Raw genomic sequence first — 54,979 nt, 5'->3', positions numbered from 1 at the left:
CATCCATATACAGGGGGAGAACTTGCTGCAACTGGACGGCCCAGAGCTCAGCGTTCGGTTGTGGGGTGTAACCCCCTCGGTGCGCAGTGGTGCGGCGTTGGTCAAAGGCCAGGTGCTGGGTTCGGTCAGCGGGCCGTTGAGCGTGCAGTTGTGTCGAAGCGCTCAGCTCGACGCACCGTTGTTTTGCACGCCTACGCGCGCCGCGGCCTGGCAGGCGTTGTGTCCTTCACCCGCCGCGTTACTCGGCCTGGCCTGCGATGCACAAGAGGAACTCGACCCGCAGACGTTGCTGGCCCGCCGGGATGCGAGTTTCGCTCGCTCCCAAAAACATTATTACGTCGACCCGCCGCGTATCGAGCGTGGCTGGCGCAATCACCTGATCGACATGCAGGGCCGCTCCTACCTCGACATGCTCAACAACGTCGCGGTGCTCGGTCATGGTCATCCACGCATGGCCGCCGTCGCTGGCCGGCAGTGGTCGTTGCTCAACACCAACTCGCGCTTTCACTATGCGGCGATTGCCGAGTTTTCCGAACGCTTGCTGAAGCTGGCACCGGACAACATGGACCGGGTATTTCTGGTCAACAGCGGCACCGAGGCCAATGACCTGGCGATCCGCCTGGCCTGGGCCTACAGCGGCGGTCGCGACATGCTCAGCGTGCTGGAGGCGTATCACGGCTGGTCGGTGGCAGCGGATGCGGTCTCGACCTCGATTGCCGACAACCCCCAAGCCTTGAGCAGCCGTCCCGACTGGGTGCATCCGGTGACGGCGCCGAACACCTATCGCGGCGAATTCCGCGGCCCGGACAGCGCGCCGGACTACGTGCGCAGTGTCGAACACAACCTGGCGAAAATCGCCGGGCAGAAACGCCAGCTGGCGGGCTTTATCTGTGAGCCGGTGTACGGCAATGCGGGCGGTATCTCGCTGCCGCCGGGCTATCTGAAGCACGTCTATGCATTGGTTCGCGCGCAGGGCGGGGTGTGCATCGCCGACGAGGTTCAGGTCGGTTACGGCCGCATGGGCAAATTTTTCTGGGGCTTCGAAGAGCAGGGCGTGGTACCGGACATCATCACCATGGCTAAAGGCATGGGTAATGGCCAACCGTTGGGCGCGGTGATCACTCGCCGGGAAATCGCCGAAGCGCTGGAGGCCGAGGGTTATTTCTTCTCGTCCGCTGGCGGCAGCCCGGTCAGTTGCCGGATCGGCATGGCGGTGCTGGATGTGATGGAAGAAGAAAAGCTCTGGGAAAACGCCCAGGTCGTTGGCGGGTATTTCAAGGAGCGTCTTGAAGCGTTGATCGACCGGCATCCGTTGGTGGGGGCGGTGCATGGTTCCGGCTTCTATCTGGGCGTGGAGTTGATCCGCAATCGAGAAACCCTTGAACCGGCGACTGAAGAAACCACGGCACTGTGCGATCGCCTTCGTGAGTTGGGGATCTTCATGCAGCCGACGGGCGACTACCTGAACATCCTCAAGATCAAACCGCCGATGGTTACGTCGCGTCAGAGCGTGGATTTCTTTGTCGACATGCTATCGAAGGTTCTCGAGGAAGGTCTGTAAACACATACCCCTGTGGGAGCGAGCAAGCTCGCTCCCACAGGGATTGCATTTAAATTCGATTATTATCTGTGTTAAGTGAGTTGTTTTTGACGGATTGAGTATTTATTGCTTTAAAAGCCGATTTTTATCGGCTATAAAGTCGCCACTGCCCACGGTGTGGATGAACCACGCCTGGTGCTGCCTCTTTCTGTCACCGGTCGATGCCACCCTCGACCCTCAAGCGCTCGCCCAGGAGCCGATTCATGAGCCGTACCGTTACCGTCGCCGCTACCCAGATGGCCTGTTCCTGGGACCTTGAGGCCAACATTGAAACCGCTGAGAAGCTGGTCCGTGAGGCCGCGGCGAAAGGCGCACAAATCATCCTGATTCAGGAACTGTTCGAAGCTCCGTACTTCTGCCAGAAGCCGAACCCGGATTACCTGCAACTGGCCACGTCGGTCGAAGACAACGTCGCCATCAAGCACTTCCAGAAAGTCGCCAAAGAACTGCAGGTCGTTTTGCCGATCAGCTTCTACGAACTGGCCGGCCGCGCGCGTTTCAACAGCATTGCGATCATCGATGCCGACGGCAGCAACCTCGGGATTTATCGTAAAAGCCACATCCCGGATGGCCCTGGCTACCACGAAAAGTATTACTTCAACCCGGGCGATACCGGCTTTAAAGTCTGGAACACCCGTTACGCGAAAATCGGCGTGGGCATCTGCTGGGATCAGTGGTTCCCTGAGTGCGCCCGTAGCATGGCGCTGCAAGGCGCGGAAATCCTGTTCTACCCGACCGCCATCGGCAGCGAGCCACACGACAAGACCATTTCGTCCCGCGACCACTGGCAGCGCGTGCAACAAGGCCATGCCGGCGCCAACCTGATGCCGCTGATCGCCAGCAACCGCATCGGTAACGAAGAGCAGGACGGCTACGACATTACCTTTTACGGCTCGTCGTTCATCGCCAACCAGTTTGGCGAGAAAGTCCAAGAGCTGAACGAAACCGAAGAAGGCATTCTGGTTCACAGTTTCGACCTCGATGAGCTGGAACACATCCGCAGCGCCTGGGGCTCGTTCCGTGACCGTCGTCCGAACCTGTATGGCGCGATCAAAACCCTCGACGGTTCCCTGGAGTCCTGAACCATGACCACTTTGAACAGCACCCCTCGCACCGACGGCTTTTACATGCCAGCCGAATGGGCACCACAGACCCAGACCTGGATGGTCTGGCCCGAGCGTCCGGACAACTGGCGCCTGGGCGGCAAGCCGGCGCAGGCCGCCCACGTGGCGGTGGCCAAGGCCATCGCCCGATTCGAACCGGTGACCGTGGCGGTTTCCGCTGGCCAGTACGAAAACGCCCGTGCCCGTCTCGATGTGCCGAATATTCGTGTGGTTGAGATGTCCAGCGATGACGCCTGGGTTCGGGATACCGGCCCGACGTTCGTCATCAACAACCGCGGCGAAGTCCGTGGCGTGGATTGGGACTTCAATGCCTGGGGCGGTTTCGACGGTGGTCTGTATTCGCCGTGGAACCGTGACTCGCAGGTGGCGGGCAAGATCCTCGAAATCGAGCGCAGCCCGCGCTACCGCACCGAGGGCTTCGTGCTTGAGGGCGGTTCGATCCACGTCGACGGCGAAGGCACCCTGATCACTACCGAAGAATGCCTGCTCAACCGCAATCGCAACCCGCACATGAACCGTGCGCAAATCGAAGCGGTGCTCAGCGCAAATCTGGCTGTGGATAAAATTATCTGGCTGCCGGACGGTTTGTTCAACGACGAAACCGACGGCCATGTGGATAACTTCTGCTGCTATGTGCGTCCCGCTGAAGTGCTGTTGGCCTGGACCGATGACCCGCAGGACCCGAACTACCCGCGCTGCCAGGCGGCAATGAACGTGCTGAAAAACAGCACCGATGCCAAGGGGCGCCCATTCACGGTGCACAAAATGCCGATTCCGGGGCCGCTGTACGCGACCGAAGACGAGTGCGCTGGCGTGGATCCGGTAGACGGCACTCAGGAGCGCAATCCAACCGTTCGTCTGGCCGGCTCTTATGTGAACTTCCTGATCGTCAACGGCGGCATCATCGCGCCGAGCTTCGACGACCCGCTGGACGGCCCGGCCAAAGAGATTTTGCAGAGCTTGTTCCCGCAGCACGAAGTGGTCATGGTGCCAGGTCGCGAACTGTTACTTGGGGGCGGTAACATCCATTGTCTTACCCAACAACAGCCCGCTCCGCACAAGGAGTGAGTGAGGTCGTAACAGATTGAGTTGATTGAAAAATCGATTTAGCAACGATTTTGCCTCGTCGTTTCGCGCGAAGCCCGCAGCCCATCAGGACTGCGGGCTTTTTTGTATCCACTTGTCGACACTTCGAAAACATTGGCACAGCTCTTGTATCTTCGATGGCGCAAGACGGGGAGGGAGAGAACTTCGATGTTCTGTCATAAACCTTGGATAAGTTAGCCGCTCACAAACCAGGAGAGAGCGCTGAGATGAACGCCGAAATGAATGTCGTGAGCGAGCGGGCACTGCATCCCCTGGCAGTTAACAGCGAATCGCTCCAGGTCCTGGCGCAGTGGTTGAAGTCCAATGGAACGCGTCAGATCAGAGAGCCTGATCCGCGCCGGATGATGATCGAGCGCTACCCCGCTGGTTTATTCAGCGAGGCGGAACTGGAAGCATTGTGGGATGTGATGGAAGGATAAGAAGAAAAACAACGGATTGATAAAAGCGCTGCCGGGAAGGCGGCGCTTTTTTATGGGCGAAGGATTTTTTGTAATCACTGAAAATCAACTGTGGGAGCGAGCCTGCTCGCGATGGCGATCTTACAATCAACGAATATGTTGAATGTAATGGCCTCATCGCGAGCAGGCTCGCTCCCACAAGGTTTTGCATTGTTTAGAAGATATAGGTTCCGGTCATGTCGGCCATAACCTGGAGGAAAACCAAAAGTATTCGACCGATTCATGAAACAGACTGAAAGCCATTCCAGCGTTTTTCCGAAACAGTCTGGGGATTAATCTGCCGGCATTGAGTTTTCCTACCTTTTTGCCGGAGCCTTCCTATGATCCTTCACTACATTTACGACCCGTTATGCGGCTGGTGCTACGGCGCCAAACCATTGGTGCAGGCTGCCCAAGCCGTGTTGCCGGTAATCGCCCACGGTGGCGGCATGATGACCGGTGCCAACCGCCAGAGCGTTTCGCCACAGCTGCGTAACTACGTGATGCCCCATGACCGACGGATCGCCGAGTACACCGGCCAGCCGTTTGGCGAGGCGTATTTTGAGGGGTTGCTGCGTGATTCGACGGCGGTGTTCGATTCCACGCCGCCGATTGCCGCCGTGCTGGCGGCCGAGCAGATCGCTGGACGCGGCCTGGAGTTGCTGGGGCGTTTGCAGACGGCTCATTACATGGAGGGTCGACGCATCGCTGACGAAGTCGTTCTGCTGGAACTCGCCATACAAACAGGTCTTGAACTTGAGGCCTTCCAACAGGCGTTCAATAAAGCCGACACGGATCGCCATATCAAGGACAGCCGTACACTCTTGGCCAACGTCGGCGGTCAGGGTTTCCCGACCTTTGCGCTGGAACAGGATGGCCAGTTCACCCTGATCGATATCGGTCCCTGGCTCGGCAAGCCGCAAGCCTTCGTCCAATGGTTGAGCCAGTCGCTTGCGGTAAAAGAGTCTTCATCCGCCTTTCAAGTCTGTGGCCTCGACGGCTGCGCCCATTGAACTCACCTGGAGTCACCATGGATAACCTGAGCCTGATCAAAAGCACCTACGAAGGCGCCAACTCCCAGGAGAACGCGCGCAACACTGCCGCGGCGCTGGCCGATGAGGCCCAGTGGACCGAAGCGGCGGGATTTCCGTACGCCGGGACCTACGTCGGTTTCGACGCTATCGTCGAAAACGTCTTCAAGCGTTTGGCCACCGAGTGGGAAGGTTTTCAGTTCAAGGTCGAGAATTACGTCGCACAGGGCGACAAGGTATTTGCCTACGGCAATTACAGCGGCGTCTACAAAACCACTGGCCGCGCGATGAACGCCCGAGTCGCTCATTTGTGGACTCTGGCCAACGGAAAAGTCACGCATTTTGAACAATTCGTCGACAGCCACACTGTGCAATTGGCTATCGCTGACAGGTGATTTCTTAGACGTTTCTCGCCTGTTTACCCGTTCAAGTACGTCGTGCAAAGTGGCCCGATCAACATCTTCTGAAGATCGGCTGAGTTGTTCAGACTCGATAAAAAAACCGACAGGCTCGGGTTTTTTTCGCCTCATGACCGTAGAAAAACACTGAAAAGGGCTGTTTTCGATCGTAAAAAGTCGAATTGAAGCAATTTTATACTGCGTTTCAAGCAACGCTTGATATGCCTGAAATTCTTTCTCATGGGCCGCCAATCCTGCGCCTACTAGATTAGGCCGCTAAATGCAGCGGAGGCCTAGTAATGATCGTTTTGAACAGAGAAGTTGGCGAATCGCTACGACGCGACAAGTATGTCAATGTCCAGGGAGCCGACTTCAATCTCTTCGGTCATTTTTCCGACTTCGTCAGATTGACCAAAAGTTGGGAAAGCATGGAGCTGGACAGTTATTACGGCCAGGCCGATGCGGGCATGCGTTTCCGTCGTTACAGCGATTTCGAATACAACCCGGTCACCCGCGATTTGAAGCAGTTGGAGCACCGCGCCTACGTACAATCGAAGGCCAACAACAGCTACGTCGGCGGACTGGAGCGGCACTTTCAGGACTTCTCCAATGAGGTTATTAATTCGCCGGTGATGCGCAGCCTCATCGATGCGGATTTCGAGGTGTACAAACACGTATTGCCGCCGGAGTTGCACGACGAAATCTGGCAATGCCAGATCCATCAGATCCGCATCGAGATCAAGCCGGGCAAGCAACTGGAAATCACCCCGGAAGGGATTCATTGCGACGGTTATCCGTTCAGCGGTGTGCATTTCTGGGGCCGTAACAACGTGGAGGGGGCGGAGAGCCGTTTGTATTCGGCCCAAGAGGAACAGCTGGCGGCGACGACCTATCTGGACATCCTCGACACCACCTACTTCCTCGATCGCGACATGCGTCACTACGTGACACCGGCACGCAACACCCATGCCCACGAAATGGCCTATCGGCAGATTCTGGCCATTTCCTTCTCGCGGCCCGGGACCGCTTTCGACATTGTTCGCTGAACAGCTAGACCCGATGATGAACATCGCCGAGTGTTCTGCACCAGTGATGCTGCAGCGCGCGACGGCCAAGGACGCCCAACGCCTGGAGCGCTTCTTTCGGCAATTCGAAGAAGTGTCGTTCTGTGAATGGCAGGACGCCAAATGCCTGCGCGGTGTGTTGGTGCAGCAAACCACCACCGCGTTCCTCGCGCTCGATGTCCGTGGCGAAGTGGTCGGCGCGGTGTTGGGCGGCATGCTCGGCAGCCGTGGCACCATCAATCACCTGGCGGTGAGCCCGTTGTATCGCAGCCAGGGCGTAGGTCAACGCCTGGTGGAAGCGGCATCGGCAGACATGAAACGGGTGGGTGTACTGCGGATGTTCCTGTTCGTCGACGATGCTAATCTGGCCGGCAAACGCTTTTGGAGTGCCCAGGGCTTTTGTGAGCCGCGCGGCGAAACTACCTTTGAGAGGGACCTATGAATGAGACGTCCAGCAGCCAGCCGCTGATGGTCGAGCCCCTGCCCTCGCGCACCTTTGCTGAAGCCAGCCCGGTAGTGGCGGGTTACTTCACGGTGTCGTTTGTGTTTGGTTTGATGGCCGTCAATGCCGGGTTGCCCGTGTGGCTGCCGGTCGCGATGTGCCTGTTCGTCTACGCCGGTGCCTCGCAGTTCGCCGCTCTGGCGCTGATCTCCAGTGGTGCGTCGCTGACCACCATCATCCTCACCACGTTTCTGATCAATGCGCGGCATATGCTGATGTCGGTCTACATGGCCAAGGCCCTGCAAGCGCTGGGGCTCAGTCGCCTTGAGCGCTGGTGTTATGCCGGCGGGCTGACCGATGAATCGTTCGCTTTCCACAGCGTCAAACTGGGCAAGGGTGCACCGGTCAATGTGCGTTACCTGATCGGCTTCAATCTGTATTGCCATACGTCGTGGGTGATCGGCGGTTTGCTGGGGGCGATTTGCGCCCAGTACGCGGCGCACCTGATCAAGTACCAGCTCGACTATGCGCTGACGGCGATGATGCTCTACGTGTTGGTATCACTCTGCAACACCCGTAAAAAATTGATCGCCGCACTGGCAGCGGTCGCCTGCATGGGTGTTCTGAGCCTGATCGGCAACTCACCCTTCAACGTCTTCATCGCCACATTCGTGGGCTGCGGGGTGGGTGTATGCCTGACCAAACGTTCCTGATCCTGGTCGTCGCACTGATGATGGCCGTGACCTTCCTGCCGCGTGCGTTGCCACTGCAGGTGAACACTGATCATTGGCCACCCCTGGTCGCCCGGGCGCTGGAGTTTCTGCCGGTGGCGATCGTCGCTGCAATCAGCCTTACGCCCCTGTTGATCAAGGATCAGCATGTGCAGCTCGATCGCCCGGAATTCTATGCAGCCATTCCGACGTTGTTATGTGCGTATTTCAGCAAAAACCTCTTTCTCAGCGTAGCGGTGGGAACGGTTGCGTACATCGCGCTCGGATCGTTCATGTAGCGGCAGAGCAACCACGTCATTCAAGGCCTGGCCCGACAACTCTGGGTTATTGATCGCGAGCCGCACTTCGAGGGAGTCCTCGAAACCCGGGAAAATGGTCAAGCCGTTACGCAGGGCCGCCTCACGGGAAACCATGCCCAGGCCGTCCATTTGCGTGATCAATGACAGGGTCAGGGTCTCGCTGCAGGAATAGATCATCCGTTTGCCTGACTCGTAGTTGCCAAGGCCCGCGTCGAGAAAGCGCAAGAAACTGTGGGAATACGGACAATCGTCGGCCGGCCGAACCTGAAACTTGTTGCCGAGCAGCACCAGCGGGTCGTTTTCCTGACCGCAATGAGCGCCGACCACCTGCACCTGCACATAGGGCAGGGCGATGCTGGGTAACCCCGGTTGTTGCGGCCCGATCAGCACGGCTAGGTCGAAGTCCTCATTCTTCAACTTGCTGAGGTTTTCCATCGACTCGGCGTAGCTGAATTCCAGTTGATAGTCGGGAAACACCTCAATGAGGCGTCCGATCATGCGCCGGTTGAAGTCGGCCGAGAGCGTGGTGTTAAGTGCAACTTTGAGCGTGCGCTGCCCAGGCACTTTGAGCGTGGCGACTTTCTCTTCCAGTTGCCGCGTGGCGACCAATACCTTGTCCATGTAGGGCGTGAGCTCCGTGCCCTGCGTTGTTAGAGTCAGCCCCTTGTTGGAGCGACGAAACAACCGAAAACCGAACTGCTCTTCGACCTTGTTCAACTGCGCGGCCAATGCCTGCACGCTCAAACAGGAATGCTCTGCCGCCGCCGACAATGAGCCGGTCTGCACGATGCGCATGAGGTTGCGTAAGGTTCTGCTATCCATTTGGGTAATGCCCTCTAAAGTGGGCTGGCTATTGTTGTGTACCTTGCCGCCCGGTGGGCGTCGGTCGCGTGCTGGCTATGATCCTGCAGCTGAGCATGCTTGTCCCGAGTTTAGTAGCGAAATGATTCCGCGTCCGATGGCTGGAGGCTTACACAGGATCGGGTTTTTTGGCGGGGGGGGCGGCTGATCGGGGTCAAAAAAACGGCCCGGATGGGGGAGGTGTGGGCGTTTTTTGAGTGTTGGTTGATCAAGAAACCTTTTCCCAAGGCAAAAAAAAGCAGCCTGGATCAGGCTGCTTTCATGAAAAGGTGCTTGATATTGTGCTCCCTCAAGCAGGGGAGAAGAGGTCTCACCAGGCGCCGATTTCCAAGTCATCAACGAGGTTCCTACGCCGACTATTGCCACTTGGAGGCAGTCGGTTTCGCGCTCTCGATTTAATTCTCTGCCCCTATTGTGGGGGTGTCAACGTGCGTGTTGGACCGTGTGTCGGCATCTTTTCAGGCTGCGGAAAATCCGGCGTGAAAGCTCTTTTCGAAGAGGGGACAGATAAATACGTATGCGAATTAAAATTTCATTATTGTTCGTATCTGTACTAGTCTGAAATCACGACATCGTAAACCCAAGGAGGCCATCCCCATGCCTGCCTCATCCACTGCCTTAAGCCCACAGCAACAACTCGATACCCCCGAAGCCGGTCGAGTCGCGCTGAAGTTTTTCTTCAACCTCATGGAGCGTTGGGGCTGCACTGCCGAGCAGCAACGCACGCTCCTGGGCAAAGTCGGCAATACCACCTTCTACAAGTACAAACACCTGCCGCCCAACGTGCGCCTGCCCCACGACACCCTGGAGCGCATCTCGTATTTGATGGGCATCCACAAAGCCCTGAGCATCATCTTCAGCAACAGCCGCGAGCGAGCCTACACCTGGGTCAGCAGCCCCAACACCGCCGCGCCGTTCAATGGCCAGTCGGCGCTGTCCTACATGCTGGCCGGCCGCGTGGTCGACATCGCTGACGTGCGCCGCTACCTCGACGGAGTACGCGGTTGATGGCGCCGGAGGTGGCCGACCCGCAATGGCCGCGGGCTTACCGGATCGTCAACAGCTGCTTCCCGCCGATCTCGTTGTTCGAAGACGTGCTCGACCCCGAAGACCTGCCCACCGCCTATGCGCTGGAAGCCCTGACCAACGATCGACTGATGGAAGAAGCCGGCGTGCTCGCCCGCGTGCGCCCCGAAGACCGCGTCTCCGGCCCCGGCTCCACACCGGTGATGGCCGCGTTCACCCACATCGGCAAAACCAGCCGCTTCACCGACGGCACCTTCGGCGTCTACTACGCCGCCAGCAGCCAGGCCGCGGCCATCGCCGAGACGAGCTATCACCAGGAACGCTTCCTCGCCGCGACCAACGAACCGGATCTTGAGTTGACCATGCGTACCTACGTCAACCAGGTGGTCAAACCCTTGCACGACATCCGAGGCGACTACCCGCACCTGCACGACCCGGATCCCAACGCCTACGGTCCGGCCCAGGCCTTTGCCCGACAACTGCGCGAAATGTTGTCTTGGGGATTGCTCTACAACAGCGTTCGTCTGCCTGGCCATGAATGTGTTGCCGCGTTTCGACCGCCGGCCGTGTCCATTCCGAAGCAAGGGAAGCACATTCGCTATGTGTGGAGTGCGAGCAGTCGGAAGATCTCGTTTGTGTTTGAAGTCAGCGAGATGTGAGCTCAACGAAGTACAAGAAGCCCCGATTGACTCGTAATGCTGTTCATTTAGGCGAGACTCTTCAGTCATGCTTACCTTTGTGGCGAGCGAGCTTGCTCGCGCTGGGCTGCGTAGCGGCCCCAAAAATCTGACAACCATTGCCGATATTTGTGAGTGCTACGCACTCAAGCGGGAGCAAGCTCCCTCGCCACAAGTTCCTCGAAAATACGATGAGGTTTGTCAGCACGGATTGAAGCCGTTTTGATCGCTGGTGATGAACCTTACGGTTAGGCCATATTTTCCGGTGGCGTCTCCAATCAATATCGACGTAGTCATTACACCAAGTAACTAATGATGTTCCCGCCCCCACCTTTATCCCCCTGACCCAACCTCATACATTCCTCTCCAACGCCTCCCCATCATTCCGATGAGAAGGTCACTGGAGACTCATCATGCCTTTTGTCAGCGTACGCATTACCCGCGATGGCGTTACCTCAGAGCAGAAAGCTCAGGTGATCGCTGAAATCACTGAAACCCTGGAACGCGTCCTCAACAAACGCCCGGACCTGACACACATCGTGATCGAAGAAGTCGACACCGATAACTGGGGCTATGCCGGGATCACCACTACCCAGTACCGAAAACAACTGGCTGAGGAGCAGGGGCAGTCATGACTGCGTCCGTCACCATCGATTTCATCTCCGACGTGGTGTGCCCATGGTGCGCCTTGGGCGCGACGGCGCAGGAGCAAGCGATCGAGAACGTGGCGGGTGAAGTCTCGGTCGAGCTGACCTTCAAGCCTTTCGAGCTGAACCCGGATATGCCGGTGGAAGGCGAGAACGCGATCGAGCACTTGATGCGCAAATACGGGCGCAGCGCCGAGGAAGTTGCCGCCGGCAAAGCGATGCAAATCGCTCGAGGCGAGGCCATCGGGTTCAAATTTGATCTGGAGAAGCGCAGCCACTTCCATAACACCTTCGATGCTCACCGGTTGCTGTTGTGGGCATTGCAGGAAGGGCGGCAGGTCGCACTCTAGAAAGCCTTGCTGCGTGCTTATTTCACCGACGGCCAGAACCCGAACGATCGCGAGACGCTGGTTCGACTGTCGGCGGAAGTGGGGTTGGATGCAGCGAGCGCGCGTGAGGTGTTGGTGTCCGGAGCATTTGCCAGGGAAGTGCGTGAGCTTGAGGCGTTTTATCGCGAGCGCGGTATCAATTCGGTTCCGGCCATGGTGCTCAACGGTCGTCACCTGGTGTCCGGTTCGCAATCGGTCGAGTACTACGAACAGATGTTGAGACAAATGGCGCAGGCGCCTGTTGAAGCCTGATTAATCACCTTTTCAAACCATCATTTATCAGTTGAGGTTCATCATGAGCAATTCGAAAAAAGTCATCGTTATTACTGGCGCCTCCCAAGGTCTCGGCGCAGGCATGGTCAAGGCTTTCCGTGATCTCGATTACCGGGTAGTCGCCACTTCGCGTTCGATCCAGCCATCCACCGATCCGGACATCCTCACCGTTGCCGGCGACATCGGCGACCCGGCGATCGCCCAGCGAGTCGTCCGTGAAGCGATCGCACGTTTCGGCCGCATCGACACCCTGGTCAACAACGCCGGAATCTTCGTCGCCAAACCGTTCGCCGCCTACACCCAAGAAGACTACGCCGCTGTGCTGTCGGTGAACCTGAATGGCTTCTTCTACATCACCCAACTCGCGATCACCGAGATGGAAAAACAAGGCAGCGGCCACGTCGTCAACATCACCACCAGCCTGGTGGACCACGCCATCGACGGCGTGCCGTCGGTACTGGCGTCGTTGACCAAGGGTGGCTTGAATGCGGCGACCAAATCCTTGGCCATTGAGTACGCCAAGCGTGGGATTCGGGTGAACGCGGTTTCCCCTGGTATCATCAAGACTCCGATGCACAGCGAAGAAACTCACGAAGCACTGGGTAATTTGCACCCGGTTGGGCATATGGGGGAGGTCAGCGATATTGCGCAGGCTGTTGTTTATCTGGATAGCGCCAACTTTGTCACTGGCGAGATCTTGCATGTCGATGGTGGGCAGAGTGCGGGGCACTAAGACCTGGTTTTCCAACGCCCAGAAACACCAAAGCCCTCGCATTTCTGCGAGGGCTTCGTTTTTGTATGGTGCGGGCACCAGGAGTCGATGGCTCCCGATGGAATCGGGAACACAACATTCGGGATCAGATAGGTGCTTTGAATGTGGGGTTCATGAAGCAGTTACAATGTATATAAAAGCCATAAATCACTACATGGATGTTTACCAATGCTCAAGTTCAATGCTCATCTCGGTTTCCAATTCAATGAGTTGCCCTTTCTGCAACGCATCGAAGCTGCCGCGGCAGCTGGTTTTCGGGCGGTGGAGTTCCCGTCGCCCTATGAATTCGACGCAAGTCTCCTGGCCGACCACCTGGCTCAATACAGTCTGCCGCTGATTCAGTTCGCTGCACCGGCTGGCGTTACCAAAGGCATCGCTGCCTTGCAGGGCAAGGAAGAGGAATTTCGCAGCGGGTTGCTCCAGGCCGCCAGCTATGCAAAGGCGCTGGCGTGTTCGGATGTCCACATCATGTCTGGCGTTACGACGCAGGATGATGCTGGGCGCATCTTCGGGGGCAACCTGGAATATGCAGTCAAGTATTTCGAAGATCAGGGTTTGCGGCCGCTTATCGAAGTGATCAGTTCGCAGGCGATGCCGGGCTACTACATGTCTGACTTCAGCAAGGCGCAACAGGTGCTGGAGACTTTCCCGAGTGTTGGGCTGATTCTCGATATTTACCATGCCCAGATTCTGACCGGAGACGCAGCAGATGTTCTGGCTCGGTTTTATGACAGAACCGTCCATGTGCAAATTGCCGACTGCCCGGGTCGTCACGAGCCGGGAACGGGGAACATCGACTTTGCTGCCTTGTTCGCAGCGCTGGAGCAGCGTGGCTATCCCGGATGGATCGGTTGTGAATACCGTCCTTCCGGTTCTACCGTTGCGAGTCTTGACTGGATAAAACAGCTAAATGCTTAGTGCTTGCGACGCGTGAACGGGATTCGGATTTCACGTACACCAGAAACAACAAAGCCCTCGCATTTCTGCGAGGGCTTTGTTTTGTATGGTGCCGGCACCAGACGAACGGTATGTTTCTGCGGGGCTAGGTTTTTCGGGCGTCTGGAGTTCACTGGAAAATTCGGCGTACCCCAACTAGTAACTATAAATAAATCAGCTAGTTATGGCGTTTGGTGGAATCGAATTCGGGATTTTTTAGATGTGAGCACATTGTCGGTCTGTAAGTAATTCAGAGCCGCATACGAATGGTAAACCCCCCCTGAATTTGAACGTTGTCAATCATCTCTTTCGTAGAGAATAGGCAGAAATCCGCCAAAAGCTGTCGTGGCGACAGGCAGCAGACGGCCGATTCTGTTGAAAAAGTCGGTCTGCCCAAACGGCCTGATCATTGACTGGTGAAAACGCCTTGTTTGCACGCTGCTACGTGAAATCCGAGTCCGGAAGCCTCTGCCAAAAGTAAAGATTTCAATCTCGGGCACGTACTTTTTTGATGCGCAAACCATGGCCGACTTTTTCAACAGAATCGGCCAAAAGCAGACTCTGGACAATCCGCTCCACACGGCGATAGAGTCAGTAGTTCAGACCAACTACCCCGAACGATAAGGACATGGAATGTTGCGCATATTGGGTAAGGCATCGTCGATCAATGTACGAAAGGTGCTCTGGGCCTGCGCCGAGATTGAAATTCCCTTTGAGCGGGTGGATTGGGGTTCTGGCTTCAGATCGACGCACACACCTGAATTCCTGGCGCTGAATCCCAATGCCATGGTGCCGGTCATCCAGGACGACGACTTCATTCTTTGGGAGTCAAACTCGATCATTCGCTACCTGGCGTCGCGCTACAACGGCGTTCACCTTTACCCGACTGAAGCGAGAGCCAAAGCGCGGGTGGATCAATGGATCGATTGGCAAGCGTCAGATCTCAACAAGTCGTGGAGTTATGCCTTCATGTCGCTGGTCAGGCATTCGCCTGAGCATCAGGACAGCCGTGCGTTGGCGGCCGCGTGCAACAACTGGTCGAGGTACATGGAGATCCTCAATCGACAGCTCGATTCAACCGGGGCCTACGTCAGCGGCGATGAGTTTTCTCTCGCAGATATACCGATCGGCCTGTCAGTTAATCGGTGGTTTGAAACACCGCTTGCTCATCCGGACTTTCCTGCCGTGAGCGACTATTACGAACGCTTGAGTCGTCGACCAGGCTACCGCCTGTACGGAAGAAACGGGACGCCATGACACGGTCTCAGAGGAGTTTTGTGTCCGCTTCACGGGTGGATAGCATCCTGTCGCTACCGCCAGCTTTCGGCCCAGGCTGTGTGAAAACGCCAGTGATTGTCTAACCTTCTGATCGTCTAGATCGTATCGGGGGCGATCATGAAGCGATTTATTGAGGGTGAGGCTCGGACGCAAGTTACGTTGCTGCCTGAGTGCTTGGACGATTACGTAGCCGAAGAAAATCCAGTGCGAGTGGTCGACGTTTTCGTCGATGAACTCGACCTCGGGGTACTTGGGTTTGAGGGTGTCGATCCTGCTGCAACGGGTCGTCCGGCCTACCACCCAGCGGTCTTGCTGAAGATCTATATCTATGGCTATCTCAATCGGATTCAGTCCAGTCGCCGGCTTGAACGTGAAGCCGAGCGCAACGTCGAGCTGATGTGGCTCACGGGACGTTTGGCCCCGGACTTTAGAACCATTGCCGACTTTCGCAAGGACAACGGTAAAGCCATTCGTAGTGTCTGCCGCCAGTTCGTAGTGCTTTGCCGCAACCTCAATCTCTTCTCCCAATCGATCATCGCCATCGACGGCAGCAAATTCAAAGCCGTCAACAACCGCGACCGTAACTTCACCCAGGGCAAAGTGAAGGCGCGCATGCAACAGATCGAGCAGAGCATTGACCGTTATCTTGCGGCGATGGATTCGGCGGATCGGGCAACGCCAGAAGTGGCCGAGGCCAAGGCCGAGCGACTGAAAGAAAAAATCGAAACACTGAAACAGCAGATGCAGAAACTCAAGGACATTGAGGCGCAGCTCCACGACAGTCCAGATCAGCAGATCTCTCTTACCGATCCAGATGCACGCTCAATGGCCACGAGCGGCCGAGGCACCGGAACGGTTGGCTACAACGTACAAACAGCGGTCGACGACAAACACCATCTGATCATCGCCCATGAGGTGACCAACGTTGGTAATGATCGTGGGCAACTGAGCAATATGGCGAACCAAGCGCGTGAAGAAATCGAGGCTGAATCGCTAACGGTGGTGGCCGACCGAGGCTATTACAAAGGTCTGGAAATCCACGGCCCAGACTGTGTAAAAACGCAAAAACTATTTTGAAGTCTGCGTCGCTACGTAAAATCTGCCAATGATTGGTGAATCAGCCGGACCTGAAATTTGCATAGGAACGCGATTTTCGTTCTGATTCTGACTGTCAAACCTGCTCTAAACCGGTTTTACACAGCCTCGACCAGAAGCGGACGTTTGCTCCCGATCGGCATCCGGCAGAGCGAGCGCTCGATCGGGCTTGCATAGTTGGCGACCGGTCTTTTATGTCACACTTCATCCAGATGTTACTTTTACAAGGATGTTCCACATGTCAGGCAAACCTGCCGCTCGAGTTACCGATCCTACTTCCTGCCCACTACCTGGCCATGGTGTCAATCCTATTGCTTCGGGTTCTCCCGATGTCTTTTTCGATGGCTTGGCTGCCGCGCGTCAAAACGACAAGAGTGCCTGTGGCAGCCCTATTGTGGGGGACGTAGCCTCTACCGTTCTTATCAATGGTATGTCTGCGGCAATTGTTGGGAGCACCGGCGCTCACGGAAACAATGTCATCAGTGGCTCCAGCACTGTAATCATAGGGAATTCACATACTCCCGCAGAATTCATACCGCCGTCCGCTATGCCACTATGGGCGTTGGTATTCGACGAACAGTTTCGTATCGTTGGCAGTGACGGTCAGCCATTAGCTAATGTTCCATACCACATCAAAGATGAGTCGGGCATGGTATATACCGGCTTTTCAGATGAGTCGGGACGCACACCAAGAATTGCAACGAGCAAGCAAGAAACGTTGGAAATTACTACGGGTGTTGCTGCGCTCGAAAAGTGGGGTGATGCGTGACAGAGTTTTCTTGCAAAGTACCCACAAACAAGGAAAGCGGTTCGGTAAGTAATGTGCCGGGCTATGCAATGCCGGCAAATATTCACATGTTCGTTGCTGTGGACGAAATAGGCAAGGATGGTTTTTTAGTACGGAAAATTTATTCGTCTCCGGACAACCCTCATCTGGTCGCCAAAAACTTACCAGAATTCCAAATGAAACACGAAGTCTGGCCCGAAAAATATGGCATGCGTCCTGTCGCTCCGAGCTCTAGCGCCACAGTGGCCGAACACGTTTTTAGTAGTAGAAAACACCCATCAAGTTATCTTTCTACTAGCTCAGAATTTCCAAATGGCTCTCCTAGGTTCGATGGAAAAGTAGTATATATTGATATAGAAAAAGCGAAAGCTGCCGGTGCAAAACTAGTGACGACAGAAGAAATCCTTAAGTCGCTAGAGGATTACAAAAAAATAGCCCCAAAGAACGCAACCAGGATTGACCAGATCGCAAGCTGGGTGAAGGATATCGACAAGGAAGTATTGGTTCAGGCTGAGAAAGTCCCTGCCCGGGCAATATTTACCCCGAAGTCTTATCAAACAACCAACACATTGATTAAGGGCGCTAGAGTCGTAAGGGTTTTTGCGATTGGTTTTACCGCATACGATTTGAAATTGGCCGCAGAAGAATCAATTAAGCAGAACAGCGTGAAACCTATTTCCGTCGAGGTTGTCAAGCAGGCCGGCGGTTGGGGGGGCGCGATGGCTGGGGCAAGGATAGGTTTTGTCGCCGGAGCCGCGGTTGGAATAGAGACGGGGCCAGGTGCTTTTGTGAGTGGTGCAGTCGGCGGAATCATATTTGGCACTGCAGGTTACTTAGGAGCCACTTGGCTTACTGAGTATCTCCAAGAGTGAGAACGATATGAGTTTATTTAGCCGCATGAAAGACTTCCTTAAACCTGCTCCACAGGAACAGATTGTCGGGTATTCCGTTTCAGAACTAAAATCAATTTTTGTAAAGGCTTTAAATAACGCTACCCACGAGATACCCAGCTTCCCCACTGCAACATCATTAGCTTCTGTTGGGATATCGGCTTATTACTCTATGTTCGTTATAGACAAGGCTGATGTTGATGCGTTTCAAAAAATCATCGATGAAAGATTTTCGGCTATTAACGAAAAAATTTTCAATGAGCTCGTCGCAACGCGTTATCAGGCCAAGCCTAAGGATGAAGCGCTCATAGCTTCAATATCATACAAGGAATTTAATGTCACAACGATTCGGCTGATCACGAACAGCATCGAGTTTTTAAGTCTGGTGCAGAAACAAAAACTCGCAGTACCTCCACCATGGATTGCCTTCGAAGGCTACCAGCCATCTTGGTGGGGAGGTGACATGCAGGGCGCCCAAGGTTACTACAATGACAATTATTTCTTTTCGTTTTTTGTAAATTTAACTTCGGCTGAAAGAAGCGATTATTACGCTAGATACTCTGCATCCGATGAATGGATTAGAAGCTTGGAATTGATGCTGGAGGTGTGACTCCAATGTTGCGATATAGTTTTGTGATTTTGTTAAGAGTGACAGGTGGGCCGCTCTGCTTCTGACCTGTAGCGAGCGTCCACTTCTGGTCCTGAGTGTGTAAAAGCGCTTCGCCAAAATTGAAGTGTGCACGTCTACGTTAAGTCGCGATTTCCAGTCCGTTTTTGAGTACCTGCCGCGCTCAAAAACGTTTTTACACAGCCTCGGTCGGAAGCAGACCGTTGGCCGATCATCTAGCCGGTAAAAGGCGGACTGATCGCGGACAATCCGACCAGCCCTGCGGGGCTGAATCGGAAAGCGTTCATTGCCCAGTCAAACTGGCCGGGGCACTCACTGAAGGCTTTACCAATGCAGCTTTGAAACTAAGGAAAACGCAAATGAATGAGACGAAGATTGGTAAGGCTGCTCTGTTACCAGAAGTGATCTTCCCGCGCAAAATGTCCACCGCTTGGTGTGCAGTTGCTTTTGAGGAGCTAGCCACGGCAATCGACTTCATTGAGGCCGGAATCGAGCAGACTACACCACTGCAGCAGAAGCTATGGGAGCGATATAAGGCTCAAACCGCTCAGTTTGCCCATGACATGTTACTGGCCGAAGGCAACTTGGACGAGATCACTAGGCGTCTTGGGCTCAACGATGTGAATCGACCCTCGTAGATCCCATTTGAGAGGCTGCTGTTGGCCGATTCTGTTGAAAAAGTCGGTCTGCCCAAACGGCCTGATCATTGACTGGTGAAAACGCCTTGTTTGCACGCAGCTACGTGAAATCCGAGTCCGGAAGCCTCTGCCAAAAGTAAAGATTTCAATCTCGGGCACGTACTTTTTTGATGCGCAAACCATGGCCGATTTTTTCAACAGAATCGGCCGTTTTCTGCCTGTCACGATCGGCCGAATGCCGCCAATCACACGGAGACGTTTAGGGCAAAATTAGGGCATATTCCAGGCCGCCGTTGTCCGCTAGACGCCATCGACACAGAACTAAAATGCCGATTTTTCTGGCATAAAGCGGGCTAGACGTACGTAGGAAGGGGTTCGAATCCCTATCTTCGCTTTACTCGAAGGTCATGCCAATGACCGCATTCGACCCAAAGCGCAAGTAGCTGTATCCCGATAGCAGACGTTGAGAAAGCCTGTAGACTCGGCGGTGGCTAACGTGTCCGTGTTGGTGCTGGATCCTCTGTTTTCGCTAGACATTGAAGTCGGTGATTCCGCCTCTTTCAGGCGAGCCGCCTAGAAGGGCCAGTGTGTTCGTAGCCTGGCTAGCTCTCGCTCTAATGCACACAACTCTTTGTTGAACGCGGCCAACTCCGCAAGGCTGTATTCAAAGCATTGCTGCGCACCGGAGGGAAGTCCAATGACATTGACGATCTTGTGACGGTGCGCCTCGACGCCCCATCGACCGTGGACCATCTGATTGCGCTGTACCCGAGCGGCATGCACACGCTCAATCCAGCGTTCATAGGCCGCACGGCGTTTGGAGTCGGCCGGTAAGCTCTCTGCGACTCGCGTCGAAAGCATTTCGAGTTTCGTATGGATGCTCTGCCCTTCGATCGAATTCGATAAGGTTTCCAATTTTGTGCCCTTGTCCAACCACGCCAAACAGAGCCCTAAATTCACATCGACGCACGAGAACGCGAAGAGCATCTGTCCGAGCAACGATGCAGCCTCAGCTTGCATCGCCTCTCGACGTGCCCTTAGTTGTCCAGCCGTTTCGACCGGGTCAGGCGTTGAATTAGGTTCCAAGGCTTTCTCGCATTTGTAGTCTGGGTGGTGCAGAGTTCAGCACATTATTCCGTAGGTCTGCTCCTGGGCCGATTGCTGCCTGTTGATATGGGCTGAAATCGACCCAAAACTGCCATCGACGACTCAGTTTATGGCATATGTAGAATAGCGGTTTCCTCATTTTCAAAGGAATGATCCAGTGATCACTTGCCACGTCAGGTATGTAATCGATCCCTACCAGATCCCTGCTTTCGAAAGCTATTCTCGTCATTGGATTCGTGTGGTGAACCGTATGGGAGGAAACCACCACGGCTACTTTCTACCAGCCGAAGGCGCCAACAACATCGCTTACTGTCTATTCAGCTTTTCCAGCCTGGCAGATTATGAGCAGTACCGTAGGGAGGCCGGAGTAGATCTTGAGTGCGTTCAATTGGTGACGCAGGCTACCGAGCAAAAATTCATCCTGAGCTACGAGCGCAGTTTCCTTCGTCCCATTCTTGATTGAACTGACGTGTTTTCGGCTGCGCGTGGGCGCGCCAAAGAGGCTGCTTTTGGCTGTTTTCTGACCTTCGTCTAGCGGTTGAACTGCCAGGGTTTTCCTAAGCGATGAGTGAGTAATTGCATGGTCAGCAAATAGTAATAGCGCGTCGATTCAGTGTGCTGGTTTAGGTGGTGATTCAAAAACCACGCAAGGTGTTTTCTCTGCCAAGTCCATGGATTGTCGCGTTGCCAGCGCTCAGCGATTGCTGTTTGGATAGCCTTCGCCTGACGCAGGTGGCGTTGACGCGTGGTATACGACCCGGTCAGGACGCTCACCAGGAACAGATCCATATCGAATGCCGTGCTCACGCTCGACCACCAATGTAAGCGGCCACCACGACGATACGGCCGTGCCCCAGCTCATAGCTGATTTGTACTCGGGCATCCTGATCTAGGCGCCGGTCGAGTTGATAGCAATTGCCTCCGTTGATGGGGGCGAGATGATGGGTGATTTGCTCATAGCGTTCGCAAGCATAGGCTGCCCGCAATTCGTGGAAGCCTTTGAGGTCGTGCTTATGGATGATGTTCCGTGCGGGGCTGACGATTCCCTGCAAGAAATCGAGGTAGCGTTCGTTCGGTGCAAGTAGGTTGCGGCTACCGTCGGGCGAGACCTGTTCGGCAAACCTCAGTGCGTCACGAATATGATCATTTACCGTAATCCAACGAGGTGCTGATACGCCTGAACGGCCACCTTTGGTGCCGTCCTGGATGTTGATCTTTCCGAATTGCTTGGCTTCACGTTTTAGACGGGGAAGGTCGGCCAAAATCGCCTCGCGCAAGCGCATACCGGTGGCTCGCGCTAACTGAGCGATGGCCGCGGCGCGTGGCTGCTGGTCTTCGCAAAGCACCTCTACGATCCGCTTCACCTGTTCGTGGTCCTGGACTTGCGGCACTGAACGACGAACACTGGTGCGCCGCATTCCCAGTGCCTTGCTCGGGCTCGGCACTTTCACATACTGATCACCGCGAAGCGCGGCCATGGTCCGATTCACACTGGACAACCGGTTTTGCGCAGTCGCGATGGCCAGCTCACCACGTTCAACTTGCTGACGCAGATGTCCGGCGTAGTCCAGCAAGGTCTGCCGATCAATTTGTCGTGCATCGTTAAACCCTGGTCCATCCTGCGACCGACACCAGCGTACAAACGCCTGCCAACGATCACTGTGCGCCTTGACCGTGCCGTAATGCCCGCCGCCAAACAGGTCGCGCAGCGCTTGCGGTCCGGCATAACTCAGTTGCCGGCCATAGCCAAAATTCCGCCCATCCCGTCTACCGACCAATGCCATGATCAAACTCCTCTCGAAGCCAAAACTTTTAAAACCTTCCCCACGTCATCCCGCCAAGAATGTTGAGTGTTATCAGGGATCAAGGCCCCTGCGACCTGTGAGGGCTGTCCACTAACGCGGGACTGGCGGCTCTTTACGACCGGGAGCTTGGGCATCTCATGATCTGGCCTCCTGAACACTTCCGAAGAAGTGGGCGGGTGGAGGCTGCGCTGGCTGACGAGACCGGCGCCGCGAGATCCTGAGTCAGGTGAAGGCAGTGAAGCGATGACCGGGGCGTGCCTGACTGTCAGTCAGGTGCAGTCCATTCCGTGGGCTGCGGCACCATCATCTGCATCGCTGTTGATGGTGACTTCGGTGTTTGTCACGCCGATTGTCACGAGGGGGAATGCCGCAAAGCCTTGTACGAGCTGGGCTGCAGCAGCGGTAGGAGCGCCCGTCTCTTTCCGGAAGAAAGAGACGGGCGCAGGTTGGCGCAAGGAAATGGCCAAGCGGATAGGTTGCTGCAGGGCAGCTAAAAAGGGGTATGAGTTGCCGCAGTGGCACTCTGGTAGAAGTAGGCATCCATCACATCGCTGTGACCGTGCGAGCCGCCGGACGCTAATCGCACTTTGGGAGAACCACCACGGTGTGGCGTAGCCTTAAAGGTTCTGGCTACCTGGGTTGCTGTCAACGACAGCGCTTTGCCCGATCTTTTCTACGCCTGTGGATAATTCGGGTCAAGGCTCGAATTTTCGGGAGTTCTGCGGCTGTGGATGAAATTATCCACCGGTGGAAATCAGTGGTTTTCCACAGACAGTTGCGTGGGCTTTAGATTTTTTAAGTGAGGTCCGTCCAAGCAGGGCGGCTTTGCAGCCCCGCTTGGATGGACCCGCGTTGAAGGGCGGACTGCGGTGATCTCATTGGCTTACCCACGTTTGGATGCGCCATGGCTATTTTGTAGGGCGGTAATGTTGTCGCCGACCGGGTGAGCGAATTCGTGGGGAGTCACATGCCCATGGCGGTTGGCGTCGATGTAGTTGCTCCGCCACGCCATGATCAGCCTGCGCTGTTCGAGGAATTCGGCCTTGTGGATATACGCGGCGCGCACGCGGTTGCGTTCCTTGTGGCTCATTTGTCTTTCGATGGCAGCGTCGGTCCATAACCCGGACTCCAGCAGAGCGCTACAGGCCATGGTCCTGAAGCCGTGGCCGCACACGTCCTTGCTGGTGTCATAGCCGACGTTGCGGAGCATGGTGTTCACCGTGTTCTCGGACATGGGTTTCCAGTACTTGTGGTCGCCCGGTAGCACCAACTCTGAAAAGCGGCTGAGGCTGCGCAGGCGCTCCAGTATTTCGATGACCTGCGGCGAGAGCGGAACCATTTGAATGTCGCCGTTCATCTTGGTCCCTCGTGTGGAGTTGCGTACCCCTTCAATCGGTGCGCGTGTATCGGGGATTTCCCACATGGCGCGTTGGAGGTCGAACTCACTCCATCGCGCGAAGCGCAGTTCGCTGGAGCGGACGAATACATGCAACGTCAGCAGGACGGCGAGGCGCGTCAGCTCGCGGCCGTTGTAGTTGTCGATACGGTGTAGCAGTTCGGGTAGGCGGTTTGGGGAGAGGGCTGGGCGATGGACTGTGCGCGGCGCGTGAATCGAGCCTGCCAGATCCAGTGCAGGATTCATGGTGATCTGCCGAGCCCTTTTGGCCCCGCGCATGATGGTGGATAAGTAGTTCTGTACCCGTAACGCCACATCCATGGTGCCGCGTTCCTTGATGCGCTGGGTGATCTCTAGCAGGTCATGGGTATCGAGTTCAGCGATGGGTCGTTGGCCGATTAGCGGGAAGACGTGGGTGCGCAGTCGGCTCATTACGGTTTTGGCATGGCCTTCGGTCCAGCGACGGGACATGTCGGCGTGCCACTCCAGGGCAACGGTTTCGAAAAGGAGTGCCGCCCGCTGGGCTACGATCTTGGCCTTCTTTTTTTCTTCCATTGGGTCGAGGTTGTCGAGCAGCAACGCCTTGGCTTCGTCTCGCTTACGTCGTGCGACGGAAAGGGTAACGATGGGGTAATTGCCGATGATGAGCGTACCTTCCTTGCCGCTGGGCTTGGTGTACTTCAAGCGCCAGGTCTTCACGCCATTGGGTTTGACGAAAAGGTACATGCCTCCGCCGTCGAACAGTTTGTAGGCGCGTTCGCGGGTTTTGGCGGTGCGGCATTGCAGGTCGCTGAGAGGGATCGCAAGACGTGGCATAGGGGTACGCGCTCCTGACCGGGAAATCGCAGTACCCCTAACATACCCTCGGGGAAGGGGGATTTTGTTGGATCCCGACAGAGGGTCCTGGAACGAAAAAAACCCGCCAAAGGGCGGGTTTTCGGGGCTTCCAGAGCATTCAGTAGAATGCAATGGAGCCTAATGTGGTGCCGGCACCAGGAGTCGAACCCGGGACCTACTGATTACAAGTCAGTTGCTCTACCAACTGAGCTATACCGGCGTGTTGGGCGACGATTATAGCGATTGGGTTGGTTCTGTAAACCCCTGAATTCAGACTATTTTTGCGCAGGCGTTTGGTCTGGCGCGAACCAGCACTTTCTTGAGTTTCTGAGCGGTGCGTCAGGCTCGGCTGTTTTGCATGGCTCGCAGTTGCGTTTCTGCTTGTTCGGCGCGTTGCAGGGCGGTGGCGAGGTGTTTTTCGGGTGTTGGTAATGGGGTGGCTGAAGTTGTGGCCTTTGCAGAGCTGGAAGTCGTCCAGGTTGCACGGATCCTGTTGGTCAGATTTTTCTTTTTCATAGCCGCACTACAAGGCGCAATTTTCCGCTATGGGTGTCCGCTATTCGGCGGTTATGTCGTTTTGATGAAATGCTTATGCACAATGGACTAGGGGCGACTACCTGTTCATTACGATTTTGTAGACTCGTTCTCATTTGTCCGCAAATGCCTGTTTTGCGGGTTTTTTATTTGTGTGAACAAAAAATGACCAGCAGTGTTTAGGGCATAAAACAGTGTGGATATTGGATCCATGATAATTCCATCAACAGAGTTATCCACAGGCTGTGGCTGTTTAAGGACGTTCTGCAAGGAGTAGGAAATTGCGCGGCGTGAGTGGAGTTTCACAGAAGGTGCCGAGACGAACGGTGTAACCCTGCTGAATGAGGAAAAGTGCTCGATCAAGTACCAGCCACAGCTCCAGCGGCCGTCGGAAAAGGCCTCGCAGCAGCTCCAGATTGCGTACTTCGGCCAATCGCTGCCACCCGGCGGCTTCCAGCGAGGCCCAATCTGGCGTGCCGACTGTGGATAAGTCTTTGAGTGCGGCCAGATCGCGGCAGTAATCGGCGAAAGGTTTGTCCAGCCAGGCGCTGGGCAGGGAAGGGGTCGGCAGGTATTCGTCGACGCCACGCAGTTGCCGTTGCAGCAGGTCGAACGCCAGGCGCCGGGCCATGGAGGTGTCGCGCTGGCGTCGGACACGAGCGCCGGCGGTGACGGTTTCGCTCATTGGCAGCGCAAGATCATCGAGGGAAAGGTGTAGGTCGGAGCGCTCAGCCGCACCGGAAAGCGGCTGATAGGTGTTCAGACTGATCCGGTTGTAGCAGCACGGTGCGATGGCCAGTTGTTTGCAACCGACGGCGCTGGCGAGCTGGATCAGCCGCACATGCAGATCACCGCAGGCGTGCAGCGCGACCGGCGTGTGATTGGCGTTCAATAAAGAGGCTGCGCCAGGCGCGAGTACATCCTGCTCGACATGCAGTGCATGCAACTGATGACGCTGGCTGAGTGTCTGGCCGCTGGCGAGCAGCGCCGGGTCGTATTCCAGGCAGGTCAGTTGTTGCCCGGCTTGCAGCAGGCGTCGCCCCAAATGGCCTTTGCCCGAACACCAATCCAGCCAATGTGTCGGCGCGTGAGCAAACTGCAAACAAGCGGAAAACGCTTCAATTTGCTGCCATTTGCGCCCTGGTACATCGACATTCAACCGATGGCCCGCCGCTTCGAGTGCATGAGCCGGCAATTCAGCCACTGCGCTCAGCTCAAGAGACATCGCCGCCAATGAAGCAAACGGCGCCGGCGCATCGAGCAAACACGGTTGGTTATGACTGTTTTCCGCATCCTCCAGCGACCGCCCGCGTAGCCATTGAGCCAATTCCGGGTAGGACGCTTCCCAGGGCAATTGCAGATGAGTAAACGGTCGGGGTTTCCACAGCGCCTGATGCTCGGTCAGAAAAGCATCCAGCGCAGTGAAACGGGCGAGCAGGGCCTCGCCCGTCAGCACGTAAGAGGCATCAACGCCCTTGGCAGGCATCGACGCGCAGCCAGCGTTCCAGCAGCTTGAAGCCGCGTACCAGCACGTAAGCCATCAACAGATAGAACATGCCCGCGGCGAAGAAAATCTCCACCGGCAGGTAGGTGCGGGCAATGATGGTGCGGGCCATGCCGGTCAGTTCCAGCAGGGTCACGGTGCTGGCCAGGGCGCTGGCCTTGAGCATCAGGATCACTTCGTTGCTGTACGCCGGCAGGCCGATGCGCGCAGCACGGGGCAGCATGATGTAGAACAGCGCTTTAGCCCTGGACATGCCCAGCGCTCGGGCCGCTTCGATCTCGCCCGGTGGAATCGCCTGGATCGCGCCGCGCAGGATCTCGGCGATGTAGGCCGCGGTGTGCAGGGTCATGGTCGCGGTAGCGCACCAGAACGGATCGCGCAGGTACGGCCACATCGAGCTGTTTCGCACCGCGTCGAACTGCGCCAGGCCGTAATAGACCAGGAACAGCTGAACCAGCAACGGCGTGCCACGGAAAAAGAAGATGTAGCCGTAGGGGAATGCCCGCACGTACCAGAGTCGCGACGAGCGAGCGATGCCCAGCGGAATTGCCAGCAGCAACCCGGCGATCACGGCGATGGCCACCAGTTCCAGGGTCAGCGTCGCGCCCTGAGCCAGTTTCGGCAGCCACTTGATGATGACTTCCCAGTTCATTGGGTGCTCCTTGCGAAGCCGCGAGCGGCGCGTCGCTCCATAAAGTGCATGCCGGTCATGGCCAGAATGGTCAGGCCCAGGTACATGAAGGCGGCCACCATATAGAAGGTGAACGGTTGCTTGGACACGGTCACGCCGATTTGCGCGTGACGCATGATTTCTTCCAGGCCGATGACCGACACCAGCGCGGTGTCTTTCATCAGAATCATGAACAGGTTGCCCAAGCCGGGCAGGGCGATGCGCCACATCTGCGGCATGATCAACCGGGTGAAGATGCGAAATTTCGACAGGCCCAAGGCCACGCCGGCTTCACGATGACCTTTGGGGATCGCCAGAATCGCACCGCGAAACACTTCCGTGGCGTAGGCGCCGAAGCACAGCCCCAGCGCAATCACGCCGGCGGCGAAGGCGTTGAGTTCGAGGTCGGGGTTGCCGAAGAACTCACCCAGGGCGCGCATCAGGTTGACTGTGCCGAAGTAGATCAACAGCACCCAGAGCAATTCCGGGATACCGCGAACCAGCGTTGAATAAGTGCCGCCAAGCCATTGCAACGGCTTGTACGGGGAAGTCTTGGCCAAGGCGCCGAGCAGACCGAGCACCAGCCCCAGGCACAAGGCCGAGAGTGCCAGTTTCACAGTCATCAGCGCACCAGCGGCGAGCGCCGGGCCGAATCCGTAGAGATCGATAATCATGGATTTCTTTTCAAATCGCGGCAGGCAATGCCAAGGACTGGCGCCGTCAGCGAACGGCGCCGGTCAGGCAGGTCAGAATCAATAGATGCTGAACGGGAAGTACTTGTCGTTGATCTTTTTGTAGGTGCCGTCAGCGACGATTTCTTTTAGCGCAGCGTCCAGCTTCTCGCGGATAGGGTCGTTCTTGCGAACGGCGATACCGATCTTGTCGCTTTCTTCCACCGGGTCGCCCTTGAATTCGTAAGCCCGGCCGGCGTCGCTTTTCAGCCACTCATAGTTGACGTACTTGTCGGCCAGGATGCCGTCCAGACGACCTGAAGTCAGGTCCAGGTAGGCGTTTTCCTGGGTGTCGTAGAGTTTGACTTCAACGCCTTCCATGTTGTCTTCCAGCCAGGTGCCGGCCAGGGTCGCGCGTTGGGCGCCGATCACCTTGCCTTGCAACGAAGCCTTGTCGGTTTTGAAGTCGACGTTTTTCGGCGCGATGAACTGCAGCTTGTTGGAGTAGTACGGTGCGGTGAAGTCCACCGCTTGCTTGCGCTCGTCGGTGATCGACATCGAGGAGATCAGGAAGTCGAACTTCTTGGCGTTCAGCGCCGGGATGATGCCGTCCCAGTCGGACGTAACCACGCTGCACTCGACTTTCATCTTGGCGCACAGGGCATCGCCGATATCTTTGTCGAAGCCGACGACATTGCCACTGGCATCTTTGTTGTTGAACGGCGGGTAGGCCGCTTCGATGCCCATCTTCAAGGTCTCGGCGGCGGCACCGGCGCTGAAGGCCAGGGTGACGGCAGCGGCCAGGAAGATTTTTCTGTAGTTCTGCATGCGGGTAGCTCCGTTAGCGGTTGCTGGACATGAATTGTTTGCAGCGCGCCGAAAGCGGGTTTTCGAACACCTGCTGTGGCGATCCTTGTTCTTCTACCAAGCCCTGGTGGAGGAACACCACTTCGCTGGAAACCTGACGGGCGAAGCCCATTTCATGGGTCACGAGCAGCATGGTGCGGCCTTCTTCGGCCAATGCGCGGATGACATTAAGTACTTCCTGAACCATTTCCGGGTCAAGGGCGGAGGTGGGCTCGTCGAACAGGATCACCTTGGGCTGCATCGCCAGGGTGCGGGCGATGGCCGCGCGTTGCTGTTGGCCGCCGGAGAGTTGCGCGGGGTAGGCGTGGCGCTTGTCAGCGATGCCGACCTTGGCCAGCAGGGCTTCGGCAACTTCAATGGCTTCGGCCTTGCTCTGGCCGAGCACGCGGCGCGGAGCTTCGATGATGTTGTCGAGCACGCTCATGTGCGGCCAGAGATTAAAGTTTTGAAATACAAAACCGATCTCGCTGCGCAGACGATTGATCTGCTTGCCGTCGGCAGCGACCAGTTCGCCATTCTTGGCGGCTTTGAGCTTGAGTTCTTCGCCGGCCACCAGGATCTGACCCTGATGCGGGTTTTCCAACAGGTTGATGCAACGCAGGAACGTGGACTTGCCGGAACCGGAGGAACCCAGGATCGAGATCACGTCGCCGTCGCGGGCGGTCAACGAGATGCCTTTGAGCACCTCAAGCTGTCCGTAGCGTTTGTGCAAGTTGCGGATTTCAAGCGCGGGCGTGGCCTCGGCCATGTGCGTTCCTCATAGTGTGTTGCGCTCCTGCTGTTGGCGGCCTTCCTGGCGAGGCGGCCAAGCTAGCATAGCGTTCGGATGGCAGCCAACAGCGCTACGGACAGTAAACGGATGGCCTGTGGCAGGTTGTCGCATCGGTACAGCAGACTGTCGCCCCATCAACAACCGAACAGCCGTTTGAACAAGCTTTGGCGCGACTGTCGCGTAAAAAAAGGCGCGATGTTGCCAGCTTTGGCAGGGTGTTGGAAGCGCTAACCGGCCAAACGTTCCAGATCTGCACTTTTATTGTGCGTGTCTGCATTTTTTGGTGTGTTTCCGGTGTGCTGATTCGTTCTTAAGGTGGGTGGCAGGGTAACGCTCTGGCGAAATGCCATTAATCTCAATGACTTGCGAAGGCTGCTCGATCAATGCGCAGGCCCCGTTTTCCGGGCGCATGAAACATTTTGGCGCAATTATTGCGTGCAGAATAAGAAACGCCCTGTTGGATTCTTTTTACGAGAAGGAATGTCAGACCGGGCCGACGTCGTCGCTTTCCTTGCAAAGGTAGTCTTAATGAGTAGTAGCCAAAGCTCCTCCAATGGCCTCGAACAGGGGCTCAAACCGCGTCATGTGACCATGCTGTCGATCGCCGGGGTTATCGGCGCCGGGCTGTTCGTTGGCTCCGGTCATGCCATCGCTGCTGCAGGCCCGGCTGTGCTGTTGGCCTACGCCGCCGCCGGTGCTTTGGTAGTTCTGGTCATGCGAATGCTCGGCGAGATGGCTGTTGCATCGCCAGACACCGGCTCCTTCTCGACGTACGCCGATCGCGCGATCGGTCACTGGGCCGGTTTCACCATCGGCTGGCTTTACTGGTGGTTCTGGGTTTTGGTCATTCCGCTGGAGGCTAACGCCGCCGCGACCATTCTGCATGCCTGGTTCCCGAATGTGGCGATCTGGGCTTTCACCTTGGTCATCACGTTGCTGCTAACGGTGACCAACCTGTTCAGCGTGAAGAACTATGGAGAGTTCGAATTCTGGTTCGCCCTGGTCAAAGTCGTGGCGATCATCGGCTTTATCGGCCTTGGCATTCTGGCGATCTTTGGCTTGCTGCCAACCAGCCAGGTCAGCGGCGTGTCGCACCTGTTTGACACTCAAGGCTTCCTGCCAAACGGCATGGGCGCGGTGTTGGGTGCCATCCTGACCACCATGTTTTCCTTCATGGGCACCGAGATCGTGACCATCGCGGCCGCGGAGTCGAAGAACCCTGGCCAGCAGATTTCCAAGGCGACCAACTCGGTCATCTGGCGGATTGGCTTGTTCTACCTCGTGTCCATCTTCATCGTTGTGGCCTTGGTGCCATGGAATGACCCGATTCTTGCCAGCGTCGGTTCCTACCAGACTGTGCTGGAGCGCATGGGCATCCCGAATGCCAAGCTGATCGTCGATATCGTGGTTCTGGTTGCGGTAACCAGCTGCTTGAACTCGGCGCTCTACACCGCTTCGCGCATGATGTTCTCGTTGGGCAAACGCGGCGATGCGCCGGCTGTTTCCCAGCGCACCAACAGCAGCGGCACACCTTACTGGGCCGTGATGCTGTCGACCGCAGCTGCGTTCCTTGCAGTGTTCGCCAACTACGTGGCCCCGGCCGCTGTATTCGAATTCCTGCTGGCCAGCTCCGGCGCCATCGCGTTGCTGGTGTACCTGGTGATCGCGATTTCGCAGCTGCGTATGCGCAAACAGCGTATGGCTCGCGGTGAAAAAATCGCCTTCAGCATGTGGCTGTTCCCGGGCCTGACCTATGCGGTGATCGTATTCATCGTCGCGGCCCTGACCATCATGCTGTTCCAGGACGCCCATCGCGTGGAAATTCTCGCAACTGGCTTGCTGAGTGTGTTGGTAGTGGCTGCCGGGTTGTTTGTGGCTCGCCGTCGCAAGCTGCAGAAAGTGGGCGCGGTGGTGCTGAACTGATTCATACCGCGTGACGCAAAACGGCCGCTGTCAGTGATGACAAGCGGCCGTTTTTGTTTCTGAAGGGGGTGTTTACTCGCCCTTTTCTTCCTGCGCATCCAGCGACTGACGATAGCTGTCCAGCGCATCGCCAAAGTCGGTGATGAATTGCGGATCGGTCAGCCAGGCCTGGGCGGCGTCGCGGTCCATGCCATCGGCCCACATGCGGTAGTCGATCAGCATGTCGGCGGCCAGGTGCGTGGCGGCCATGGCTTCGTTGTCGGCGTTTTCCATGTCCAGCAGTTCTGGATGGTCGCTGATGATCCCGGCGAGGTTCGACAGCAGGGTCAACAGCATATCGTTGCGGCTGGTGGCCTCGGCGTCCCGCATTTTGCTGAACATCGCCAGGGTGTATTCCGGGATCGGCTCGCCGGGTTCGCCCAGATCATCGTCCAGTGCGGCGGGTTTTCTGCCGTGGATATTGATTTGCTTGGCTTTGGCCTTTGCGCGTTTGGCGCGTTTCTGTTGCTTGTTCAGGGATGCCATGGGAGCTCAGTTGGTTTTCTGTTGGGTTTGGGCCGCGATGGCGTCGGACGCCGCCACGTAATCAGCCTGGAAGGCCGGGGATTCGATCCACGCCAGGGCGCCGGCTTCGTCGGTCTCGGTGGACCATTGGCGGTATTCGATCAGTGCCGCGAGGATGAAGTCCATCGCGCCTTCTTCGCCTTCCTGCTCGTACACCAGTTCCAGCAGCGGGTCTTCGAGGAAGGTTGCGCACATCGCTTGCTGGCTGGTTTTTTCGGCGTCGATCATTTTTTTGAACAGCTCGGTCAGGTCCACCGATTCGAAGTCGATGCGATCGTCGTTCGGGTCCAGCTCGACCGGCGCGGCGGCCCGCTGAGTGCGGTTCTGCTTGGCCTTGGCTTTGGCGCGGGAGGCGCGTTTGTTCTGCTTGTTGGCGGAGGCCATGGGCGTCGTTCCGTAATTCGTTGGGAGGGCGCATCAATCAACTGCGTGGCACTCGCCGCCCGGGAGTATCGGGGGCCAGATCGCCGGTTTGCAGCCAGGACAATGCAATGGGCCATAGTGTGGCTTGGTATGCGCTGCGAAAAAAGGCGAAATGTCCGACTTCTTCTTCGCCGATGTCTGCGGGGGCGATTCGCAGGTGGGTGTTTGTACTGCCGGTGAAGTAGTCGAGCAGGCGTTCGATGGCCGCAATCGTGCCGTAGGGATCGTCGCTGAGGCTGATGGCCAGGGTTTGTGCAGTGACATTCCCGAACGGCAGCTGGCCGCTTTTGGCGTGGATGACGCGACCGCTGGGGCGTTTCTCATATCGGGCGGCGGGCATGCTCCAGTCGCGGACGACACCCGCTGGCGTGTCTTCGAGCCAGCCCAGACGTTTGCCGGGGAAGTAGCCGTAAATCATGGTCATCAACGGCATCGCCACGTGCCACTTGGCGAACATCCGCCAACGATGGGCGGGGGCATAGTCTCGCCAGTAAGCGAACTGCGCGCCCACCGTCACCAGGCGTCGGATCACATGCCCAGAGGCTCCCAGCCCGGCCGCGCAACCGCCGAAGCTGTGGCCGACAACATTGATGGGTTGTTCCGCAAACTCGCGTTGCGCCCTTTGCAGCATCGCCTCGAAATCCAGCGCACCCCAGTCGGACCATGAGGCTTCAAGCCCTTTCAGCGATGCGGGGCGCGACTCGCCGATGCCGCGGTAGTCATAAGTGATCACGTCGAAGCCGTTGGCGAACAGGTAATCGGCGAAGCGCGAGTAATGCCGGCAGCGGACTGAGGTAGCGGCGTTGATGATCACCACCGCACGGGTTGGGTCTTGATGGACATGCCGCCAGGTGAAGCCGCCGAGGAGGAAGCCGTCGGCGGCGGGCTCCTTGAAAGATTCACCGGGTGTGCGGGTGGGTAACGGCAACTCGAGTTGAGTCGGGGCCAGTGAGGGCATGTCCTGCAAATTCATCGGCTTTGAACCTTTGCGACTAGCCAACCACCATAGTCTTCACGCCGTTCATGAACAATCCACCCGTGCTTATCGAGGCCTCTGCTTGAGTAACCGCTCCTCAAGCACCGCCCATTCCCGATCCAGCTCTGTGCGAAGTTCCTCCTCGCTCGGCAGCACCAGTCTGTAGGTACTGGCGAACAGTTGTTCGTTGCCTTGCAGCACTGAATAGCGCACCACCGATTCATCTTTTTGCGCGCAGAGAATGAGGCCGACGGTGGGGCCATCCTCCGGTCCGCGCTTGAGGTCGTCGTACATGCGCACGTACATGTCCATCTGGCCGACATCCTGGTGGGTCAGTACGCCGCGCTTGAGGTCGAAGATGACGAAGCATTTGAGCAGGTAGTTGTAGAACACCAGATCGATGTAGAAGTCTTTGCTCTCGGTACTGATGCGTTGCTGGCGAGCGATGAAGGCGAAGCCTTTGCCCAGTTCGAGCAGGAAGCCCTGAAGCTGATCAATCAGCGCTTGTTCGAGTTCGCTTTCCTGAACCAGGCCTGCATTGGGCAGGCCGAGAAACTCCAGTAGCACGGGGTCCCGGATGAAATCCCGAGGGTTGGCGTTCATTTGCTGGATGTTGGTGGCGGCTTCCTGCTTGACGGCAGCCCGGTCGCGGCTCGCCAGCAGGCGTTCGTAGTAGAGGGTGTTGATCTGACGCTCAAGGGCGCGGCTTGACCAGTTCTGAATAGCTGATTCGTTCATGTACCAGTGACGAGCGTTTTCGTTGTCGACTCGCAGCAGTCTGCGGTAGTGGGTCCAGCTCAATTCGGAACGCACTGCGTTCCAAATTGGAAAGGTCTGATAAAAGTCCCGCATGTATCGCAGGTTGCGTTCATCAAAACCTTTTCCAAACTCGGAAGTAAGGACTTTGGCCGGCGTCGATAGCAGCTGCTTGCCATAAGCTGCCCGACGAGCACCTTCCTGCTCGAACTCCACAATATGCCGTCCGATCTGCCAGCAGGTTTGCACCTGAACGGTATCGACCGCCCGCAGCACCTTCTGACGTGCCTCACGGATCAATTCGCCAAGATTGCCGAGCAGTGAAGTTATTTGTGGATCTTGGGTGTTATCGGGTTTGAGAGGGTTCATGACATCTTCCGCGGCTGAAGGAAACAGGTGCAAGAGGATGGCAAGAGAGCATTAGTCGGCGATGCCGGGCGCAGCTGGTAAACCGGAAGGAAATATCGGATTCATCTTGCAGGACCGGGCCGACCGCTGCCCATGCTTGAGGAGTACATCGTGTAGTCCGATTCGCAGTGAGCCCAAGTTCGAATCGATCTAAAACTTGAGCATTCAGCAACAAATCTAAAAGGAGTAACGATTGGGTTCTGTGCAACCCGGGAGTCGCCACCATGAAGTACGTCCATTCATTCATGCTGCCCATCGCCGCTGTCGGCGTACTGATGTTTCCAGCCGTGCTTAACGCCGCCAGTCTTGAACCGATCGACAGCTCAGCCGTGCAAGTCCAGCAGCAACAGCAAAACGGGATTGCCTACGTATCCGGTGGGATCGGAGAGGACGAGGCTAAAGCCATTCAGCAAACCAAGGGTTACAACCTGCACATGACCTTCTCCACCGGGCCTCAGGATGAATACATCCCGGATGTGGAAGTGGTCATCCAGAAAGCCGCAGGGCAAACAGTGCTGACACTGAGTGGGGCTGGGCCGTTGTTATACGTTCAGCTGCCTGCCGGCAAGTACACTGTCGTCGCCACGCACAAGGGTGAGGTGCGGCGTGATACAACGGATGTAGGCAGTGGTGCTGCTCGCAACCTGGTTTTCCACTGGGGCGGCGAAAACTAGTCAGGAGAGGTGGCTTGCGCGATGTCTGATCAAATCGCAGGCATAAAAAAACCCTGAATCTTACGATTCAGGGTTTCGGTATTTGGTGCCCAGAGACGGAATCGAACCGCCGACACGGGGATTTTCAATCCCCTGCTCTACCGACTGAGCTATCTGGGCAACGGGGCGCATTAAACGGGTTTTTCAGGGGGTCGTCAAGCAAGTTTTCAAAAAATATTTAATTATTACCGTCGCTTACGCGCCGACCCCGGTTTTTGATCAATTATTGAGCAGGTGGAACGTAGCCTTCGGCCTTGGCGTATTCCTCGCCGGAAAAGAACTTGTCCATCTCGCCCTGAAGATATTTGCGGTCTTCGGCGTTCATCATGTTCAGGCGTTTTTCGTTGATCAGCAGGGTCTGGTGTTTTTGCCAGTCGGCCCAGGCCTTGGCCGAAACGTGGTCAAAAATGTCCTGACCTTTTGCTCCCGGAAATGGAGCGCGCTCCAGGGCGGGCAATTCTTCTTTGTACTTGCGACACATGATGGTGCGGGTCATGACGACTCTCCTGCGTTCAATACGGCGGCCGCGCGTTCGAGCAAGGTTTTGACCGGGGCGGCAAGGCCCAGGCGCGGCGGGGTGGCGAGGTTATACCAGAGCCAGTCGGCCTCGGCCACGTGATGGCCGGCCTCCTGGACCTGGACCAGCCAGGGTTCGATGGATAACTGAAAGTGGCTGAAGGTATGCACCAGGCTCGGCAACGCCTGTTGGCTGCCCAGTTCCAGCGAGTGCTGCGAAGCCAGGTGTTGCAGGTCGTCGAGGTCATCGAGTTCCGGCAGGCTCCAGAGACCGCCCCACAGGCCCGTGGAAGGGCGACGGTAAAGCAGAATCGCGCCTTCGCCATTGGCGAGCATCGGCATCAGCGTGCGCTTCTGTGGCACGGCTTTGCGCGGCTTGGGGATCGGGTAGCGGGTTTCCAGGCCAAGCATGTGCGCCTCGCATCCCTTTTCCAGCGGACAAAGCAGGCAGCTAGGTTTGCTGCGGGTGCAGAGCGTGGCGCCCAGGTCCATCATCGCCTGGGTGTAGGCGTTGACCCGATCGTACGGCGTAAAGCGCTCAGCGTTGGCCCACAGCTGTTTGGCAACCTTGGGCTCACCCGGATAACCCTCTTGTGCGGTAAAGCGCGCCAGCACCCGTTTGACGTTGCCGTCGAGGATCGGTGCGCGGATGCCCATGCTCAGGCTGGCAATCGCGCCGGCCGTGGACAGGCCAATACCCGGCAGGTCAGTGAGCTTTTCCACATCACGGGGAAACTCGCCGCCATATTCAGCGACGACAATCTTCGCGGTCTTCTGCAAATTGCGCGCGCGGGTGTAGTAACCGAGGCCGGTCCACAAGTGCAGCACTTCGTCTTCCGGCGCGGCGGCCAAGGCTTCGACGGTTGGCAGCGAGGCCATGAAGCGGTCGAAGTAGTTCAGCACAGTGCTGACCTGGGTCTGCTGCAACATGATTTCCGAGACCCACACCCGGTAGGGAGTGATGCCCTGTTGCCACGGTAAGTCATGGCGACCGTGGCGGTCGTACCAATCCAGCACCGCCGTTGAAAACTGCTCGGCTCTCATCGCTTGAACAGCCCCTTGAGCGCGTTTTTCAGTTCCGGGCTGACTTTATCGCCAAGCTTCTCGTCGATTTTTTCGCTGATCCGCTCGCCGGCCAGTTTGCTGGCGACTTGTCCCATGCGTTCGTTGTCGAGGCGGCAAGCCTTGGCGCCCAGTTCCAGCGGGCCACGGCAGCGCAGCGGCCACTCGATGCCGACGTAGCGCTCGCCGACCTGGCAGGCCGGGTCCGGCATATCGCTCTTGTCGCCTTCGACGATGATGCCGACGCGGTAATCCATGCCCAGCACCCGCAGGTCGATGTCGCCGTTGCCGTTGACGGTCATGCCCGGGATGCGCACTTTCAGGTCCGGGTTGCTGGCCACGCCGTTGCGGAACGTCAGGTTGCCCTTGAGCTCCTCGAACGGTGTGTCCTTGCCCCGCGGTTCGCCGCTGAGGGTTTTGCGATTCAGGGTGGCGATACCCTTGCACAGTTGCTGTTCGAGGTTGGCATTGAGCAACACGCCGTTACTGATGACGAAACTGGCGTTGCCGTTGAGGCTGTCGACCAGCGCGCTCTGGCTATTGCCGCTGCCTGTCAGGGCGCTGTCGAGCGTAACCAGGCCTTTGACCGGTGGATTTTTCCCCTGACTTTCGAGGATTTTTTCCAAGGGTACTTTGCTGATGCGTGTCTGCATGTTCAGTGCCGGCACTGGCTGGCGCACGTCCAGGGTGCCCTTGGCTTCGAAGTTGCCGTCGTACAGATCGCCGCGCAGGTTCTTCAGGGTCAGCAGGCCGTCCTGGCCAGTAGCCTTCAGCACTGCGTTCTGAATCGGCAATTTGTCGAGGGTCAGTTGGCCGAAGGTCAGGTCGACGTCCACGTCGAGTTTGCTCAGGCGCTCAACCGGCAACAGGCGTTCGGTGCTCCACGGGCCTTTGGTCGGTGATGGCGGCAGCGGTGTGCTGCCGGCGCCGGCCAGGGCATCGGCCTCGGTGCTGGCCACTTCGGCCTTGCGCACCTGCGTCGCGCTGTTGGCTTCGGCGGATTTTGGCGGCAGGTAACGGTCGACATTGAAGGTGTCAGCCTTGAGGTTTGCCCGCAGCGATTGCTTGGAAAAGTCTTCAACCGCGATACGGCCGCTGAAGTTGCTGTCGTCGAGTTTCAGGTTGATGTTATCGAGCGACAAACTGGTCGGCGTGGCAGCGATATGGCTGGACAGCTCGACTTTGCTCAGGCTGCCCTCGGCCATCGCCGGGAGTTTCTGGCCGATGCTGTCGACGAATTTCGCCAGATCGAATTGGGCAATCGACAGGCCACCGCTGATTTGTGGAATCTTGTCGAGGTCGTTGGCCTTCAGTTCACCCAAGGCGCGCAGCTGGTTGGCGGAGATCTTGATGCCGGTCCATTCGGCGACGTTGGCAGCCTTGTCCAGCAGCAGCTGACCTTGAGCGGCGAAGGTCATGGTTTTGCCCTGCAGCGGATCGCCGGAGACTTCACCGGAGAGTTTCATGTCTTCGAATTTGTAGCGCTGCAGCGCACGCTCGAAACGCAACTCGCCGGCCAGTTCGGTCCGCACCCGCAGAACCGGTTGGTTGGTGCCCAGAAACGCGGTGAGTTTGATCGGGATGTTGGTCGAGTCATGTACCGGGCCAGTACTCAGCTGGATACTTTCGGCGCTGAACTGCTTGCCGGTTTTCTCGTCACTGTATTCAACGCGGGCGTTGTTGACGGTCAGGCTGTCGATGTCCAGGCGGATCGGCTGAGCCGGCTTTTCTGCCTGTGCGGTAGTCGTTGGCGCAGGTTCGCCGGTAGTGGCGCCTGGCGTGGCTGAGGTCGTCGCAGTGGCAGGTGCCGGAACCTTGCCGATGTCTTCCCAGTTACCGTGGCCGTCCTTGTCACGGTTCAGGCGCAGGTTAAGGCCTTCGACGCGTACATCGCTCATCTGCACTTCACGGCGCAGCAGCGGAATCACGCGAACCGACAGGCCGAGCATCTGCAAGTCTGCGAACGGTTCGGTGGGCTTGGCGAGGGTCGCCACACTGGCTTCGTGCAATTCCAGGCCCAGCCACGGAAACAGGCTCCAGCCGATATCGCCATTGAGCGTCAGCTCGATGTGGGCCTTGTCGCGGGCAATCTGGCGAATCTCGTCTTTATAGTCGTTGGGATCGAAGAGGTGGGTCAGGGCAAAGCCCAGCGCCACAATGATCAGCAACAGCCCGAGAAGTACCAGACCCAGGATTTTGCCGAACGCTTTCATGGGCGAGTCCTTGTATTAGTCGAATTCGAAATTTAGCCGGGGAGTATAGCGCTCCGAAGTGGCTGACCGGTCAGCGATCACGTTGGGAGCACATCCAGCGGCACGTTCAGCTTAGCCGCCAGCGCTTGGGCTTCCAGGTGCCCGGCGGGCGCCAGCAGGTGCAACGTCGCGCCCGATTGCGACGCCATTTTTTGCGCTTCGTTCACCAGGCGCTCGGCAACACCACGACGACGGGTGATTTTTCGTACGCATAATTGGGACAAATGCCAGACGTCGTGGTGCCGTTGCAAACGTGCCGCGCCCAGCAACCGATCGTTGAAGCGTCCGGCGATCAGCGAACCGTCCCGCAGGCAGCTTTCGATCAGCTCGGTATCCCCTGTGAAGGGCGCGAACAGCCAGTCCGGGGCGTCGCGGTAGATCTTCTGAAGATCTTGCTGATCCTGATAAGTGGCCTGGTTCAGCAGCTCGACAATGATCGGCATGGTGCCTCCCTTGAAAGTAATCGCGTGAAAACAAATTGTTGCAGTTGTACGAGAACAGACGACTTACAAAAAGGTGATATCACTTTGGTTTTTCTGTCACGTGCAAATGGTAACCTCTGCCCGTTCGTCCGTCCTTACTGCGACGTGATGTCGCACCAAAATGGAGCTTCACCTAAAAAACAGTCATGCCTGCGTGCATAAAGGCTGGGGGCGAAGAGCGGCTGGCGAACCATACTAAAAATTGGGGGATACACCATGACTACGAGCATCACGGCGGACGGCTTTGCCGGCCAGCCCGCGTTCCTGTCCAAGGAACGCATCATCGCCAAGCCCGGTTTTAACCGTTGGCTGGTTCCACCGGCCGCTCTGGCCATCCACCTGTGCATCGGCATGGCCTACGGATTTTCGGTGTTCTGGCTGCCGTTGTCCAAAGCCCTGGGCGTCACCAAAGCCGTGACTTGCGCGCCGGACATGAGCTTTATCGCTCAGGTCTTTTCGTCTCAATGCGACTGGCCGATCTCGATGCTCGGCTGGATCTACACTCTGTTCTTCATCTTCCTCGGCTGTTCGGCAGCGATCTGGGGCGGCTGGCTGGAGCACGCAGGTCCTCGCAAGGCCGGTGTTGTATCGGCTCTGTGCTGGTGTGGCGGTCTGTTGATTTCAGCGCTGGGGGTTTATACCCACCAGATCTGGCTGATGTGGATCGGCTCCGGGGTCATTGGCGGTATCGGCCTGGGCCTGGGTTACATCTCGCCGGTCTCGACCCTGATCAAGTGGTTCCCGGACAAGCGCGGCATGGCAACCGGCATGGCAATCATGGGTTTCGGTGGCGGCGCGATGGTCGGTGCTCCGCTGGCTGCAGCCCTGATGGGCCACTTCGCTTCGCCAACCAGCGTGGGCGTATGGCAGAGCTTCCTGGTGATGGCCGCGATCTACTTCGTGTTCATGATCGGTGGCGCGCTGTCCTACCGCGTCCCGCCAACCGGCTGGAAGCCTGAAGGCTGGACGGCGCCGGCGAAAAAAGCCTCGAACGCGATGATCACTCACCGTCACGTCCATGTGAATGTGGCGTGGAAGACCCCGCAATTCCGTCTGGTGTGGCTGGTGCTGTGCCTGAACGTTTCGGCAGGTATCGGCATCCTCGGCATGGCTTCGCCGCTGTTGCAGGAAGTGTTCGCCGGTAAACTGCTCGGCAACGACCTGAAGTTCGGTCAGTTGGACGCTTCGCAACTGGCTTCGATCGCTGCAATCGCTGCCGGCTTCACCGGTTTGCTGAGCCTGTTCAACATCGGTGGCCGGTTCTTCTGGGCTTCGTTCTCGGACTACCTGGGCCGCAAAAACACCTACTTTGTGTTCTTCGCCCTGGGTTTCGCCTTGTACGCGCTGATTCCGAACCTCGGTCACTTGGGCAGCGTTGCGCTGTTCGTGGCGGCGTTCTGCATCATCCTGTCGATGTACGGCGGTGGTTTTGCGACGGTGCCGGCTTATCTGGCGGACCTGTTCGGTACGCAAATGGTCGGCGCGATCCACGGTCGTCTGCTGACCGCTTGGGCGGCGGCGGGTGTGTTGGGGCCGGTGTTGGTGAACTACCTGCGTGAATATCAGCTGAGCATCGGCGTTGAACGCGCAGCGGCTTACGACATCACCTTGTACATCCTCGCGGGCCTGCTGGTGCTGGGTTTCATCTGCAACCTGCTGGTGCGTCCGGTGGCCGACAAGTACTTCATGACCGACGCTGAACTGGCTGCCGAACAGGCGCTGGGCCACGACAAAGGTGCTGACGCCAGCACCGTGCTGGAGTGGAAAGCGGATGCAGGCACCAAGCCTTTGGCAGTGGCGGCATGGCTGGTGGTGGGTATTCCGTTGGCGTGGGGTGTTTGGGTGACCCTGCAGAAAACAGCGGTCCTGTTTCATTAAGTAAACGCATCATCCCTGTGGGAGCGAGCCTGCTCGCGATAGCGGTCTGACAGTCAACATAGATGTTGAATGTGATGGCCCTATCGCGAGCAGGCTCGCTCCCACATTTGTTTTCCGCGACCGCAGAATTTGATTCGCACGCTTGTACTGACATGTATATCCCCAACAGCAGGGGTTCACTCCGTCAGTGATATCACCTCTCATGTTTCTGTTTAGCGCCCGCGCCCCTATAATGGCTGCCTTTTTCGCCCCAATGATTTTGCGGAGCTGGTGATGGCCGAACGTATGGCGTCTGTCGAGCGCGACACTCTGGAAACCCAGATCAAAGCCTCGATCAACCTGGATGGCACCGGAAAGGCCCGATTTGATATCGGCGTACCTTTTCTTGAGCACATGCTGGACCAGATCGCCCGTCACGGGCTGATCGACCTGGATATTGTCAGCAAGGGCGACCTGCATATCGACGACCACCACACGGTGGAAGACGTCGGTATCACCCTGGGTCAAGCCTTCACCAAAGCGATCGGCGACAAGAAAGGCATCCGTCGCTACGGCCACGCCTACGTGCCGCTCGATGAAGCGCTGTCGCGTGTGGTGATTGACTTCTCCGGCCGTCCTGGCCTGCAGATGCATGTTCCGTATACCCGCGCCACCGTCGGCGGTTTCGACGTTGACCTGTTCCAGGAATTCTTCCAGGGCTTCGTCAACCACGCGCTCGTCAGCCTGCATATCGACAACCTGCGCGGCACCAACACTCACCACCAGATCGAAACCGTGTTCAAGGCTTTCGGCCGCGCACTGCGCATGGCGGTAGAGCTGGATGACCGCATGGCCGGTCAGATGCCGTCGACCAAAGGCGTTCTGTAATGCAGACGGTCGCGGTTATCGATTACGGCATGGGCAACCTGCACTCGGTGGCCAAGGCCCTCGAGCACGTCGGTGCCGGCAAGGTGCTGATCACCAGCGATGCCGATGTGATTCGCGAAGCCGACCGGGTGGTATTCCCCGGCGTCGGCGCGATTCGCGATTGCATGGCGGAGATCCGTCGCCTGGGCTTCGACTCGCTGGTGCGTGAAGTCAGCCAGGACCGTCCGTTCCTCGGCATTTGCGTGGGCATGCAAGCCTTGCTCGACAGCAGCGAAGAAAACGACGGCGTCGATTGCATCGGCCTGTTTCCAGGCCAGGTGAAGTTCTTTGGCAAGGATCTGCACGAAGACGGCGAGCACCTGAAAGTGCCGCACATGGGCTGGAACGAAGTGAAGCAGACGGTGGCTCACCCGCTGTGGCACAACATTCCGGACCTGGCGCGTTTCTACTTCGTGCACAGCTACTACATCGCTGCCGGCAATGCGCGGCAGGTGGTGGGTAGTGGTCACTACGGGGTCGATTTCGCCGCCGCGCTGGCCGACGGTTCGCGTTTCGCCGTGCAGTTCCACCCGGAGAAGAGCCACACCCATGGCCTGCAATTGCTGCAGAACTTCGCCGCGTGGGATGGTCGCTGGTAAATGGCCGTCAAGAAGGGCAAGCCGCCGATCCTGACCCTCACTCCCGAACAGGAGAGCGAGGCCAATCACAAGATCAAACGCTTCATGGAAGACCGCTTCGAACTGGACCTGGGTTCGTTCGAAGCGGCTGAAATCCTTGAGCTGTTTACCCGCGAAATTGCTCCGCATTATTACAACAGGGCGATTTTCGATGTGCAGACGCACCTCAAAGAGAGGTTCGAAAGCATCGAAAGCGACTTGTGGGCGCTCGAGAAAAACTGATTTCCGAGCGAAGCTGAACACTCGAATTTGAAGGTTTGCCAGATGCTGATTATTCCCGCTATCGATCTCAAAGACGGTGCCTGTGTTCGTCTGCGCCAGGGCCGCATGGAAGATTCCACGGTGTTCTCCGATGACCCGGTGAGCATGGCTGCCAAGTGGGTGGAGGGCGGTTGCCGCCGTCTGCATCTGGTCGACCTGAACGGTGCCTTCGAAGGCCAGCCGGTCAACGGCGAAGTGGTCACCGCCATCGCCAAACGCTACCCGAACCTGCCGATTCAGATCGGCGGCGGTATCCGCTCGCTGGAAACCATTGAACACTACGTAAAAGCGGGCGTGAGCTACGTGATCATCGGCACCAAAGCCGTGAAAGATCCGGCCTTCGTGGCTGAAGCCTGCCGTGCGTTTCCGGGCAAGGTTATTGTCGGTCTGGACGCCAAAGACGGTTTTGTCGCCACCGACGGCTGGGCTGAAATCAGCACCGTTCAGGTGATCGACCTGGCCAGGCAATTCGAAGCTGACGGCGTGTCCGCGATCGTTTATACCGACATCGCCAAAGACGGCATGATGCAGGGCTGCAACGTTTCGTACACCGCCGCCCTGGCCGCTGCGACGAAGATCCCGGTGATCGCTTCCGGCGGTATCCACAATCTGGGTGACATCAAGTCGCTGCTCGACGCCAAGGCGCCAGGCATCATCGGCGCGATCACCGGGCGGGCGATTTACGAAGGCACCCTCGATGTTGCGCAAGCGCAAGCTTTCTGCGATTCGTACAAAGGCTGAGGACTGACAATGGCGCTGGCCAAACGCATCATCCCTTGCCTGGACGTGGATAACGGCCGGGTGGTCAAGGGCGTCAAGTTCGAGAACATTCGCGACGCCGGCGACCCGGTGGAAATCGCCCGTCGTTACGACGAGCAGGGTGCCGACGAAATTACCTTTCTCGACATCACCGCCAGCGTCGACGGCCGCGACACCACGCTGCATACCGTCGAACGCATGGCCAGCCAGGTGTTCATTCCGCTGACCGTGGGCGGTGGCGTGCGTACCGTGCAGGATATTCGCAACTTGCTCAATGCCGGTGCGGACAAGGTCTCGATCAACACCGCTGCGGTGTTCAATCCGGAATTCGTCGGCGAAGCGGCTCAGCATTTTGGCTCGCAGTGCATCGTCGTCGCCATCGACGCGAAGAAGGTCTCTGGTCCGGGCGAACCACCGCGCTGGGAAATCTTCACCCATGGCGGTCGCAAGCCTACCGGTCTCGACGCTGTTGAATGGGCAAAGAAGATGGAAGGCCTCGGTGCCGGTGAAATCCTGCTGACCAGCATGGACCAGGACGGCATGAAAAACGGCTTCGACCTGGGCGTCACCCGCGCCATCAGTGATGCGCTGGGGATTCCGGTGATTGCTTCCGGCGGTGTCGGCAACTTGCAGCACTTGGCCGACGGCATTCTCGAAGGCCACGCCAGCGCGGTGCTGGCGGCGAGTATTTTCCACTTCGGCGAATACACCGTGCAGGAAGCCAAGGCTTACATGGCTCATCGCGGCATCGTGATGCGTTAAACAGTACGGGCCAGTGGACAGTATGGCGTGCTCAAGGCACTCTTGAGCACGCCACGGATTCCGGTAGCCCGACATGCTTAAACGTCTTCTTCTTGTCCTCGCCAGCGCTTCTCTGTTGCTCATCAATGGAGCCCGCGCCGAAGAAAGTCCCGCCACCGACCTGGTGTTGCTGACGGAAAATTTTCCGCCGTACAACATGGCGAAAAACGGCAAGAACTTCGCTCAGGACGAGAACATCAACGGCATTGCCGCGGACATCGTCCGCGAGATGTTCAAGCGCGCCGACATCACTTACAGCCTGACGCTGCGCTTCCCTTGGGAGCGAATCTACAAACTCGCCCTGGAAAACCCCGGTTATGGCGTGTTCGTGATGGCGCGGTTGCCGGACCGCGAGAAACTCTTCAAGTGGGTCGGTCCGATCGGTCCAGACGACTGGATCATGCTGGCCAGGGCCGATAGCAAGATCACCCTCGAGTCGCTGTCGCAGGCGCGCAAATACAAGATTGGTGCCTACAAGGGCGACGCAATTGCCGAGACACTGGCCAAGCAAGGGCTGAAACCGATTGTAGTGCTGCGAGATCAGGACAACGCAAAAAAACTGGTTAACGGCCAGATCGACCTGTGGGCCACCGGTGACCCGGCAGGTCGCTATCTGGCGCGTCAGGAAGGCGTGAACGGGCTCAAGACCGTGTTGCGCTTTAATAGCGCCGAGTTGTACCTGGCGTTGAATAAAGACGTTTCGGATGAAACCGTCGCCAAGTTGCAAGCCGCGCTGGATCAACTGCGCAAGGAAGGCGTCGTTGACGACATCATGGGGCGCTATTTGTAGCAATTACCTCAATGTTGTCTGACGCGTAGCGTCCGGCGTCGCGCTCAAGTACACGGCACTTGTAAATACGTTATTCAATGCCGCCCTTGTCAGGGGCTGTTCCCCTGAGGCGACACCGATAATACAGAGCGCATGTGCGCCGCTTTGTGGTCCGATTTCAGTATTGATGTAAGCACCTTCAGTGCTGATGGCGGTACTGTAATTGTTTGGAACCTTGCAGTCCCTGGTGTTATGGACCGTTTTGTAGCGATAGAAGGGCGCCTCGAGGGAGAACCTGAAGTCCCACGTAGGCAATACGATTTGTCCATCCGCGTTTTGCGTTCTATGAACGTATGACTTGAGCTTCCAGGGCTCTGTGACAGTCAGCTCGACTGGCTCCAACGAACAGTCCGATCCATTGCTGGTGAATACACCGTCTATAAAGCACTTGTGCAGAAAGTTGGCTGAGTAGCTGTAGTTGAAACGGGCGGCCTTGCAAGACGTCGAGTGCTCACAGTCGGGCGGCGCTGGTGTATTGCGCGAGACCGCGATTTTACTGACGATGCCGGTGATTTCATTGGTGCGGCGGTTCAGCATCGGGCTACCGGAGCTGCCAGCGTGAAGGTCGCAGCTGTTTTTCATGGCCAAAGGGAACACCCCGGGATGATCGATGAACGTTCCGGCGGTTTGTTCAGCGCAGGCGCTCAATCGAAGCCCTTGTTCGGTAAAGCCGTTCGGCGCGCTAATGTTAAGCGCATCATGACTTTCGTTGGTTTGATGGGACGCCAGCTTGAGCGGGTTGACCCCGGCCTGTATCAGCGACGCCAATGTTGCGTCGACCTCCAGTACTGCAAGATCGGTTCCGACCAGGCTGCTCCATCGGGCAGTGCGGATGGCGTATCGGCGCTTACGCTGTGGCATGTCATGAAAGTAGTGGAAGGTGACGCTGGCGTTCAAAGGCAGATTGGTCCGCGCCGAACCGTACTGAAAGAACACGCAATGCCCGCTGGTGAGCAGGTAAGCAGGGCCAGTGGCTCGGCCTTGCCTGTTTCGCGTATTCAGTAGAACGGCGCTGCAGGTCTCGCCCGATTGGAGACTGAGTCGTCCCACACCGCTCCAGATTTCATAAAGATGCTCACTGTTTTGCAGGGCTCTTGAAGGGGAGTCGTTGACGGCGCCTTCGCCCAGGTCGCGGGCCTGCACTGTGGAAATAGCCAGCAGGCCAATCAGGCCTGCGAAGCAAAAGAAGCTGAGGTATTTCATATCCATTCCTTGGTGATGAAATTCAGGGTGAGCGCTATCGTGGCACGGGTCGGCGTACCGGCAGGTATAAATAGTTATCGCGAAAGGGAGTGGGCTACGAGGAATTACCGGGCGAGCGGGAGGCGGTACTGGCCATCCTTGCCGTGCGCTGCCGTTGCACGATTGCCGCGCACGCTGATCATTTGTTTGATATCGATCCAGTCAATGCCTTGAGCCTTGAGCCTGGGCAATTCACGCTCAAGCACCGCCAGGGTTTGTGGATAAGGGTGGCCGATCATCACCGCCGAGCCCTGCTTGCGCGCCAGGCTGATAGCCGTTTGTAGCTGAGCGAAGATCGCGGCTTCAGTGGGCTCGTCATCCAGGAACACATCCCGCGAAACGCTCGCCAGACCAATTTTCTGCGCCTCGGCAGCTGCCACGGTTTGCGCGCTGGTACGACTGTCGACAAAGAACTTGTGCCGCCGCTGCAAGTCCGCCATCAGCCAGGCCATGGCCGGTTGCTGAACGGTCATGCGGCTGCCCATGTGGTTGTTGATGCCCGCGGTATACGGCACAGCCTGGAACGCCGCGTTCAGGCGCTTTTCGAGTTCTTCGATGGGCAACTCGGGATGCCAGGCGAACGGCCCGGTGGCCGGGTCCATGGGCATGTGCAGGATGACGGTCTTGCCGGCACGATGGGCTTCGCGGGCGAATTCGGTGGCGTGGGGCGTATCCGGCATGATGGCCGTGGTGACCGGGCCGGGCAGGGCCAGTACGCGTCGATCCCGGGGCAGGTTCTGCCCCAGGTCATCGATGATCAGGCTCAGGTAAGCCTTGTGAGGTGTGGTCGCTGTCGTGAAGGGTGCCGCGTGAGCAACACCCGCCAGGCTGCACAACAGACCGAGGAGCAACCGCAGGCGCATCTCAGTGGCCGCGGGTAATGCTCAGTCCTTTGAGTAGGCTCAGGGCCTGGGCCAACTGGTAATCGTCATCCTGCGGCATGGCCTTGGCTTTGCCAGCAGAACCAGTCGGTTTGTCGGCGCCGCCGTTGCCATTGCCCAGGTGACCTTGCAGGTCGGCTTCCTTGAAGTACTCGCCGTCCTGCTCGTTGGTGATCTTGGCCTTGCGCACTTCGATGTCCGGGACGATGCCTTGAGCCTGAATCGAGCGGCCATTCGGCGTGTAGTACAGCGCCGTGGTGATTTTCAGTGCGCGCTCGTTGTTCAGTGGCAACACGGTCTGGACCGAGCCTTTGCCGAAACTGGTGGTGCCCATGACGACCGCGCGTTTCTGATCCTGCAGGGCGCCGGCGACAATTTCCGAGGCCGAGGCGCTGCCACCGTTGATCAGCACGACCATTGGCACGGCTTCGCTTTCGTCCTTGCCGGTGGCGGAGAAGCGCAGTTCGGAGTTGGCGATGCGGCCCTTGGTGTAGACGATCAGGCCCTTGGTGATGAAGTGGTCGACCACTTCCACTGCCGATTGCAGCACGCCGCCCGGGTTGTTACGCAGGTCGAGAACGATGCCGCTGAGCTTCTTGCCGTTGTCCTTGCGCAACTTGGCCAGGGCCTTGGAGACTTCTTCGCCGGTCTTGACCTGGAACTGGGTGATGCGGATGTAGCCGTAGCCGGACTCCAGCAGTTGGCTCTTCACGCTCTTCACCTGAATGATGGCGCGGACCAGGGTCACGTCGAACGGCGCGCCGCCGTCGCGCACCAGGGTCAGGGTAATCTTTTGGCCGATCTTGCCGCGCATCTTGTCCACGGCTTCGGTCATGCTCTGGCCGCGAGTCGGCTGGCCGTTGATCTTGACGATGAAGTCGCCGGCCTGAATGCCAGCCTTGGAGGCCGGGGTGTCATCGATGGGCGAAACCACTTTGATGAAACCGTCTTCGGCGCCGACTTCGATGCCCAGGCCGCCGAATTCGCCGCTGGTGCTTTCCTGCAATTCAGCGAAGTCTTCCGGGCCCAGGTAGGCGGAGTGCGGGTCGAGGTTGCTGAGCATGCCTTTGATAGCGTTTTCCAGCAGGATCTTGTCGTCCACCGGCTCTACATAGGCTGCCTTGATCCGGTCCATGACCTCGGCAAAGGTGCGCAACTCGTCCAGCGGCAATGGCGCCTTGGTGGTCGCGGCGGTGCCGGCAGGTGCGACCGCCGGGGTCGGTTGAGCAGCAAACGCCAGCGGCGCGCCGATCACCAGGGCAATCGTCAGGGCCAGCGAGGTAAGGCGGGACAAATACAGCATGTCGAACGAACTCCTGAAGTAGATGGCGTACTTATCCTTGCGCACGACACCATTGCGCTGGATCACTCGGGTGACCCTGCTGACGAATAGCGAAATACAGCGCTGGTGTGTCCTGCCCGCCACTGTTACCGACAGTGGAGATGGACTCACCGGCTTTTACCACGTCACCCGCAGACTTGAGCAGCGTCTGGTTGTGACCGTAAAGGCTCAAAAAACCGTTGCCGTGGTCGAGAATCACCAGCAACCCGGCGCCACGCAGCCAGTCGGCAAACACTACCCGGCCGCCGTGCACGGCATGCACCTGGCTGCCGGCGGAGGCGCTGATCATCACGCCATCCCACTTGGTTCGGGCATCGTCGCCACGGGTTTCACCGAAGCGCGCCAGCAGTCGACCATCAACCGGCCACGGAAGTCTGCCGCGGGTGGAAGCGAAGGGGCCGCCAAAGGTCTCGCCTGAACTTGAAACCAGTACGCCGGGTGTCGATTTGGCGGGTTTGCGTGGGGCGTCGGTGGCATCTGCTTCAGCCTGAGCCTCACGTAACCGCTTTTTTTCGGCTTCCTGCTGGGCGATCAGCGCTTTTTGCCGCGCTTCTTCTGCCTCTCGGGCCTGACGGGCCAGGGTTTCTTCAATGGTTTTAAGGACTTTAGACAGGTCTGCCTGATCCTGCTCGCGGGTCGCCAGTTTCTGATCGCGAGCCTTTACGTCGTCGTTGAGCTTGGCCAGGACTTGCTGACGCTCTTTGCGGACCTTGTCGAGTTCGTCGCGCTGGCTGTCGAGGCTGCTTTTCTGCACCAGCAATTGCGCTTGCTGCAGGCCGATGTCTTTTTCGACATTGGCCAGTTGGCGCAGGGTTTCGTTGAAATTCTTCAGCTGCTCCAGGCGGGCCTGGCTCAGGTAGTCGTAATAGGTAAGGGTGCGGGCGAATTTTTCCGGGTTCTGCTGGTTGAGCAGCAGTTTCAGGTACTCCTGGCGGCCATTCTGATAGGCCGCGCGGGCCTGGATGGCGATCAGTCGTTGCTGTTCAATGCGCGCGCTCTGGAGTTTTTTTTTCTCACCATCGAGTCGCTGCAGCTCGGATTCGCTTTTCTTCAGCTCTTTTTGCAGCGCCTCGACCTGCTTCTCGAGCTTGCCCATCTCGGTTTCGGTGCCTTTGAGGTCTTTCTGCACCCCGGACTTTTCTTCCTGGAGCTTGCCCAGCAGTTTTTTCAGCTCGGCAATGTCCTGACGCGTGGCGTCCAACTGTTGCTGGGTTTGCGTGCGCTCGTCGGCAAAGGCCGGTTGGAGCAGGCAAGTCAGGGCAAGGGCTATCAGGACGCGAAGCATAGAGGCGGGCGACACCAGGGAAAGGGACGGCCTAGTATGCCCGCCATGCGCAGCAAAAAAAATGCCCAATTGGGGCTGTGTGATAACTGGAGTGGGGTTCAGGGGCAATTAGTCTTCGAAACCACCACAAACCACTGTGGGAGCGGCGGTGCGACGATTCGACTTGCCCGCGATGGCGTCCTGACATTCAACATGGATGTTGGCTGTCAGATTGCTATCGCGAGCAAGCTCGCTCCCACAGGGTTTTTCGGTGTTCAGGGTAACCGAGTTACACCAAAATCGAAGTGCCCGTCATCTCGGCCGGCTTCTCAAGCCCCAACAACATCAGCATGGTCGGCGCCACGTCGGCCAGCACGCCGCCTTCGCGAACCTTCAAGTCACGCTTGCCGACATAGATAAACGGCACCGGCTCGGTGGTATGGGCGGTGTGGGCCTGGCCGGTCGATGCGTCGGACATCTGCTCTACATTGCCGTGGTCGGCGGTAATCAACGCTTCGCCGCCGACTTTTTCCAGCGCATCGACGATGCGGCCTACGCACAGGTCCAGGCACTCGACCGCTTTGACTGCCGCCTCGAACACACCGCTGTGGCCGACCATGTCGCCGTTGGCGTAGTTGACCACAATCACGTCGTAACGCTGGTTTGCAATGGCGTCGACGATGCGGTCGGTGACTTCAGGGGCACTCATCTCGGGCTGCAAGTCATAGGTGGCGACTTTCGGCGACGGGATCAGGATGCGTTCTTCGCCCGGGAACGGTTCTTCGCGACCGCCGGAGAAGAAGAAAGTCACGTGGGCGTATTTCTCGGTTTCGGCGATGCGCAGCTGCGTCTTGCCGTTTTTCGCCAGGTAATCGCCCAGCACGTTGTCCAGGCTGCTCGCGGCGAAGGCCGACGGCGCGGGGATGCTGGCGGCGTATTGGGTCAGCATGACGAAGCCGGCCAGTTTTGGCTGGCGAGCGCGTTCGAATTCCTTGAAATCGTCTTCGACGAACACTCGGGTCAGTTCGCGGGCACGGTCGGCGCGGAAGTTCATGAAGACCACGGCGTCGCCGTCTTCGACCTTGACTGGCTCACCGATGCTGGTGGCTTTGACGAATTCGTCGCTTTCGCCACGCTCGTACGCGGCTTGCAGGCCTTCCTGAGCAGTGGCGGCGTTGAATTCGCTGGCGCCATCGACAATCAGGTTGTAGGCCTGGGACACACGATCCCAACGGTTGTCGCGGTCCATGGCGTAGTAACGGCCAATGATGCTGGCGATCCGGCCTTTGCCGAGGGCCTCGAAGGTCGCGTCCAGCAGTTCGATCGACGACTGGGCGCTTTTCGGCGGCGTATCGCGGCCGTCGAGGAAGGCGTGCAGGTAGATTTTTTCGGCGCCGCGCTTGAAGGCCAGTTCAGCCATGGCGATCAGGTGGTCTTGGTGGCTGTGAACGCCGCCATCGGACAGCAAGCCCATGAAGTGCACGGCTTTGCCGGCAGCGACAGCTTTATCCACCGCGGCGCAGATGGTCGGGTTCTCGAAGAACTCGCCGTCGCGGATCGCTTTGGTCACGCGGGTGAAGTCCTGATACACCACCCGGCCGGCGCCGAGGTTCATGTGGCCGACTTCGGAGTTGCCCATCTGGCCGTCCGGCAAGCCGACGTCCATGCCGCTGCCCGAGATCAGGCCGTTCGGCACGTTGGCCCACAGGCGGTCCAGTACGGGCTTCTTCGCCGCATAGATGGCGTTGGATTCCTGGCTGTCACTGTGACCGAAGCCGTCGAGAATCATCAGGACCAAAGGTTTAGGCGTGGTAGTCATAGATTCCACTCGTGGCTGAGTTAAAAAGAGGGCGATGGAAAAGGGAGTTGCAGTTTAAAGCGAAGTTCCGACCGCGTCACCGCCGGACGGGGTTTGGCCCACCATAGTGGCTGTGTATACTGGCCGACATTTTAACGCCCTGGAACCTCCTTCGATGGTTGATCACCTGATTCAATTCGCCACCAACCACTACATTCTCGTGGGTATCTTCGTTGTACTGGCGGCCCTGCTATTGGCCTATCAGATGCAAGGCGGCGGCCGCAGCCTGAGCACCGGTGAACTGACCGGGCTGGTCAACAAGGACGCAGGCGTGGTGGTCGACATTCGTCCGACCAAGGATTTTGCCGCCGGTCACATCGTTGGCGCGTTGAACATTCCTCAGGACAAACTGACCGCTCGCGTCGGCGAACTGGAAAAGCACAAGGCCAAGACCATTATCCTGGTCGACGCCATGGGCCAGACTGCCGGCACTCATGCCCGCGAACTGATGAAATCCGGTTTCACCGCCGCCAAGCTGTCCGGCGGTATTTCCAGCTGGAAGGCCGACAATCTGCCGCTGGTGAAGTGACATGAACAACGTCGTCGTCTATTCCAGCGATTACTGCCCTTATTGCTCGCGAGCCAAGTACCTGCTCGAGAACAAAGGCGTAGCCTTCGAAGAGATCAAGGTCGATGGCAAGCCGCAGGTGCGTGCCGCGATGGCTCAGAAGGCCGGGCGTACGTCCGTGCCGCAGATCTGGATCGGCAGCACCCACGTTGGCGGCTGTGATGATTTGTTTGCCCTGGAGCGCGCCGGCAAGCTCGACGCCATGCTCAAGGCCTGACTGCCTTACTTGAAAATAGCCATACCCTACAAGACCCGAGATCAGAAAGGATCTGAGATGACTGACCAACAGAACACTGCAGCTAGCGAAGAAGAAACCGCACCGCAATTCTCCTTGCAGCGCATCTACGTACGTGACTTGTCCTTCGAGGCCCCGAAAAGCCCGGCGATCTTCCGCCAGCAGTGGGAGCCGAGCGTCGGTCTGGATCTGAACACCCGCCAGAAGGCTCTGGAAGGCGACTTCCACGAAGTCGTGCTGACCCTGTCGGTTACCGTGAAAAACGGTGAAGAAGTGGCGTTCATCGCTGAAGTGCAACAGGCCGGGATCTTCCTGATCAAGAACCTGGATGACGCTTCGATGAGCCACACCCTGGGCGCGTTCTGCCCGAACATCCTGTTCCCGTACGCTCGCGAAACCCTGGACAGCCTGGTCACCCGCGGTTCGTTCCCGGCTCTGATGCTGGCCCCGGTGAACTTCGACGCGCTGTACGCACAAGAGCTGCAACGCATGCAGGCTGCGGGCGAGACTCCAACTGTTCAGTAAGTGTTCGATGCAGTAACGAAAAAAGCGCCGTAACAGGCGCTTTTTTCTTGGGTGATCGTTCCCACGCTCTGCGTGGGAATGCCTCAAGGGACGCTCCGCGTCCAGTGACGCGGAGCGTCACGGGCTGCATTCCCACGCAGAGCGTGGGAACGATCAGGTCTCGAGATTACTTGAACCCGAGCTGACGCCAGGCTTCGTACACGGCGATGGCCACGGTGTTGGACAGGTTCAGGCTGCGGCAACCTTCGCGCATCGGCAAGCGCAGACGCTGTTCGCCGGGCAGGGCCTCGAGCACTTCGGCCGGCAAGCCACGGCTTTCCGGGCCGAACAGGAACGCATCGCCTTCGGCGAAGCTGGCCTCGTGAAATGGCCGCGAGCCCTTGGTGGTAAAGGCGAACAGCCGAGGATGGCCGAGGCTTTCCAGGCAGCTGGCAAGGTCTGCGTGGCGTTGCAGGGTGGCATACTCATGGTAATCGAGGCCGGCCCGGCGCAGGCGCTTGTCGTCCATCTCGAAGCCCAGCGGTTCGATCAAATGCAGGTGGCAGCCACTGTTGGCGCACAGCCTGATAACGTTGCCGGTATTCGGCGGAATTTCTGGTTGGAAAAGGATGACGTGAAACATGCACGGCTCCGAAGGTAAAGATGACGGGCATTCTACGCCGCAAGCGGACCCCCGTTCGAAACTATTCCCGCGGGTGATGGCTTCATTGGCGATCGTCGGGGTGATGGTGGGCCTGATGATCGGTCGCCTGACCACCCCCGACCCCAGCGTCTTGCAGCAGGTCGAGGTGACGAGCGATGGACTGGTGGTGTGGTTCAACAACGAACCCAAAACCCACGGCGAGCTGGTCGACGGCAGTGTTGCATTGTTGTTCGAGGCTGAAGGTCGTGCGCAGAAAGGTCAGCTCAAGCTCAACGGCAAGGACGTGAACTGGCGAACGCGGCTGAGTGATGGGGGGTTGTTACTGACGGTGGTGGCGGCCCGGCCACTGCAGGGCGAGTGGGCCGGTAGCGAGGTCGATGACCGCTGGCGGCTGGAGATCCATCTCCGAGAGCAATAAAAGAGGGAATCCCCGGCCTGCCTGTACCAAGGTTCCCGAAACGGGAGGGCTCGCGCATTGCGTCGTGAGCCCGGTGTAAAGAGGGAATCCCCGGCCTGCCTGTACCAAGGACCCCAAAACGGGATGGGCTCGTCGCTGTTGCGGTATGAGCCCGGTGTAAAGAGGGGAATCCCCGGCCTGCCTGTACCAAGGTCCCCGAAACTGGGTAGTGAATCGAATCACTGATTGGACTAATGCAGGGGGCGTGCCAGTTTTTAACAAGTTGCAACAGAAAGCCGTCGAGCAGCGCTGAAAGCCCCGTGATCCGGGGCTTTGGTGTTTGTGCGATATGTTTTTTTTGCAGGTGAAGGCCGAATTTTGGATCGGTTGTCGTGCGCGATTGCGGGTCATGGTGCATTGCGGCGGTGCATTCAGCCCTTAAAAGCATCGCGGGCAAGCCCGCTTGTATGGTAGGACTTGAAGGGAGGAGGAGGGACAAAGCCCGATTCTGACTGTTGACGCAGTACAGATCCGTGGGAGATTTCGCCCCTCCTCCTTTCACCCAAGCGCCGATAAAGAATGCA

58 protein-coding genes, 2 tRNA genes and 3 pseudogenes (1 of these 63 cut by a window edge) are annotated in these 54,979 nt (G+C 57.7%); 36 read left to right on the top strand and 27 right to left on the bottom strand.

Translation table 11 applies throughout. The features are described 5' to 3' along the window. The 10 genes from AACY49_RS14560 to AACY49_RS14515 all read left to right on the top strand — a co-directional run. Positions 1-1,561, top strand: partial view of an aminotransferase gene (locus AACY49_RS14560; RefSeq protein WP_339524618.1) — the 3' portion only. Its footprint begins 1,352 nt before the window's first position; 1,561 of the gene's 2,913 nt are visible here — the last part of the coding sequence; the start codon falls outside the window, past its left edge; it ends in the stop codon at positions 1,559-1,561. A 242-nt stretch (positions 1,562-1,803) separates the two neighbouring features. Continuing rightward, the gene (aguB, locus tag AACY49_RS14555; protein WP_320392555.1) at positions 1,804-2,682 is read left to right on the top strand and encodes an N-carbamoylputrescine amidase; all 879 of its coding nucleotides are present in this window, start codon (positions 1,804-1,806) and stop codon (positions 2,680-2,682) included. Positions 2,683-2,685: 3 nt separating this feature from the next. Beyond that, a complete protein-coding gene (aguA, locus tag AACY49_RS14550) occupies positions 2,686-3,792 on the top strand; it encodes an agmatine deiminase (RefSeq protein WP_339524617.1) in 1,107 nt (368 codons plus the stop codon). A gap of 245 nt (positions 3,793-4,037) precedes the next feature. Continuing rightward, the gene (locus AACY49_RS14545; protein WP_030129326.1) at positions 4,038-4,250 is read left to right on the top strand and encodes a hypothetical protein; all 213 of its coding nucleotides are present in this window, start codon (positions 4,038-4,040) and stop codon (positions 4,248-4,250) included. 359 nt (positions 4,251-4,609) lie between these two features. Then, complete coding sequence (locus AACY49_RS14540) at positions 4,610-5,281, top strand: DsbA family protein (protein WP_339524614.1); 672 nt, start codon at positions 4,610-4,612, stop codon at positions 5,279-5,281. A 17-nt stretch (positions 5,282-5,298) separates the two neighbouring features. After that, a complete protein-coding gene (locus AACY49_RS14535; RefSeq protein ID WP_258698023.1) occupies positions 5,299-5,694 on the top strand; it encodes a nuclear transport factor 2 family protein in 396 nt (131 codons plus the stop codon). A gap of 302 nt (positions 5,695-5,996) precedes the next feature. Next, entirely contained in the window at positions 5,997-6,743 is a 747-nt protein-coding gene (locus AACY49_RS14530; protein ID WP_339524611.1) for a 2OG-Fe dioxygenase family protein, read from the top strand. 46 nt (positions 6,744-6,789) lie between these two features. Next, positions 6,790-7,203 carry a GNAT family N-acetyltransferase gene (locus tag AACY49_RS14525; protein ID WP_258700806.1) on the top strand — a complete coding sequence of 138 codons (414 nt, stop codon included), beginning with the start codon at positions 6,790-6,792 and terminating at the stop codon, positions 7,201-7,203. Continuing rightward, positions 7,200-7,916, top strand: a complete 717-nt coding sequence (locus tag AACY49_RS14520; RefSeq protein ID WP_258698021.1) for an AzlC family ABC transporter permease — start codon at positions 7,200-7,202, stop codon at positions 7,914-7,916. The genes AACY49_RS14525 and AACY49_RS14520 overlap by 4 nt, the downstream gene beginning before the upstream one ends. Then, positions 7,895-8,212, top strand: a complete 318-nt coding sequence (locus AACY49_RS14515) for an AzlD domain-containing protein (protein ID WP_258698020.1) — start codon at positions 7,895-7,897, stop codon at positions 8,210-8,212. Before AACY49_RS14520 ends, AACY49_RS14515 begins: the two co-directional genes overlap by 22 nt. Here AACY49_RS14515 and AACY49_RS14510 read toward each other — a convergent pair. After that, a complete protein-coding gene (locus AACY49_RS14510) occupies positions 8,129-9,055 on the bottom strand; it encodes a LysR family transcriptional regulator (protein ID WP_320392553.1) in 927 nt (308 codons plus the stop codon). The genes AACY49_RS14515 and AACY49_RS14510 overlap by 84 nt on opposite strands. Before the next feature lie 636 nt (positions 9,056-9,691). Between AACY49_RS14510 and AACY49_RS14505 the strand changes: the two genes are divergently transcribed. The 12 genes and pseudogenes from AACY49_RS14505 to AACY49_RS14450 all read left to right on the top strand — a co-directional run bounded on the left by AACY49_RS14505 (position 9,692) and on the right by AACY49_RS14450 (position 19,130). Further along, positions 9,692-10,102: an MbcA/ParS/Xre antitoxin family protein gene (locus AACY49_RS14505; RefSeq protein WP_320392552.1), complete on the top strand. Its 411-nt coding sequence runs from the start codon at positions 9,692-9,694 to the stop codon at positions 10,100-10,102. Beyond that, positions 10,102-10,779, top strand: a complete 678-nt coding sequence (locus AACY49_RS14500) for an RES family NAD+ phosphorylase (RefSeq protein WP_339524608.1) — start codon at positions 10,102-10,104, stop codon at positions 10,777-10,779. The genes AACY49_RS14505 and AACY49_RS14500 overlap by 1 nt, the downstream gene beginning before the upstream one ends. 431 nt (positions 10,780-11,210) lie before the next feature. Then, positions 11,211-11,432 (top strand): tautomerase family protein, encoded by a 222-nt coding sequence (locus AACY49_RS14495; RefSeq protein ID WP_123361089.1) that lies wholly within the window; start codon positions 11,211-11,213, stop codon positions 11,430-11,432. Further along, positions 11,429-12,085 (top strand): annotated as a pseudogene (locus AACY49_RS14490) (DsbA family oxidoreductase). The gene AACY49_RS14495 and the pseudogene AACY49_RS14490 overlap by 4 nt, the downstream one beginning before the upstream one ends. Before the next feature lie 43 nt (positions 12,086-12,128). Then, positions 12,129-12,839 carry an SDR family NAD(P)-dependent oxidoreductase gene (locus AACY49_RS14485; RefSeq protein WP_258698017.1) on the top strand — a complete coding sequence of 237 codons (711 nt, stop codon included), beginning with the start codon at positions 12,129-12,131 and terminating at the stop codon, positions 12,837-12,839. Positions 12,840-13,046: 207 nt separating this feature from the next. Next, complete coding sequence (locus AACY49_RS14480) at positions 13,047-13,796, top strand: hydroxypyruvate isomerase family protein (protein WP_258698016.1); 750 nt, start codon at positions 13,047-13,049, stop codon at positions 13,794-13,796. Positions 13,797-14,447: 651 nt separating this feature from the next. Beyond that, on the top strand, positions 14,448-15,071 hold the full coding sequence (locus AACY49_RS14475; protein ID WP_095053261.1) for a glutathione S-transferase family protein: 624 nt from the start codon (positions 14,448-14,450) through the stop codon (positions 15,069-15,071). Positions 15,072-15,209: 138 nt separating this feature from the next. Then, positions 15,210-16,130, top strand: a pseudogene (locus tag AACY49_RS14470) (IS1182 family transposase); the annotation flags it as partial. A gap of 295 nt (positions 16,131-16,425) precedes the next feature. Then, positions 16,426-16,956: a PAAR domain-containing protein gene (locus tag AACY49_RS14465; RefSeq protein WP_258698015.1), complete on the top strand. Its 531-nt coding sequence runs from the start codon at positions 16,426-16,428 to the stop codon at positions 16,954-16,956. Beyond that, entirely contained in the window at positions 16,953-17,846 is an 894-nt protein-coding gene (locus tag AACY49_RS14460) for a glycine zipper family protein (protein WP_339524597.1), read from the top strand. The genes AACY49_RS14465 and AACY49_RS14460 overlap by 4 nt, the downstream gene beginning before the upstream one ends. Before the next feature lie 7 nt (positions 17,847-17,853). Continuing rightward, the gene (locus AACY49_RS14455) at positions 17,854-18,474 is read left to right on the top strand and encodes a hypothetical protein (protein ID WP_258698013.1); all 621 of its coding nucleotides are present in this window, start codon (positions 17,854-17,856) and stop codon (positions 18,472-18,474) included. Between the two features lie 377 nt (positions 18,475-18,851). Further along, the gene (locus AACY49_RS14450; protein ID WP_258698012.1) at positions 18,852-19,130 is read left to right on the top strand and encodes a hypothetical protein; all 279 of its coding nucleotides are present in this window, start codon (positions 18,852-18,854) and stop codon (positions 19,128-19,130) included. Between the two features lie 573 nt (positions 19,131-19,703). Here AACY49_RS14450 and AACY49_RS14445 read toward each other — a convergent pair. Next, positions 19,704-20,150: a hypothetical protein gene (locus tag AACY49_RS14445; protein ID WP_258698011.1), complete on the bottom strand. Its 447-nt coding sequence runs from the start codon at positions 20,148-20,150 to the stop codon at positions 19,704-19,706. Positions 20,151-20,394: 244 nt separating this feature from the next. Between AACY49_RS14445 and AACY49_RS14440 the strand changes: the two genes are divergently transcribed. After that, positions 20,395-20,700 (top strand): NIPSNAP family protein, encoded by a 306-nt coding sequence (locus AACY49_RS14440; RefSeq protein ID WP_258698010.1) that lies wholly within the window; start codon positions 20,395-20,397, stop codon positions 20,698-20,700. A 68-nt stretch (positions 20,701-20,768) separates the two neighbouring features. Here AACY49_RS14440 and AACY49_RS14435 read toward each other — a convergent pair whose 3' ends face one another. From AACY49_RS14435 to AACY49_RS14390, 10 genes and pseudogenes are all read right to left on the bottom strand, one after another. Further along, the gene (locus AACY49_RS14435) at positions 20,769-21,044 is read right to left on the bottom strand and encodes a hypothetical protein (RefSeq protein WP_140894128.1); all 276 of its coding nucleotides are present in this window, start codon (positions 21,042-21,044) and stop codon (positions 20,769-20,771) included. Then, the gene (locus tag AACY49_RS14430) at positions 21,041-22,021 is read right to left on the bottom strand and encodes an integrase domain-containing protein (protein WP_258698009.1); all 981 of its coding nucleotides are present in this window, start codon (positions 22,019-22,021) and stop codon (positions 21,041-21,043) included. Before AACY49_RS14430 ends, AACY49_RS14435 begins: the two co-directional genes overlap by 4 nt. Before the next feature lie 904 nt (positions 22,022-22,925). After that, positions 22,926-24,254, bottom strand: a complete 1,329-nt coding sequence (locus tag AACY49_RS14425) for a tyrosine-type recombinase/integrase (protein WP_339524590.1) — start codon at positions 24,252-24,254, stop codon at positions 22,926-22,928. A gap of 165 nt (positions 24,255-24,419) precedes the next feature. Beyond that, positions 24,420-24,495 (bottom strand) — tRNA-Thr (locus AACY49_RS14420). A gap of 119 nt (positions 24,496-24,614) precedes the next feature. Beyond that, positions 24,615-24,762, bottom strand: a pseudogene (locus tag AACY49_RS14415) (FkbM family methyltransferase); the annotation flags it as partial. A gap of 300 nt (positions 24,763-25,062) precedes the next feature. Continuing rightward, positions 25,063-26,295: a methyltransferase gene (locus AACY49_RS14410; protein WP_339524587.1), complete on the bottom strand. Its 1,233-nt coding sequence runs from the start codon at positions 26,293-26,295 to the stop codon at positions 25,063-25,065. Then, positions 26,276-26,965, bottom strand: a complete 690-nt coding sequence (locus AACY49_RS14405) for an ABC transporter permease (RefSeq protein WP_007897471.1) — start codon at positions 26,963-26,965, stop codon at positions 26,276-26,278. Before AACY49_RS14405 ends, AACY49_RS14410 begins: the two co-directional genes overlap by 20 nt. After that, positions 26,962-27,657 (bottom strand): ABC transporter permease, encoded by a 696-nt coding sequence (locus tag AACY49_RS14400; protein ID WP_223488539.1) that lies wholly within the window; start codon positions 27,655-27,657, stop codon positions 26,962-26,964. The genes AACY49_RS14405 and AACY49_RS14400 overlap by 4 nt, the downstream gene beginning before the upstream one ends. 78 nt (positions 27,658-27,735) lie before the next feature. Further along, entirely contained in the window at positions 27,736-28,482 is a 747-nt protein-coding gene (locus AACY49_RS14395; protein WP_339524585.1) for an ABC transporter substrate-binding protein, read from the bottom strand. A gap of 13 nt (positions 28,483-28,495) precedes the next feature. Continuing rightward, complete coding sequence (locus AACY49_RS14390) at positions 28,496-29,269, bottom strand: ABC transporter ATP-binding protein (RefSeq protein ID WP_007897462.1); 774 nt, start codon at positions 29,267-29,269, stop codon at positions 28,496-28,498. 552 nt (positions 29,270-29,821) lie between these two features. Between AACY49_RS14390 and gabP the strand changes: the two genes are divergently transcribed. Then, positions 29,822-31,216 carry a GABA permease gene (gene gabP, locus AACY49_RS14385; protein ID WP_258698005.1) on the top strand — a complete coding sequence of 465 codons (1,395 nt, stop codon included), beginning with the start codon at positions 29,822-29,824 and terminating at the stop codon, positions 31,214-31,216. A 72-nt stretch (positions 31,217-31,288) separates the two neighbouring features. On the opposite strand, the gene AACY49_RS14380 is transcribed toward gabP, so the two are convergent. The 4 genes from AACY49_RS14380 to AACY49_RS14365 all read right to left on the bottom strand — a co-directional run bounded on the left by AACY49_RS14380 (position 31,289) and on the right by AACY49_RS14365 (position 34,304). Further along, positions 31,289-31,741, bottom strand: a complete 453-nt coding sequence (locus AACY49_RS14380) for a hypothetical protein (protein WP_320392540.1) — start codon at positions 31,739-31,741, stop codon at positions 31,289-31,291. Positions 31,742-31,747: 6 nt separating this feature from the next. Beyond that, positions 31,748-32,164, bottom strand: a complete 417-nt coding sequence (locus AACY49_RS14375; RefSeq protein WP_258698003.1) for a hypothetical protein — start codon at positions 32,162-32,164, stop codon at positions 31,748-31,750. Positions 32,165-32,201: 37 nt separating this feature from the next. Further along, the gene (locus tag AACY49_RS14370) at positions 32,202-33,176 is read right to left on the bottom strand and encodes an alpha/beta hydrolase family protein (protein WP_339524582.1); all 975 of its coding nucleotides are present in this window, start codon (positions 33,174-33,176) and stop codon (positions 32,202-32,204) included. Positions 33,177-33,245: 69 nt separating this feature from the next. After that, the gene (locus AACY49_RS14365) at positions 33,246-34,304 is read right to left on the bottom strand and encodes a PDDEXK nuclease domain-containing protein (RefSeq protein WP_339524580.1); all 1,059 of its coding nucleotides are present in this window, start codon (positions 34,302-34,304) and stop codon (positions 33,246-33,248) included. 263 nt (positions 34,305-34,567) lie between these two features. Here AACY49_RS14365 and AACY49_RS14360 point away from each other — a divergent pair, with 263 nt between their 5' ends. Next, on the top strand, positions 34,568-35,017 hold the full coding sequence (locus AACY49_RS14360; RefSeq protein WP_258698000.1) for a carboxypeptidase regulatory-like domain-containing protein: 450 nt from the start codon (positions 34,568-34,570) through the stop codon (positions 35,015-35,017). 83 nt (positions 35,018-35,100) lie between these two features. On the opposite strand, the gene AACY49_RS14355 is transcribed toward AACY49_RS14360, so the two are convergent. The 5 genes from AACY49_RS14355 to AACY49_RS14335 all read right to left on the bottom strand — a co-directional run bounded on the left by AACY49_RS14355 (position 35,101) and on the right by AACY49_RS14335 (position 39,329). Then, positions 35,101-35,176 (bottom strand) — tRNA-Phe (locus AACY49_RS14355). Positions 35,177-35,279: 103 nt separating this feature from the next. Then, complete coding sequence (locus tag AACY49_RS14350; protein ID WP_007939458.1) at positions 35,280-35,552, bottom strand: oxidative damage protection protein; 273 nt, start codon at positions 35,550-35,552, stop codon at positions 35,280-35,282. Then, complete coding sequence (gene mutY, locus AACY49_RS14345; RefSeq protein WP_339524577.1) at positions 35,549-36,616, bottom strand: A/G-specific adenine glycosylase; 1,068 nt, start codon at positions 36,614-36,616, stop codon at positions 35,549-35,551. Before mutY ends, AACY49_RS14350 begins: the two co-directional genes overlap by 4 nt. Further along, positions 36,613-38,847 carry an AsmA family protein gene (locus AACY49_RS14340; RefSeq protein WP_339524576.1) on the bottom strand — a complete coding sequence of 745 codons (2,235 nt, stop codon included), beginning with the start codon at positions 38,845-38,847 and terminating at the stop codon, positions 36,613-36,615. The genes mutY and AACY49_RS14340 overlap by 4 nt, the downstream gene beginning before the upstream one ends. A 77-nt stretch (positions 38,848-38,924) precedes the next feature. After that, entirely contained in the window at positions 38,925-39,329 is a 405-nt protein-coding gene (locus AACY49_RS14335; RefSeq protein ID WP_258697997.1) for a PanM family protein, read from the bottom strand. A 255-nt stretch (positions 39,330-39,584) separates the two neighbouring features. On the opposite strand from AACY49_RS14335, the gene AACY49_RS14330 reads away from it, so the two are divergent. The 7 genes from AACY49_RS14330 (at position 39,585) to AACY49_RS14300 (ending at position 45,401) form a co-directional block, all read left to right on the top strand. Next, the gene (locus AACY49_RS14330; protein ID WP_339524575.1) at positions 39,585-41,246 is read left to right on the top strand and encodes an OFA family MFS transporter; all 1,662 of its coding nucleotides are present in this window, start codon (positions 39,585-39,587) and stop codon (positions 41,244-41,246) included. Between the two features lie 273 nt (positions 41,247-41,519). Further along, positions 41,520-42,113 (top strand): imidazoleglycerol-phosphate dehydratase HisB, encoded by a 594-nt coding sequence (gene hisB / locus AACY49_RS14325; RefSeq protein WP_339524574.1) that lies wholly within the window; start codon positions 41,520-41,522, stop codon positions 42,111-42,113. Further along, positions 42,113-42,751 (top strand): imidazole glycerol phosphate synthase subunit HisH, encoded by a 639-nt coding sequence (gene hisH, locus AACY49_RS14320; RefSeq protein WP_258697995.1) that lies wholly within the window; start codon positions 42,113-42,115, stop codon positions 42,749-42,751. The genes hisB and hisH overlap by 1 nt, the downstream gene beginning before the upstream one ends. Continuing rightward, positions 42,752-43,012, top strand: a complete 261-nt coding sequence (locus tag AACY49_RS14315) for a DUF2164 domain-containing protein (protein WP_223488525.1) — start codon at positions 42,752-42,754, stop codon at positions 43,010-43,012. It begins immediately after the preceding gene. A 42-nt stretch (positions 43,013-43,054) separates the two neighbouring features. Further along, positions 43,055-43,792 carry a 1-(5-phosphoribosyl)-5-[(5-phosphoribosylamino)methylideneamino]imidazole-4-carboxamide isomerase gene (hisA, locus tag AACY49_RS14310; RefSeq protein ID WP_223488524.1) on the top strand — a complete coding sequence of 246 codons (738 nt, stop codon included), beginning with the start codon at positions 43,055-43,057 and terminating at the stop codon, positions 43,790-43,792. A 9-nt stretch (positions 43,793-43,801) separates the two neighbouring features. Continuing rightward, entirely contained in the window at positions 43,802-44,572 is a 771-nt protein-coding gene (hisF, locus tag AACY49_RS14305) for an imidazole glycerol phosphate synthase subunit HisF (protein WP_018929212.1), read from the top strand. Positions 44,573-44,645: 73 nt separating this feature from the next. After that, positions 44,646-45,401 (top strand): substrate-binding periplasmic protein, encoded by a 756-nt coding sequence (locus AACY49_RS14300; protein WP_320392533.1) that lies wholly within the window; start codon positions 44,646-44,648, stop codon positions 45,399-45,401. Positions 45,402-45,404: 3 nt separating this feature from the next. Here the strand turns inward: AACY49_RS14300 and AACY49_RS14295 are convergent, their stop codons facing one another. The 5 genes from AACY49_RS14295 to gpmI all read right to left on the bottom strand — a co-directional run bounded on the left by AACY49_RS14295 (position 45,405) and on the right by gpmI (position 51,988). Continuing rightward, on the bottom strand, positions 45,405-46,643 hold the full coding sequence (locus AACY49_RS14295) for a trypsin-like serine peptidase (RefSeq protein WP_339524567.1): 1,239 nt from the start codon (positions 46,641-46,643) through the stop codon (positions 45,405-45,407). A 104-nt stretch (positions 46,644-46,747) separates the two neighbouring features. After that, complete coding sequence (locus tag AACY49_RS14290; protein WP_258697992.1) at positions 46,748-47,545, bottom strand: divergent polysaccharide deacetylase family protein; 798 nt, start codon at positions 47,543-47,545, stop codon at positions 46,748-46,750. A gap of 1 nt (position 47,546) precedes the next feature. Continuing rightward, complete coding sequence (locus AACY49_RS14285; protein WP_258700804.1) at positions 47,547-48,866, bottom strand: S41 family peptidase; 1,320 nt, start codon at positions 48,864-48,866, stop codon at positions 47,547-47,549. 31 nt (positions 48,867-48,897) lie between these two features. Then, positions 48,898-50,190 carry a murein hydrolase activator EnvC family protein gene (locus AACY49_RS14280; protein ID WP_339524564.1) on the bottom strand — a complete coding sequence of 431 codons (1,293 nt, stop codon included), beginning with the start codon at positions 50,188-50,190 and terminating at the stop codon, positions 48,898-48,900. Between the two features lie 268 nt (positions 50,191-50,458). Beyond that, a complete protein-coding gene (gene gpmI / locus AACY49_RS14275; RefSeq protein ID WP_339524562.1) occupies positions 50,459-51,988 on the bottom strand; it encodes a 2,3-bisphosphoglycerate-independent phosphoglycerate mutase in 1,530 nt (509 codons plus the stop codon). Between the two features lie 154 nt (positions 51,989-52,142). On the opposite strand from gpmI, the gene AACY49_RS14270 reads away from it, so the two are divergent. From AACY49_RS14270 to secB, 3 genes are read left to right on the top strand one after another with little or no spacing between them, the layout of a single operon-like run. Beyond that, positions 52,143-52,556 carry a rhodanese-like domain-containing protein gene (locus tag AACY49_RS14270; RefSeq protein ID WP_223488518.1) on the top strand — a complete coding sequence of 138 codons (414 nt, stop codon included), beginning with the start codon at positions 52,143-52,145 and terminating at the stop codon, positions 52,554-52,556. A gap of 1 nt (position 52,557) precedes the next feature. After that, the gene (grxC, locus tag AACY49_RS14265) at positions 52,558-52,812 is read left to right on the top strand and encodes a glutaredoxin 3 (protein ID WP_007939440.1); all 255 of its coding nucleotides are present in this window, start codon (positions 52,558-52,560) and stop codon (positions 52,810-52,812) included. 57 nt (positions 52,813-52,869) lie between these two features. Next, entirely contained in the window at positions 52,870-53,355 is a 486-nt protein-coding gene (gene secB / locus AACY49_RS14260; protein ID WP_007897410.1) for a protein-export chaperone SecB, read from the top strand. A 166-nt stretch (positions 53,356-53,521) separates the two neighbouring features. On the opposite strand, the gene trmL is transcribed toward secB, so the two are convergent. Next, positions 53,522-53,977, bottom strand: coding sequence for a tRNA (uridine(34)/cytosine(34)/5-carboxymethylaminomethyluridine(34)-2'-O)-methyltransferase TrmL (gene trmL, locus AACY49_RS14255; RefSeq protein WP_258697989.1), 456 nt, complete (start codon positions 53,975-53,977; stop codon positions 53,522-53,524). On the opposite strand from trmL, the gene AACY49_RS14250 reads away from it, so the two are divergent. Then, on the top strand, positions 53,976-54,416 hold the full coding sequence (locus AACY49_RS14250) for a hypothetical protein (RefSeq protein ID WP_339524555.1): 441 nt from the start codon (positions 53,976-53,978) through the stop codon (positions 54,414-54,416). The genes trmL and AACY49_RS14250 overlap by 2 nt on opposite strands. Positions 54,417-54,979 lie beyond the last annotated feature (563 nt).

The sequence above is a fragment of the Pseudomonas sp. EL_65y_Pfl2_R96 genome (assembly GCF_963970905.1).
GTDB lineage: Bacteria > Pseudomonadota > Gammaproteobacteria > Pseudomonadales > Pseudomonadaceae > Aquipseudomonas.
The sequence above is the reverse complement of the archived record's forward strand: the minus strand, read 5'-3'. Positions and strand labels throughout refer to the sequence as shown.

Bases quoted from the DNA above. Each gene is read 5' to 3' on its own strand.
- trmL (WP_258697989.1), bottom strand. From the start codon at position 53,977: ATGTTTCACGTCATCCTTTTCCAACCAGAAATTCCGCCGAATACCGGC.
- AACY49_RS14475 (WP_095053261.1), top strand. From the start codon at position 14,448: ATGTTGCGCATATTGGGTAAGGCATCGTCGATCAATGTACGAAAGGTG.
- AACY49_RS14445 (WP_258698011.1), bottom strand. From the start codon at position 20,150: ATGCAAGCTGAGGCTGCATCGTTGCTCGGACAGATGCTCTTCGCGTTC.
- AACY49_RS14330 (WP_339524575.1), top strand. From the start codon at position 39,585: ATGACTACGAGCATCACGGCGGACGGCTTTGCCGGCCAGCCCGCGTTC.
- AACY49_RS14365 (WP_339524580.1), bottom strand. From the start codon at position 34,304: ATGAACCCTCTCAAACCCGATAACACCCAAGATCCACAAATAACTTCA.
- AACY49_RS14535 (WP_258698023.1), top strand. From the start codon at position 5,299: ATGGATAACCTGAGCCTGATCAAAAGCACCTACGAAGGCGCCAACTCC.
- AACY49_RS14290 (WP_258697992.1), bottom strand. From the start codon at position 47,545: ATGCGCCTGCGGTTGCTCCTCGGTCTGTTGTGCAGCCTGGCGGGTGTT.
- AACY49_RS14455 (WP_258698013.1), top strand. From the start codon at position 17,854: ATGAGTTTATTTAGCCGCATGAAAGACTTCCTTAAACCTGCTCCACAG.
- AACY49_RS14405 (WP_007897471.1), bottom strand. From the start codon at position 26,965: ATGAACTGGGAAGTCATCATCAAGTGGCTGCCGAAACTGGCTCAGGGC.
- AACY49_RS14335 (WP_258697997.1), bottom strand. From the start codon at position 39,329: ATGCCGATCATTGTCGAGCTGCTGAACCAGGCCACTTATCAGGATCAG.
- AACY49_RS14400 (WP_223488539.1), bottom strand. From the start codon at position 27,657: ATGATTATCGATCTCTACGGATTCGGCCCGGCGCTCGCCGCTGGTGCG.
- mutY (WP_339524577.1), bottom strand. From the start codon at position 36,616: ATGAGAGCCGAGCAGTTTTCAACGGCGGTGCTGGATTGGTACGACCGC.
- gabP (WP_258698005.1), top strand. From the start codon at position 29,822: ATGAGTAGTAGCCAAAGCTCCTCCAATGGCCTCGAACAGGGGCTCAAA.
- AACY49_RS14495 (WP_123361089.1), top strand. From the start codon at position 11,211: ATGCCTTTTGTCAGCGTACGCATTACCCGCGATGGCGTTACCTCAGAG.
- AACY49_RS14250 (WP_339524555.1), top strand. From the start codon at position 53,976: ATGCACGGCTCCGAAGGTAAAGATGACGGGCATTCTACGCCGCAAGCG.
- AACY49_RS14280 (WP_339524564.1), bottom strand. From the start codon at position 50,190: ATGCTTCGCGTCCTGATAGCCCTTGCCCTGACTTGCCTGCTCCAACCG.
- AACY49_RS14295 (WP_339524567.1), bottom strand. From the start codon at position 46,643: ATGAAATACCTCAGCTTCTTTTGCTTCGCAGGCCTGATTGGCCTGCTG.
- AACY49_RS14425 (WP_339524590.1), bottom strand. From the start codon at position 24,254: ATGCCACGTCTTGCGATCCCTCTCAGCGACCTGCAATGCCGCACCGCC.
- AACY49_RS14480 (WP_258698016.1), top strand. From the start codon at position 13,047: ATGCTCAAGTTCAATGCTCATCTCGGTTTCCAATTCAATGAGTTGCCC.
- AACY49_RS14350 (WP_007939458.1), bottom strand. From the start codon at position 35,552: ATGACCCGCACCATCATGTGTCGCAAGTACAAAGAAGAATTGCCCGCC.
- AACY49_RS14505 (WP_320392552.1), top strand. From the start codon at position 9,692: ATGCCTGCCTCATCCACTGCCTTAAGCCCACAGCAACAACTCGATACC.
- AACY49_RS14285 (WP_258700804.1), bottom strand. From the start codon at position 48,866: ATGCTGTATTTGTCCCGCCTTACCTCGCTGGCCCTGACGATTGCCCTG.
- AACY49_RS14340 (WP_339524576.1), bottom strand. From the start codon at position 38,847: ATGAAAGCGTTCGGCAAAATCCTGGGTCTGGTACTTCTCGGGCTGTTG.
- hisA (WP_223488524.1), top strand. From the start codon at position 43,055: ATGCTGATTATTCCCGCTATCGATCTCAAAGACGGTGCCTGTGTTCGT.
- secB (WP_007897410.1), top strand. From the start codon at position 52,870: ATGACTGACCAACAGAACACTGCAGCTAGCGAAGAAGAAACCGCACCG.
- AACY49_RS14370 (WP_339524582.1), bottom strand. From the start codon at position 33,176: ATGAATTTGCAGGACATGCCCTCACTGGCCCCGACTCAACTCGAGTTG.
- aguB (WP_320392555.1), top strand. From the start codon at position 1,804: ATGAGCCGTACCGTTACCGTCGCCGCTACCCAGATGGCCTGTTCCTGG.
- AACY49_RS14395 (WP_339524585.1), bottom strand. From the start codon at position 28,482: ATGCAGAACTACAGAAAAATCTTCCTGGCCGCTGCCGTCACCCTGGCC.
- AACY49_RS14315 (WP_223488525.1), top strand. From the start codon at position 42,752: ATGGCCGTCAAGAAGGGCAAGCCGCCGATCCTGACCCTCACTCCCGAA.
- AACY49_RS14410 (WP_339524587.1), bottom strand. From the start codon at position 26,295: ATGCCTGCCAAGGGCGTTGATGCCTCTTACGTGCTGACGGGCGAGGCC.
- AACY49_RS14300 (WP_320392533.1), top strand. From the start codon at position 44,646: ATGCTTAAACGTCTTCTTCTTGTCCTCGCCAGCGCTTCTCTGTTGCTC.
- AACY49_RS14360 (WP_258698000.1), top strand. From the start codon at position 34,568: ATGAAGTACGTCCATTCATTCATGCTGCCCATCGCCGCTGTCGGCGTA.
- AACY49_RS14390 (WP_007897462.1), bottom strand. From the start codon at position 29,269: ATGGCCGAGGCCACGCCCGCGCTTGAAATCCGCAACTTGCACAAACGC.
- aguA (WP_339524617.1), top strand. From the start codon at position 2,686: ATGACCACTTTGAACAGCACCCCTCGCACCGACGGCTTTTACATGCCA.
- hisB (WP_339524574.1), top strand. From the start codon at position 41,520: ATGGCCGAACGTATGGCGTCTGTCGAGCGCGACACTCTGGAAACCCAG.
- AACY49_RS14430 (WP_258698009.1), bottom strand. From the start codon at position 22,021: ATGGCATTGGTCGGTAGACGGGATGGGCGGAATTTTGGCTATGGCCGG.
- AACY49_RS14500 (WP_339524608.1), top strand. From the start codon at position 10,102: ATGGCGCCGGAGGTGGCCGACCCGCAATGGCCGCGGGCTTACCGGATC.
- hisF (WP_018929212.1), top strand. From the start codon at position 43,802: ATGGCGCTGGCCAAACGCATCATCCCTTGCCTGGACGTGGATAACGGC.
- AACY49_RS14545 (WP_030129326.1), top strand. From the start codon at position 4,038: ATGAACGCCGAAATGAATGTCGTGAGCGAGCGGGCACTGCATCCCCTG.
- AACY49_RS14375 (WP_258698003.1), bottom strand. From the start codon at position 32,164: ATGGCCTCCGCCAACAAGCAGAACAAACGCGCCTCCCGCGCCAAAGCC.
- AACY49_RS14465 (WP_258698015.1), top strand. From the start codon at position 16,426: ATGTCAGGCAAACCTGCCGCTCGAGTTACCGATCCTACTTCCTGCCCA.
- AACY49_RS14450 (WP_258698012.1), top strand. From the start codon at position 18,852: ATGAATGAGACGAAGATTGGTAAGGCTGCTCTGTTACCAGAAGTGATC.
- AACY49_RS14520 (WP_258698021.1), top strand. From the start codon at position 7,200: ATGAATGAGACGTCCAGCAGCCAGCCGCTGATGGTCGAGCCCCTGCCC.
- AACY49_RS14515 (WP_258698020.1), top strand. From the start codon at position 7,895: ATGCCTGACCAAACGTTCCTGATCCTGGTCGTCGCACTGATGATGGCC.
- hisH (WP_258697995.1), top strand. From the start codon at position 42,113: ATGCAGACGGTCGCGGTTATCGATTACGGCATGGGCAACCTGCACTCG.
- grxC (WP_007939440.1), top strand. From the start codon at position 52,558: ATGAACAACGTCGTCGTCTATTCCAGCGATTACTGCCCTTATTGCTCG.
- AACY49_RS14380 (WP_320392540.1), bottom strand. From the start codon at position 31,741: ATGGCATCCCTGAACAAGCAACAGAAACGCGCCAAACGCGCAAAGGCC.
- AACY49_RS14510 (WP_320392553.1), bottom strand. From the start codon at position 9,055: ATGGATAGCAGAACCTTACGCAACCTCATGCGCATCGTGCAGACCGGC.
- gpmI (WP_339524562.1), bottom strand. From the start codon at position 51,988: ATGACTACCACGCCTAAACCTTTGGTCCTGATGATTCTCGACGGCTTC.
- AACY49_RS14270 (WP_223488518.1), top strand. From the start codon at position 52,143: ATGGTTGATCACCTGATTCAATTCGCCACCAACCACTACATTCTCGTG.
- AACY49_RS14530 (WP_339524611.1), top strand. From the start codon at position 5,997: ATGATCGTTTTGAACAGAGAAGTTGGCGAATCGCTACGACGCGACAAG.
- AACY49_RS14485 (WP_258698017.1), top strand. From the start codon at position 12,129: ATGAGCAATTCGAAAAAAGTCATCGTTATTACTGGCGCCTCCCAAGGT.
- AACY49_RS14525 (WP_258700806.1), top strand. From the start codon at position 6,790: ATGCTGCAGCGCGCGACGGCCAAGGACGCCCAACGCCTGGAGCGCTTC.
- AACY49_RS14540 (WP_339524614.1), top strand. From the start codon at position 4,610: ATGATCCTTCACTACATTTACGACCCGTTATGCGGCTGGTGCTACGGC.